The sequence below is a fragment of the Streptosporangium sp. NPDC006013 genome, assembly GCF_040614275.1.
Lineage (GTDB): Bacteria > Actinomycetota > Actinomycetes > Streptosporangiales > Streptosporangiaceae > Streptosporangium.
In genome coordinates, this window is record NZ_JBEXUE010000004.1 from 1 (window position 1) to 55432 (window position 55432).

Consider the following 55432-nt stretch of genomic DNA (forward strand, 5'->3'; position numbering starts at 1 on the left):
GCCCCGGCCCAGCCACCTGCCGAGGCGCTGGGCCGGGGCGCTGGGCCGGGGCCTCGATCAACCGGTGGGTCAGGTAGCAGAGCGGCAGCAGCGCGAACGCGCCGCCGCTGCCCGCGCCGGCCGGTGGGCTCACCACGCTGGGCAACGGACTTTGAGGTCCGCGGTCGGGGGTTCCCCTCAGGGGAGTTCCCGAGTTGTCAGCCGGTGAGGGCCTCGGCCGGCCGGGGGGCGGGGGTCCGCTTGGCGTGCTGGGAGGCGAGCTTCGTGGCGACCAGCAGCACGGCCAGTCCGGCGACGGTGAGGGCTGCGCCGGCCCAGATGGGAGCGGTGTATCCGAGGCCGGCGGTGATGGTCAGGCCACCGGCCCAGGCGCCGAGGGCGTTGCCGACGTTGAAGGCGGCGATGTTGGCTCCCGAGGCCAGAGTGGGCGCCCGATCGGCGTAGTGCATGATCCGCATCTGCAGTCCTGGCACGGCGGCGAACCCGAAGGCGCCCATCATGACCAGCGAAATCGTCGTCATCACCTGGCTGTGCGCGGTGAGGGCGAACACCCCCAGGACGGCGGTGAGCCCGACAAGGACGATGATCAGCGTCTTTGGCACAGACCTGTCGGCCGCCTTTCCGCCGACGAAGTTCCCGATGAACAGCCCGGCGCCGAAGAGGACGAGCAGCCACGGCACGGACGCGGAGGCGAACCCGCTGACCTGGGTCAGGGTGTAGGCGATGTAGGTGAAGGCGCCGAACATACCGCCGAAGCCAAGGACCGTGACGAACAGCGACAACCAGACCTGCGGGTGTGCGAAGGCGACCAGTTCGCCGCGCAGCCCGTTGTCCCGCGTCTCGGCGTCCGCCGCGCTGTGGCCGGAGACCAGGGTCGCCACACCGATCAGAGCGATGACCCCGATGACGGTGATGGCCCAGAACGTGGAGCGCCAGCCCAGTTGCTGGCCGAGCAGCGTGCCGAACGGCACGCCGAGGACGTTCGCGCTGGTGAGGCCGGCGAACATCATGGCGATCGCGCCGGCCCGCTTGGCCGGCGCCACCATGTCTGCGGCGACCACGGCCCCGATGCCGAAGAACGCGCCATGGCACAGCGCCGCGACGACACGTCCGAGCATCATCACCGAGTAGTTGGGCGCGATCGCGGACATCAGGTTGCCGATGATGAAGAGCACCATCAGCCCGAGCAGTACGTGCTTGCGGTTGAACCTCGTCGTGGCGGCCGTGAGGCCGATGGCGCCGACCGCGACGCTGAGCGCGTAGCCGGAGATGAGCCAGCCCGCAGCAGCCTCGGTGACGCCGAAATCCTGGGCGACCTCGGGCAGCAGGCCGGCGATGACGAACTCGGTGAGTCCGATGCCGAAACCCCCGATGGCGAGGGCGAGCAAGCCGATAGGCATGCTGATTCCTTCCAGGCTTCTCCTAGATAAGCCGCGTCTGCAACTAGCGGCGCGGGAAACAATATACTTGCATACGCCTTTAATCAACACGAGCTTGGTAAGCTGCGATCAGAAGCCGAATGGCCGTCCCAGGTGGAGGGCCCTGGCCCCTCAGGAGGATCGGTCATGGGAATCAGGGACGACGCGGTCGAGATCCGCGCACAGGGCTGGCGGACGCTGGCGGCGCTCCACGGCCTCATCGAGGCCACGCTGGAGCGGGAGCTTCAGGCCGACCACGACCTGTCGGTCGTCGAGTACACGGTGCTGGACGCGTTGTCGCGACAGGATGGCTGGCACATGCGCATGCAGCAGCTCGCCCGGGCGGCGGTCCTGTCCAGCAGCGCGACCACGCGGCTGGTGAACCGGCTCGAAGACCGCGGGCTGTTGACCCGAATCCTCTGCCAGGACGACCGTCGCGGCATTTACACCGAGCTCACCGGTCAGGGATGGGAGCTGCTGACCAGGGCGCGACCGGCACACGACGCGGCCCTCGCCAGAGCTCTGGCCGAGGCGGAGCAGACCCCGGAGCTCGCCCCCCTGGTGGACGTGCTGCACCGCCTGCCGGCCCACTCGAAGGCGGTGCTTTAGCGTCAAGAAATGGGTGAGCGTCGATAGCCCCTGATCACAAGCCATCAAGATTCTTATGTCGCGGAGTGGCTGCGCATGATCTGAATCTTCTCGCCACCTTCCTGGAGATCTGTCTCAACGGCTCACTGACGGCCACGGCTACCGAGCGTGGCCTGCCACAACCGACCATCACAGGCCGGCTGGCGCGGCTGGAGCAGCACGTCGGCGAACCGTTGTTCATCCGATGATCCGGCACGGCGCCCCTGAGGGCGTCGCCCAGGCGACCGGCTGATCCCACGTCGGCGGTCCCGCTCTCCCCTCGCCAGATCATTCGCGGCGTTGCCCACACCCGTCTGGCAGGGGAGTGAGTGAAGGCCGGCCCAGCCGCCTGCCGAGGCGCTGGGCCGGGGCCTCGATCAACCGGTGGGTCAGGTAGCAGAGCGGCAGCAGCGCGAGGAAGAAGAGCGGAAGGTTCGGGCTCACCCGCAGCAGGAGCGGGTGGAGCAGGTAGAGGGAGAAGCTGATCACCCCGAGGTGGGCGAGCCACCGGGGGAACGACCTGTGCCGCAGCACGAACGCGCCGCCGAAGAAGGCGGCGGCCAGCAAAAGCGCGGGTGCCCAACCGGGATCGTCCTTGGCGAGGGCCCCGCAGGCCAGGACCGTCAGCACGGCGGCGATGGCGGCGGGCCATCGGATCGTCCCCTGCTCGGCACGGTAGACGGCCGTACCGGCGAACATCATGGCCGGCACGATCAGGCCCTGCCAGGCACCGATCCTGCTGCCCAGGACCACCAGCGCCAGCCCGAGCAGGCCGCCCGTCACCGCCGCGGCCGTGCGCGCCCCGCCGCGCGCGGCCGCCGACACCACGATGACCACGACGACCGCGACGCCGAGGAGCGTGGCGACCAGGTCGGCGCGGCCACCGATGACCGGCCGGGGCAGCAGGAGTCCGAGAGGTACCGCCGACACCGCCAGGACGATCGCGACCGCCGCCGACCGGTGCGCCTGCCGCACGGTGAACAGCCCGACCGCCATCAGGTAGAACGCCATCTCGTAGGAGAGCGTCCACATCACGTCGATGACGGCGGGCACGCCGAGCAACTCCTGCAGCATCGTCAGGTTCCCCAGGGCGACGAGCGGCGCCGGGCGGGCGCTCACGCCCGGGTGGAGGGCGAACGCACCGGCGTAGGCGAGCAGGAGCGCCAGGCCGAGCGCGGCGAGCAACAGGGGCAGGAGGCGGAATGCCCGGCCGACCCAGAAGACCCGCGGGTCGCCGCGCCGCTCCAGGGAGGCGGGGATGATATAGCCGCTGACCAGGAAGAACACGAAGACGCCCCAGGTGCCGACGTCGATCCTGCGGTCCACCTCGGCCCAGAGGTCCGGGATGAAGGTCCACCCGGAGTGGTGCAGCGCGACGGCCAGCGCGGCGGGTCCCCGCAGGGCGTCCAGCCAGGCCAGCCGGGAGGGAGTCGGGGCCATTCGCCCGACTTTAGGCGATAGAAACTAGTTCTCGGGTGCCGCCCGGTCCGCGGTGTCAACAGCCCGGTGAACCGGCCCGCCTCTCCGTGGACGGGCGTCACTGCTTGTGGCGGTCCGGCGCGGGCACTCCCAGGAGCAGCTCGCGGACGGCGTTCCAGGTCCGGTGGAGAGCCGCCTCGACCTCGGGAGACCTGTCCCCGAGGATGCGGGCCCAGGCGCCCCGGTCCCCGGGCAGGACGCTGGCACCGGCCCGCAGCCCGGTGCCGGCGAGCACCGCGTGCATCGTGTCGGCCACGACCTGCGCGGGCTGCGCGGCGGTGACGACGTACAGGGAGGACAGCAGTCCGAATCCGGCCATCACCGCGGGTCCGGTCACCGGCCGTTCCCCCGGCACCAGGCGGAGCGGGTCGGCGAAGAGCAGCCGTGCCGAGGTGTCACGCACCTCGACGTCGCTGCAGTACACCGTGTACGCGTGCCGCTCCCCCCGCGCCAGCCTGCCGGCCATCAGCGTCTCGCCCAGCACCACCGTCGCGTCCGCCGCGACGGTGACACGGAGCCGCTGGTAGTACCGCGAGCCGGCGAACGGGATCGTGGTGTCCGGCAGGTACTCCAGGTAGCCGCCCGGCCCCGCGGTGAGGTTGACGAGCTGGGTGGCGTAGTCCTGTTCCATCCGGTAGATCCGGGTGGCGGCCTGGGTGGTCAGGTGGACGGACGAGCCCTCGCCGCAGGAGACGTCGACGCGGTAGCGGTCGCCCTGGAGAACGCCGCCGCCGGACGACATGAACATGAGGTACGGCATGTCCGGACGCTCGGGGTCGTAGTACAGCGGGCGGGCGATCTGCAGCGGCGTCTTCTGGTAGTGACCGGTCAGCTCGGTCCGCCCGCCGGCCCGCTCGAACGCCAGGTGCAGGATCCCGACCTTGCCGGGGCTGCCGACCGGCAGCATGTCCAGGTCGGCGGCATGGCGCGCCACCGAGCCCGGCAGCCACTCCGGCTGGTAGCGCTCCGGGACCAGATGGTCGATCACCGCCCCGGAGCGCACATCGCCTCCAGCCGCGCCTCGATGAAGTCGGCGACCTCGGTGACACCGGTGCCGGCCAGGCAGTCGGTCAGCACGACCGGCCCCGCCCCGCGCACCGTGTGCGCGTCCCGTTCCATCACCGACAGGTCGGTGCGCACGTACCGGGCGATGTCGATCTTGTTGATGACCAGCAGGTCGGAGTCCGTGGTGCCCGGGCCGCGCTTGCGTGGCATCTTGTCGCCCGCGGCGGTGTCCAGGACGAAGATGTAGACGTCGGCGAGCACCGGGCTGAAGGTGAGCGTCAGGTTGTCGCCGCCGCTCTCGAACAGCAGCATGTCGATGTCGGGGAACCGGTCGAGCAGCTCGGCCGCCGCCGCCAGGTTCATGCTCGGATCGTCACGGACCGCGGTGTGCGGGCAGGACCCCGTCTCGACCCCGACGATCCGCTCGGAGTCGAGCACCCCGGCCATCGTGCGGCGGACGTGTTCGGCGTCCTCATGTGTGTAGATGTCGTTGGTGATCACGCCGGGGCTGTGCCCCCTGGCGATCAGGATGGGGACCAGCATCTCGATCAGGGCCGTCTTGCCGGATCCGACGGGCCCCCCGATACCGACCTTGAACACCTTTCGCGGTTCCATCTCGTGCCCTTTCAGGTGATGAACAGACGGGCCGCCGCCCGCTCGTGCGCGGCCGAGACCGTGTCGGCGACGGGTACCGAGCCGTTCAGGTCCATGGGCTCCTCGGCGGCGAGCGCCGCCCGCGCGACCTGGGCGAGGTCCGGCCGGACCTCGCCCAGGATCCGCTGGGCCCGGCGGAAGTCGGTGCGGCCCAGCCGCACCGCCGCCGCCGTCCAGCCCGCGGCGAAGGCGTACAGGTCACCGGCCACCGCGTGCGCGACGGGCACGCCCATGCCCGCGTGGATCACGCCGACCACGACCGCGTGGTTGCCCGGCGTGGCCCTCTCCGCCACCAGGGCCGCCAGCCGGGCCGCCTCCGGCGAGGCGAACGCCCATACCGCCGTGTCGAGGACCTGCCGGCCGGTCCTGACCGAGGCGGAGCGCTGCTCGCGGTTGAGTTTGATCGCGTGCAGCCGCTGGTCGACCTCGACCAGCCGGTCCCAGTCGCCCGCTCCGGCGGCGCGGTGCGCCAGCACCAGGGCCGTCGCGTCCCCCGGCCCCACCGAGTTGTACAGCAGGTCGGTCAGCAGGCCACGCAGGTCCGCCGATCCGGTCGCCCCGAGCTGGACGTACCCCTCCAGCCCGTGCGAGAGCGTGTACAGCCCGCTCGGGAAGCCGGAGTCGGTGAGCTGCAACTGGGCGAGCAGCGGGCCCAGGTCGGTCAGGCTCATCAAATGAAGTAGAGCCGGTTCAGCGGCAGCTTGGCGGCCGGTTCGATGCTGACCGGCTTGCCGTTCACCGAGACCTTGTAGGTCTCCGGATCGACCATGATGTCGGCCAGCGTCGAGTTGCGCAGCATGTGGCGCTTGTCGACGGTCCGGCACTGGCGTACGCCCCGGACGGTCCGCTCCAGGCCGAGCTGCTCGGGCACGCCCGCGTCGATCCCGGCCTGCGACATGAAGGTGACGCAGGTCTCCTTCAGCGCGGTGCCGAAGGCTCCGTACATCGGCCGGTAGTAGACCGGTTGCGGCGTCGGCAGGGACGCGTTCGGGTCGCCCATCGGGGCCCAGCTGATCATGCCGCCCTTGACGACCAGGTAGGGCTTGGCCGCGAAGGAGTGCACCTGCCAGAGCACGATGTCGGCCAGCTTCCCGTCCTCCAGCGAGCCGATCGTGTCGGCCATCCCGCAGGTGCGGGCCGGGTTGATGGTCAGCTTGGCCAGGTAGCGCAGCACCCGGAAGTTGTCGTTGCGCGCGGAGTCCTCCGGCAGCGCCCCCCGCTTGTCCTTGCAGTGGTGGGCGATCTGGAAGGTGCGGGTGAAGGACTCGCCCACCCGGCCCATCGCCTGCGAGTCCGACCCGATCATGCTGATGATGCCCAGGTCGTGCAGGACGGTCTCGGCGGAGATGGTCTCGGCGCGCACCCGGCTCTCCGCGAACGCCACGTCCTCGGGGACGTCGTAGCTGAGGTGGTGGCAGACCATCGTCATGTCCAGCAACTCGTCCACCGAGTTGGCGGTGTAGGGCAGCGTGGGGTTCGTGGAGGCCGGCAGCACGTTGGGCTCCCCGGTCACCCGCAGGATGTCGGGGGCGTGCCCGCCACCCGCGCCCTCGGAGTGGTACGTGTGGATCGCGCGGCCGTTGATCGCGCTGATGGTGTCCTCGACGAACCCGGCCTCGTTCAGCGTGTCGGTGTGGATGGTTATCTGGATGTCGTACTCGTCGGCGACGGACAGCGAGCAGTCGATGACGGCGGGCGTGGTCCCCCAGTCCTCGTGCACCTTCAGCCCGCAGGCGCCCGCCCGGATCTGCTCCTCCAGGGAACCTGGCAGGCTGCTGTTCCCCTTTCCGTACACCCCGATGTTGATCGGAATGGCCTCGTACGCCTGCAGGATACGGGCGATGTTCCACGGCCCCGGGGTACAGGTGGTGCCACGGGTGCCGTCGGCGGGACCGGTTCCCCCGCCGACCAGGGTGGTGATCCCGTTGCTCAGCGCGTTCTGCGCCTGCTGCGGGGAGACGAAGTGGACGTGGGTGTCGATCGCGCCGGCGGTGGCGATGAGGTTCTCGCCGGAGATCACCTCGGTGCCCGCGCCGATGACCAGCCGCCGGTCGACCCCGTTCTGGGTGTGCGGGTTGCCCGCCTTGCCGATCCCGGCGATCCTGCCGTTCTTGATACCGATATCGCCCTTGACGATGCCCAGGATCGGGTCGATGATCACCGCGTTGGTGATCACCACGTCCAGGGCGGCCGTGGCGTTCCGCGAGGCGGGGTCGGCCGACATCCCGTCGCGGGCCGTCTTGCCACCCCCGTACTGCGCCTCGTCCCCGTAGTGCCCCTCGGTGTGGTCCTTCTCCACCTCGACGACGAGGTTGGTGTCCCCGAGGCGGATCCGGTCCCCCACCGTGGGGCCGTACATGGTCGCGTACTGCTTACGACTGATCGTGGTCATCGGGATTCAGCCCTTCTTCGCGGAGCCTGAGGAGCCGTTCTTCTTCGACGAAGCCGCCGCGGACCTGCCCGGCTCGTCGAGATAACCGCGTTCGCGCATTCTTTTCAGCGCCTTGCGATGCGCCTCGTGCGAGCGAACGCTTCCGTTGAGCAGTCCACCGAAGCCGACGATCCGCAGGCCCCCGCCGTACTCGACCAGCTTTACCTCCTTGGTGTCTCCGGGTTCGAACCGGACGGCGGTGCCGGCCGGAATGTCAAGGCGCTTGCCGAACGCCTTGTCGCGGTCGAACCTCAGCGCGCGGTTGGCCTCGAAGAAGTGGAAGTGCGAGCCCACCTGAACGGCCCGGTCACCGGTGTTGTGCACGGTCAGCTTCACCCTGGGCTGACCGGCGTTCAGCTCGATCTGTCCCTCGCCGTAGATGTAGACGTCGTCATCCGACATGGGATGTCGCCCCCCTCAGGTCCGCCACCGCCCGGAAGCCGTGGTGATGGTCGTCGTGGTCATCGTCGTGGTCGTGGCGATGTCCGGCCGCCGCGGACGACGGTCCGCCGAGCAGCAGGAGCGCGCGTTCCCCGGGCATCACTTCCCACCGACGGGATCGTGACAGGAGACCAGCTTGGTGCCGTCGTCGAAGACGGCCTCGACCTGCATCAGCTTCAGCATCCCGCGTACGCCCGGCAGCACGTCGTTGGGCCCGACCACCTGCTTGCCCAGCTCCATGCACTCGGCGACCGTCTTGCCGTCCCGTGCCGCCTCCACGATCGCCGAGCTGATCAGCGCCACCGTCTCGCCGTAGTTCAGCTTCAGCCCGCGCCTGCGGCGCTGCTCGGCCATCTGGGCGACGAGGAAAATGAGCAGCTTGTCCATCTCGCGTGGTGTGAGATTCATCGGGGTCCTTTCTCCGCACGGCTATCCGGCGCGCTGGATTTTCGTGAACATCGGGATGGCCGCCAGGAACACCCAGGTCACCAGGACGAACGGCCAGGTGAGGGTGTGGCCGCCGGTAACGGCGAACAGGTTGCCGATACCGGCGGTCAGCGCCGCCGCGGACACCACGCCGATCACCGCGTAGACCGCGCTCACCCGGTTCACCAGCATGAACGTGCCCCACAGCGCGAGCCCGGCCAGCACGGCGTTGTAGCCGTACAGGCCGGCCCCGAGATCGGCGGCCTGCGCGCCCAGCGCCCAGCCGGTGAGCAGGCCGACCAGGCTGGACAGGAGCGCCACCAACCCGGTCACCCAGCCGGCCACGAACAGCCCGATCAGGAAGATCAGGCCGACGTACCACTGGTTCTGGAAGAACACCTGGCCGATGCCGCTGAGCGTGCCCCGCCAGAAGTCGTGCCAGCTCATCGCGGTGCCCGGAGCGGTGGCCGACGGCGGGCCCGAGCGCGCGTGCTCCGCCCAGATCCGGCTGAAGGACGGCCCGCCGATCACCATCACGCTGGTGACCACGCAGAAGGGCGCGGTGAAGGTCGGCAGGTTGTACGGGGTGAGCAACACGTTCAGCGCCGAGGTGAGCACGCTCCCGGCGATCGCCCCGGCGACGACCAGGAGCACGGTCATCCACCGGGCTTCCAGGTAGAGCACCAGGCTGACACCGATCAGCGTGCCGCAGAACCCCTCCAGCCCCACCGAGACCCGGTCCCAGGTGACGCCGAACAGGTACGCGGTGGCCGTGGCGACGAGCGTGCCCAGCAGGCCGAAGACGCCGAACCGCCAGCCGCCGGCGAACAACGCGACGATGAAGATCAGGCCCGTCCAGTGGTTGGGCTGGAGATCGACCTGCGCGACCCCCCGGGGGATCGTCAACAGGTACTCCAGCGCGCGGCGCCCCCCGACAGGGTGCTCACCTCCGGGTGAGCCCGACGGCGGAAACGCCGATGTCATAAACGTCGCCCTTCCCGCCACTGACACGCGTCCTGCCCATGGACGGCCATCAAAGGTGAATCCACAATGTGGGCACACAGCACTACTTTCCATGTGCCGAACCGGCAAAAATCAACCAAGGCCAGCATTCGGTCAAATATCAAAGGTGCTGAGGTTAACTCCCGACTTAGACGCCAACCATGTGAGCTAGGGCATCTCTGCCGGCAGGCGTGAAAAGAGCCGAAGGAGCAAACAAGACGAAGGGGCCCATAATGTCAGTCGGAATGAGCAGCTGGATATCAAGCGGGCTGAATACCGGCGATTCGGCCTGGATGCTGACCAGCACCGCGATGGTGCTGCTGATGACTCCGGGGCTGGCCTTCTTTTATGGCGGCATGGTCCGTTCCAAGAATCTGCTGACAACGCTTTACATGAGTTTCATCTCGATCAGCCTGGTGACCATCATCTGGTTCGCCTACGGATACGGGCTGGCCTTCGGGAGGGACCTCGGTGGCGCCGGGCTCATCGGCTGGAGCGATTTCCGGTTCGCGAACATCACCCCCGAGACGCTGTACCAGCAGATCCCCGCGTACGTCTTCGCACTGTTCCAGCTGACCTTCGCCATCATCACGGTCGCGCTGATCAGCGGCTCGATCGCGGGACGGGCCCGGTTCGGCCCATGGATGCTCTTCGGCGTCCTGTGGATGACCCTGGTCTACGCGCCGGTCGCCCACTGGGTGTTCTCCAACACCGGCTGGCTCAAGCAATGGGGCGTGCTGGACTTCGCCGGCGGGCTGGTCGTCGAGCTGAACTCGGGCATCTCCGGGCTGGCACTCGCGCTGGTGCTCGGGCCGGGTGTCGCCTTCCGGCGCAAGGACGCCCCGCAGCCCGCCAACATCCCCCTGGTCCTGCTCGGCCTGGCCCTGCTCTGGTTCGGCTGGTTCGGTTTCAACGCGGGCTCCGCGCTGACCGACGGCCCACTGGCCGCCAGGGCGTTTCTCAGCACGATGATCGCGGGCTGCGCGGGGATGCTGACCTGGCGGCTGGTGGAGTGGATCCGCTTCCGGCACCTGACCAGGATGGGCTCGGCCAACGGCGTCCTGGCCGGGCTGGTGGCCATCACCCCGTCCTGCGCGTTCGTCAACGTCGAGGGCGCGCTCGTCGTCGGCATCGTCGCCGCCATCGTGTGTACGTACGCGGTCGAGATGAAGCTGGTCCTCGGCTACGACGACACGCTGGACGTGACCGGCTTCCACGGGGCCGGCGGCATCACCGGCATCCTGCTGCTCGGGTTCCTCGCCACCGGCGAGCTCGTCGGAACCCCCGGCCTCTTCTACGGCGGTTCGATCGCGCTGCTGGGCAAGCAGGTGGTCGGTGTCCTGGCCGTCGGCCTGTACAGCTTCATCGTCACGTTCATCATCGGGAAGGTGGTCGACAAGCTGTTCCGGATGCGAGCGACCGAGGAGGAGCAGCGCGCCGGCTCGGACGTGGGCTTTGCCGAGGGGTGAGCCCGGCGGCCACCATGACGAGTCGCCGCCATGACCCCGCACCGCCGATCGGACCACCCTGTTCACGTCAGCCGGCGCGTCAGGCCCCAGCTGCGCCACGGTGAGGGCGAAAGGCATCATCTGACCAGCCTGCAGGGGCTGGCCGCGTTGTCGCTCGACGCTCTCAGCTCGGTCGCCTACGGACCGGAGGCGATCGCGCTCATCCTGGTCGCCGCCGGTGGCGCCGCGATCGGTTACACGCTGCCGATCACCCTGGCCATCGTCGGGCTGCTCACGGTGCTGGTGATCTCCTACTGCCAGGTGATCGCCGCGTATCCGAACGGCGGCGGCTCCTACGCGGTGGCCAAGAACGATCTCGGCGAACGGGTGAGCCTGCTGGCCGCCGCGGCGCTCGTCGTCGACTACGTGCTCACCGTGGCGGTCAGCCTCGCGGCCGGTGCCGCCAGCCTCGCCTCGGCCTTCCCCGTCCTGGCCCCGCATCTCCTGGCGATCTGCCTGCTGGGACTGGCCCTGCTGACCGTGGTGAACCTGTACGGCATCGCCGACAGCGCGCGGGTGCTGATGCTGCCCACCGCGCTGTTCGTGGTGAGCATCCTCGGCGTCGTGGTGCTGGGGCTGGCCCGCTCCCATCCGGCGGCCATGGTGGGGACGCCCGTGCACGTCCCGGTGACCGACGCGCTGGGAGTGCTGCTGATCCTCAAGGCGTTCTCCTCCGGGTGCTCCGCGCTGACCGGCGTCGAGGCCATCGCCAACGGCGTGCCCATGTTCCGCGAGCCGCGGGTCGCGCGGGCACAACGGACCGAACTGCTGCTCGGCGCGCTGCTCGGGGTGATGCTGATCGGACTGGCGCTGCTCATCCACCGCGACCGGGTACAGCCCCGGCAGGACGTCACCATCCTCGCCCAGCTGACCGCCGGCGCCTACGGCACGAGCTGGGCGTACTACGCGACCAACCTCGTGGTCATGCTCGCCCTGGCACTGGCCGCCAACACCAGCTTCGGCGGCCTGCCGGTCCTGCTGAGCCTGCTGGCCCGCGACAACCGCCTGCCCCACCTGTTCGCGCTGCGCACCGAACGTCCCGTCCACAGGTACGGCGTCGTGGCCGTGGCGGTGGCGGCCGCCGTGATACTGATCGCGGTGGACGCGCGGACCCACAGGCTGATCCCGATGTTCGCCATCGGGGTGTTCATCGGCTTCACGATCAGCCAGGTCGGCCTGGTCAGGCACTGGACGACCCTGCGCCCGCCCCGCCGGCTCGGCAAGACGCTGCTCAACGGCACCGGTGCCCTGCTGACCGCCGTCGCCACCCTGGTGCTGCTCACCACCAAGTTCCTGGAGGGCGCCTGGGTGGTCGTCCTCGCCATCCCGCTGCTCATGCTGCTGTTCGCCCGCGTCGAGCGCTACTACACCGCGGTCGAAAAGCAGCTCGGGCTCGGGCGGACACCTCCCAGACCCACCCGGCCCGCGGCGGTCGCCGAGACCGGGAAAGTGATCATCATCCCGGTCTCGGACATCACCACCAAGACGGAACGGGCCGTCAGCGCGGGCCTGGCCCTCGGTGGCGAGGTGGTGGTCGTCGCGGTGCGTTTCACCGAGGAGGGGGTGGACGACCTGCGGACGCGGTGGAACCTGTGGGATCCGGGGGTCCGTCTTGAGATTCTCGGCAGCCCGCAGCACACCGTGGTCCGTCCCGTTCTCGACTACATCCGGCAGGTCGCCGACGGCGGAAAATGGGTCGCCGTGCTCATTCCCACCGTCGAACCGCGGCACTTCCGCCACCGGGCCCTGCACAACCAGCGTGACCTTTTCCTGATGGTCACGCTACGGGAGCACACGGATGTGCTCGTCTGCCTGCTGCCCTTCCGAGTCGGCATATAGACGACACCGGTGATTGAAGTGGCCTTTTATGCCATGCATTACCTATAGGCTGATTTGAGTATCACGCCATAAGCTGATTTAAGTGTCACACTCGGCAGTTGGGTCGCCCGAATTGACATGATATTTCCGGCGAAAATGCCGGTCCTCCAGAAGCAATACCTAATCCTCCGCAAGCCAGCCGACTTTCTGATGGTCGCTTTGCCCTAAGCAGGAATGGCCGGTGCGAGCATCGCCAGAGAGGCAGAACCGATCATGACATCTGGGGGAAAAATGCTTCGAAAACTAATCCTGGCGCTGGCCCTGGTCACGGCGACCGGATCACCAGCCGCCACGACCACGGCCTGGGCGGACGAGGCGTCCACCGCCCCAGCGGCGCAGGCGGCCGTCGCCGCGCCGGCCGCGCAGAAGGCGGGTAAATGTGATCCAGGATCGCCGTGCGCGGCGGTCAACTGCGGCCCCGGCCGCGTCTGCGTGCCCTCGCCCAAGCAGTGCTTCACCACACCGTGCCCGCAGTACGACTGCGTGCCCATAGGCAACACGATCGGCCAGCCGTCCTACCCGGGCTGGCACCCGCCGTACCCGGGCTGGCGGCCTCCGTACCCGGGCTGGCGCCCGCCCTACCCGGCCGGCTACCCGATCCCGCCGTACCCGGGCGGTCGCCCGCCGTACCCGCCGCACTGGCCTCCCTACCCTCCCCGCTGAGGGACGGCGGACCGCTTCCTAGGGGAGTACTCCCGTTGAAGGCTCCTCACCCTTGACCGTGGCGAACGTCGTGCGGGCCATGGACCGCGGCGGCTCATCCGCGCCATACGGAGTGGAGTCCGAATCACGGATACAAAGGCCCAGGTCATCGATTGACGGCCTGGGCCTTTGCTCTGTCAGATTCCAGGCCGTATATTCGCGATCTCCGGCGCGGAACGGAGAATCGGTATCCGCGTCGGCAGGACCCAGCCGGATCAGCGGCCCGACGACAGACGGGACATCGGATTGGCTCCTCTCGCGGTCGACGACGCCGGCAACGAGCTGACCGCCTTTCACCGCGGCGCCGAGGCCGTGCCTCCCGGCGACGCCCCGCTCCCTCTCGCCCTGGTCGCCCTGTGGTCTCGCGGCCGGTTGCTTCTGGTGTTCAACCGCTACCGCCAGAAGTGGGAACTACCGGGCGGAATGATCGATGCGGGAGAGACGCCACGCCAGGCCGCCGTACGTGAACTCCACGAGGAGACCGGCTTCCACATCACCCGGCTGACCTTCTCCGGGTACGCCGAGTACGTCCTCGGACCCGAACGACGCACCGAGTACGCGGCCCTCTACCAGGCCGACGAAGCCGCGCCGCACGGCGCGTTCACCCCCGACGACGAGATCGAGGACATCGTCTGGTGGCACGGGCAGGAACTCCCCGGCCGCGTGCAGCACCTCGACACCACGCTGGCGACACTTTCCCGGCTGTGAGCTTTCCGCAGGAGCGTCAGCGACGAGCCAGGCGGTCGAAAAAGGGCTCAGCCGACCCTGGCACTCTGGCCTCCGTCGACCGGGAGCAGGACGCCGGTGATGAAGCGGGCCTCCTCCGAAGCCAGGAAGAGGGCCGCGTTGGCGATGTCCCATGCCGTACCCATGCCGCCCTTGAGCGGGACCCGCTGGTGACGACGGGCCTCGTAGTCCTCCCTCTCCTCCTTGTCCATGCCGTACTCCGCCGCGCCCAGGTCGACGCCGATCGGGGTGTCGATGAGGCCCGGCATGATGGCGTTGACCCGGATTCCGTAGCGGGCGTTCTCCAGGGCCATCTGCTGGGTCGCGGCGTTCATGGCCGCCTTGGACATCTTGTAGGTGATGGGCGGATTGCCGGGAGAAGGGGTTCCGGCGATGGCCGCGATGGAGGAGATGTTGGTGATCACACCACGCTCGGCGGCCCGCATCACGGGGAGCACCGCCCGGGCCATCAGCAGAATGCTGCCAGAGTTGATCATCATGTTCCGTGCCCAGTCGTCGGGCTCGACGGAGGTGGGAGAGCCGTCGCCGATGGCCACGCCCACGTTGTGGTGCACCACGTCGAGGCGGCCGAAGCTCTCGACGCAGGTGGCGACCGCGGTCGACCAGTCGTCGGCCACCGACACGTCCCCCTGGACGGTGACCGCGGTTCCGCCCTGCTCCTCGACCAATCCCGCCGTGACCAGCATCGAGTCCAGGTCACGGTCGATGAGGACGAGTCTGGCGCCCTCCCGGGCGAAGATCAGTGCCGTCGCCCTGCCGTTCCCGATCATCTGGCCGGGAATCTGTCCGGCCCCGGTGATGATCGCGGCGTACCCCTCCAGCCGGCCGGTCACGAGGCACCCGCCAGGCCGAGGTCGATCTCGACGCCGAAGATGTTCGGCGCCATCGCCGTCATCGTGTAGAAGCCGACGGTCATCGGCACCCGGTCACCTCCCACGACAAACCGATCGCACCACTACCCTGAGTACGCAGAGCATAACAGAACGTACTCGCGACCGAGCGGTTGTCAGCCCTTCGATTGATCGTGGCGCTGATTCCCCCGAGCGTGTGCGGAGAACGACGAAGAGCATCCCCGGACACTGGACTCCAATTCGGAGATCCCGCGATCAAGTCGAGCACCGGTCGGCGATGACAGGCCTTGCGGCAGGGGCGACGACGCGTTGAAAGGTGTGCCCCGCCGGTCACATCTCACACGGTGATGACGACCTTGCCGCGCGCGTGCCCCTTCTCCAGATACCGGATGGCCTCGGGAACCTCGCCCAGCGGGTACGTCCTGTCGATGACCGGCGTGATCTTGCCCGCCTCGATCAGCTCCCTCAGCAGCCGAAGGTCCTCCGCACGCGGCATCGAGAAGAGCCCGCGCAGCCGCTGCCCCACGAACGGTGCGAGCATGAGCGCCCGGAGCTGGCGATCGTTGCCTCCGATCCACCGCCCTCCCCGCTCGCCTCCGACGATGACGAGGGTTCCCCGGGGAGTGAGGGCACGCCGGAGGTGCGACAGCGGGCGGTTCCCGGCGGCGTCGAGGATGAGGTCGTAGTGGCGCGCCCGGTCCGCGAAGTCCTCGCGGGTGTAGTCGATGACGTCGTCGGCGCCGATCGATCGGACCAGGTCCGCCTTGGTCGTGCCGCACACGCCGGTGACCTCCGCGCCGAACGCCTTGGCCAGCTGCACCGCGAACGTCCCCACGCCTCCCCCCGCACCGATGATCAGGACCTTCTGCCCCGGCTGCACCCTCCCCGCCTCGCGAAGACCCTTCAGGGCGGTGCAGGCCGAGACCGGAACGGCCGCCGCCTGCTCGAAGGTGAGGTTCGCCGGCTTCGGCGCGAAGCTGTCCTGCCGGGCGGAGGCGTACTCGGCGAAGGCTCCGTCGCAGGTGCCGAACACCTCGTCACCCGGTTTGAACCGGGTCACGTTCCCGCCGACCGCCTCGACGCGCCCCGCGACGTCCATCCCCCGGACCCGGACCTTGGGCCTGCGGAACCCGAAGCCCATGACGCGCGCCAGATACGGCAGACCCGTCATGAGATGCCAGACGCCCGGATCGACGGCGGCCGCGTGCACCCGTACGAGCAGGTCGTCGTCCCCCATCACCGGCCTGTCGATCTCCCTGAGTTCCAGGACCTCGGGGGAGCCGTACCTGTCCTGGACGATTGCCTTCACCGTGTCTCTCCTTCACTGTCCGCGTACTGGAAGACGTCGTCGAGCGAGACGTCGAACACCCGGGCGATCTGAAAGGCCATCTCCAGCGAGGGCGAGTAGCGGGCCTGCTCGATGGCGATGACGGTCTGGCGGGTCACGCCGATGCGGTCCGCCAGCTCCGCCTGCGTCATCTCTCCGTGCGCGAACCGGAGGGCGCGGATCGTGTTGGTGACCCTGGTCGGCTTCACCACGGCCAGAAGCCCCGGCGGTAGGCGAAGATCTTCGCGATGGATCCGACGACCGCGGACAGGACGAACATCAGATAGACGACGTTGGCGATCCAGAAGTGGTCCAGCTCGGCCAGCGACATGCCGAGCGCCGCCACCCCGCCGATGACGACGAACGACTGGCCGGTGTACTCGCCGAATCTGTAGATCTCCCGGTCACGCTGGTCCTTCTTGCCGGCGTCCTTGGGTGAGGCGATCGCGACCGCGATGCGCAGCACGATCGACACCACGATCGCGGCACCGATGCTCCACAGCATCGTCGACACGTACCGGACCTCGGTGAGCGGGACACCGTCCGCTCGCCCCAGAACGAGGACGAGGTAGGCCGCATACCCGCACACCGCGACCACGCCCATGATCCAGGCGCTCTTCTCTTCGGATGACATGCCTCGAATGTAAGGCAAAGCCAACATCATGTCTAGTTTTCTTAACATCGCTCCGCGGCGGCCACCCCGAGGACACGAACGCCGTGCCCTCGTCCGGGCGCAGCAGCCCGACGGCCATGGCCGGCGCGGTCGTCTTCCCCGCTCCGTTCGGGCCGACGCTCGACCGGAGGCGGCGAGAGATCAGCGGTTGCGACTCGCCAGGAAGCGGCGCCACTGCGGCGAGGTCCGGGCGAGCAGGCGCAGGGAGGCCGGGACCGTGGGCCGCGGGTCGTTACCGCCGAGATGGAGGGTGCTCAGCGCGGTGAGGTCCGGGAGCCATTCGGGGACCTCCGCCAGCCGGTTGCCGCACAGATCGAGCTCGGTCAGCGCGGTGAGGTTCCGCAGCGGCTCGGGAAGCTCGGTCAGCCGGTTGTCGTGCAGGTCGAGCTTGGTCAGGCCGGTGAGGTCGCCCAGCGACCCGGGGAGCTCGGCCAGTTCGTTGCCCCACAGGTAGAGCCAGGCGATGCCGGTGAGGTTACCGATCGACTTCGGCAGGCTCGTCAGCCGGTTGTCCCACAGGCAGATCCTGGTGAGCGCGGTGAGGTCGCCCAGCCACTCGGGAAGCTCGGTCAGCCGGTTGTCCTGCAGTTCGAGCCTGGTAAGCGCGGTGAGGGCGCGCATCGACTCCGGCAGGCCGGTCAGCCGGTTGGTCTGCAGCTCCAGCTCGGTGAGCGCGGTGAGGTTGCCGAGCCAGTCGGGAACCTCCTCCATGTGGTTGTAACCGAGGCGGAGCTCGGTGAGCGCGGTGAGATTGCCCAGTGACTCGGGAAGGCTGACAGGCGGCCGGCAGTGCGTCACGCCGAACGAGGTGAGCGCGGTGAGGTCGCCCACCCAGTCGGGAATGTCGAACGGCTCCCAGCCGCCGCTCAGGGAGAGCCTGGTGAGAGCGGTGAGCTTTCGCAAGGAGTCGGGAAGCCCGGTCAGCCGGAGGCCGAACAGGGAGAGGCCGGTGAGAGAGGTCAACTCGCCGAGCCACTCGGGAATCCGAGCCAGCTTGTTGTGGCCGAGGTCGAGTTCGGTGAGGGCGGTCAGGTTCACCAGCCGTTCGGGGAGCCCGACGAGTTTGTTGTAGGACAGGCGGAGCCGGGTGAGGCCGGTGAGGTCGCCCAGCCACTCGGGAAGCTCGGTCAGCTCGTTGAAGGTCAGGTCGAGTTCGCGCAGCTGCGTCAGGTCCCTCATCCGCTCGGGCAGCTCCGTCAGCTTCAGCCCGCTCAAGCTGAGCGTGGGCGCCCCTTCCCGCCCGCATCTGTTGATCCGGGTCAGGGCGGCCTTCGGACCGTTCTTGACCGCCATTGAGAGATCCCCTTCCCGAGGTGAACGAAATGATCGGGGTGACCTGGGCGGCTCACCGGCGAGAAGCCTAGGAACCGGCACTTGCGGATGGCTGGTGTCCGTCTTTCCGAGCCGCACCGAACCCTTCGTGCTCCGCGCGGACCAGGCTCGGGCCGCGCCCGACCGGCACATGCTTGAGGTCCCAGCACCGCGAAGCCCGCAAAAACCACAGTGCTGACCCCGGGGCCCAGGATCGGTCTCACCGTTAATGGCTGTACCGCCGCTACCTGACCTCGGTAGCATCCCGACCGGCGCTGACCCGGCGCTTCGCAACGTGAGGGAGCGAGAACGGTCATGGGCTTCGGTGAAATCCGCGAAGCGAGCTTCCAGTCGACGTCGACAGGCACCCGCGTCGACTACCGCGTTCTCACCCCGCCGTCCTGGCGAGACGCGGACGCGCTGCGCTTCATCGGCCGCGCGTTGAGCAATCCGCCGACGCATTGACCGAATGCCTTGGCCGGATTCACCGCTGGGTGCCGGTCGGCCGGCACCGTTCACCCAGCGAACGCTCGTGGTCAACACACTCGGATCAGCGGTCTGACGGACACCGCCACAAACGAGGCCGATGGCAGCGCGATCGCCTACGAGCACACCGGCAGCGGCCCGGCACTCATCCTCGTCGACGGCGCCATGTGCCACCGCGGCGCCTGACCGTGCGGTCCCTGGCCCAGGGCTCCCCGGCGGCGATCGGGAATCCGCGCTACAGCGGCACCGTCGATCCGGCCTACCCCTCGGCGACCGGCCGGTAGGTGCACACGTGCACGCCCTTGTCGCTGATGACCGTGGAGGCCAGTTCGAACGTGCGCGACGCACCGTCGTCGGGGAAGATCGTCTTTCCGCCACCGAGAAGCACCGGCGTGATCATGAGTCGGAGCTCGTCGACCAGGCCCTCGCTCAGCAGGGTGCGCGCGAGCGTGGGGCTCCCCATCACCACCAGATCGCCGCCGTCGCTCTCGTGCAGCTTCCTGATGTCGGCGACGGCCTCGTCGCCGGGGATACGGGTGGTGTTGTTCCAGGTCAGCTCGTCGTCGCCCAGCGTCTTGGACACGACGTACTTCGGAATGGAGTTCATCCGGTCGGCGAACGGGTCACCGGCCCGCTCGGGCCACGCCGCGGCCATCGTCTGCCAGGTGCGGCGCCCGAACAGCAGTGCCCCGGCCTTGGCCACCGCGTCGTCGAAGGCACCGCCCATCACTTCAGCATCGAAGAACGGGTGCGACCAGCCGCCGTGGGCGAAGCCACCGTCGGTGTCCTCGTTGGGTCCGCCCGGCGCCTGCACGACGCCGTCCAAGCTCATGAACTCAATGATCACGATGCGCATGGGACTGGCTCCTCTGGGGTTGCGTTGCCGGTTTCCGGCGCCGCTGATCTGGTCGCGGTGTGAGGGATGAAGGTGTTACCTGACGAGCTGACCGGGACCGGCCGGTCAGCCGAAGTGCTCGGCCATCCAGGTGTCCCACGCGGACTGCTCGTCACGGCCCGCGAAGTTCTGGTGACCGAGCACGAGGGCGTCGCCGCGGTCGGTACCGGAGTGGATGAACCGGTACAGGCCCTCGTCCGTCCGAACGCCCAGGTTGACGGGCAGGTTCGCGTAGTAGACGACCCCGGCGGAGCCGTCCGGGAGACGGACGTCGTCGCCCTCGGCGACGTCCTGCGTGACGCCCAGTTCCTGGGTGACGGTCTTCCAGACGGCGTCCGGGCCGCCCACTCCGGGCCGGAAGGCCGTGGTGACCGATGGGGTGCGGCCGATGAAGTGCGCGAGGTACTGCTTGAGGGTCTCCTGATAGATGGGCCAGCCGGCCTGCATCGCCTCGAACTCGGTCTCCCAGTCGTCGCCGAGCATGCCACTCTGCACGATCCGCAGCACGGTCGTGCCGCCGCCACGCCCCTCGATGAGGTATTCGAGCGCCATGAACTGACCATCGGGGGCCGGCGCGCCGCGGGTCGCCAGGCGGGTGCCCGGCTCGTAGGCGGTGATCGTGGCCTGCTCGGTGTGGCCCAGCATGGTCAGGTTCGCCGGGCCGCCCTCGGCGGTGCCCATCTCGGTGCGTCCCATGAACCAGGAGTCGACGCCCGGCCCGGTCGCGATCGCGTCCCAGACCTGCTCGGGCGTGGCGCTGAGCTCGATCTCCTGGCTCAGCTCGAACGGGTGCGTCATCGGGTTTCCTTCATGCTCGGGTGGACGGCGACGACGATCCGGTGGTCGCGGCCGTGCTCGGCGGACTGGTCGTGGTACTTGGACACCAGGGTCGTGACGGCCCCGGCAAGCTCCTGGGCGAACGCGGCCCGGTCGGCGGCCGAGGCGAAGCGCACCTCGGTGTCGATCGCGAAGGTCGCGACGCGTTTGCGCGCCTTGGCGGCGCTGGCGATGAGCGCCCCGACGTCGCGGACCAGCCGGGCCGCGACAGCCAGCAGCCAGCCGGCCGACAGCTGGTCGGGAGAGCGGGCCGGGTCGGGCTCGACGGACGCCAGCGCGGCCGGGGAGATCACGTAGGAGGCCGCCGTCGCGCGCATGATGCGCTCGTTGACGTTGCCCTTGCGCCGCTCCTCGATCATCTCGACGAGCCCGTGCGCCTCAAGCGTCTTGAGGTGGTAGTTGACCTTCTGCCGGGGCAGGCCGACCTTGGCGGCCAGCATGGTCGCGGAGGCGGGCTCACTCAGCTCGGCCAGCAGCCGGGCCCGGATGGGGTCCAGCGAGACCTCGGCGGCGGCCGGATCCTCGATCACGGCGATGTCCTGCATGACCACAGACTATGACCGACAAATTAACTTGTCAAGGAAGTCTTATTCATCGGCACATCGGCCTTGCCGGGCTCGGGTCCCGGCGAGCCCCCTACCGAGGTCAGGGCAGGACCGCACCGGGCTCTCTCCCGGAACCTGCCGGCTCCGTACGCGCCGGAGGTTGGATCGCACCTACGCGATCCCCGCCCGCGAGAAGCGACAGGCGGCCAAAAGTGCGTCGGTTCCGGTCCTGGTATTCGCCATGCCGATGTACGTGCCACGGTGAGCTTTCGGGGGCGAGATAGCCTGACGTGGTGGGCGTCACCTCTGGTAGCTACGCGTTGGGACCCGAGTCCGGCCGGCTCATCGTCAACACGACCCGTACCGGGCTGGGCGCGAAGGCCGGCCATGACCTCACCATCGAGGTCACCCGTTGGCACGGCGATGCCACGATCGACGTCGCCGATCCGGCCGGCTCCTCGGTGACCGTCGAAGTCGACGCAGGGTCGTTCGAGGTCCGGGAGGGAACCGGTGGCATCAAGCCGCTCACGGACTCCGATCGTCGGGAGATCAAGAAGAACCTTCAGGAGAAGGTCCTGCACGTTGAGCGTTACCCGGCGATCACGTTCCGATCGACACGGATCAGCGGAACAGCGGAGTCGTTTCGCGTCGAGGGCGATCTCACCATCGTCGGCGTCACCCAGCCCGTCACGCTCCAGGGCCTGCTGACCGAGGACCGCGTACACGGCTCGGCGACCATCGTGCAGACCCGGTGGGGCATCCGGCCCTATTCAGCGTTCTTCGGCACACTCAAACTCAGCGACGACGTCGAGGTACGGTTCGACGCCGGCCTCTCCCCGGGGCGGTGACTCCGAGCATGCGAGCCCGATGGCCTGATCTTCAGCCCTTGATCGAGATCGTCCACGGGTGCCGGTGAGGCCTCGCCCCCATCGCTTGGCTCCATCTCCTGAGGCCTCACACCGACGCCGACTTCCCGGGTTCGGGTCTGGGCGAGCCAGTGGGAATCGCTGCCGGTCTCGATACCGGGCCGGACGGTCAGGACGTGGCGCTCAAGGTGTGCGGAACCAGGAGACAGCGACAGCCGGGATCAAGATGCCGCGGTAGGTGACGGCGCACCTGTCTTACTTTATGGCGAGAAGATGAATGAAAGCTGAATTGTCAGCGCATCATGGATGCCTCACTTCGCCCTGTCGTCATATCTCACATAATTCAATATAGAACGCTGTTTTATCGCTATATGGGGCAAGCTTTCGAGGGATCACATGAAGCGTTGGATCGGCGTCGGGCTGGCGCTGCTCCTCGGCGCCGCCGTAGTGGCGGCGATCGTGGTGGGCAACCGTGGCGGCGGCACGGAGACGCGGGAGCTCACCCTGGTCCGCGGGGTGATCGGATCGGAGAAGAAACCGTTCTTCGACGATCGGCGGGTGCGGGCGGTCTTCGCCGAACACGGCCTCCGGGTGGAGGTCGACACCGCCGGATCACGCCAGATCGCCGCCTCGGTGGATCTCAAGAAGTACGATTTCGCGTTCCCGTCCAGCGCTCCGGCGGCCGAGAAGATCAAGCGTGACCGGGGCGCCACCCGCACGTTCGCGCCGTTCTCCTCCCCCATGGCGATCGCCACCTTCAAGCCGATCGCGGACGTGCTCGCCAAGGCGGGCGTCGTGCGGGACTCCGGCCTGGGCTACTGGGTGTTCGATATCAAGAAATATCTGGATCTGGTGGCCAAGGGCACCCGGTGGGACAGGCTGCCGGGCAACACCGCCTACCCGGCGCGCAAGCGCGTCCTGCTCACCACCACCGACATCCGCACCTCCAACTCCGCGGCGATGTACCTCTCGATCGCCGGCTACGTGGCCAACGGCGACGACGTGATCACCTCGAACGCGCAGGGCTCCAAGGTCGCCGGAGCCGTCGCCCCCCTCTTCCTCGACCAGGGATACTCCGAGACCTCCACCGAGGCTCCGTTCGAGGACTACCTGGCTCTGGGGATGGGGAAGACACCCATGGTCATGATCTACGAGGCGCAGTACGCCTCGCGCCTCTTCGCGGGGGACGGCTTGATCCGCCCCGACATGCGGCTGCTCTACCCCTCGCCCACGGTCCTCAGCAAGCACACGCTCGTACCGTTCGGCGCGCAGGGCACCGAGGTCGGCCGGCTCCTGCAGGAGGACCCGGAACTCGGGCACCTCGCGGCCCTGTACGGCTTCCGCACCGCCGGCGCCAAGGCGTTCGACGACCTGGTGGCGAAGGCAGCGGCTCCGCTGCCGGCCGACCTGATCGACGTGGTGGAGCCGCCCGACTACGAACGACTGGAGGGCATGATCACCGCGATCGACAGGCTCTACCGATCCGGCGTGGTTCCCTCCCCCACCCCCTGACCTCGCCTTCCCACCGTTTCCAGGAGAGACCACCGTGAGCGATCTCGTGCTCAGCCCGCCGGAACCCGTGGCCAAGGTGCCCGTGGAGAAGGCGGCCACCATGTTGCCGGTACCGGAGGAGCGAGGCGCCGAACTGGCGGAGAAGGCAGGCGGCTTCGCCGAGGAGCTGAGCGGCCTGGACCCGCGGTCGCCGGAGTTCACCCGCAAGGTGCACGACATCACCTCCATGGGTGACTCGGAGATCCGGGCCTCCTCCCAGGTGGCGAACCGCATGCTGAAGCGTCCGGTGGCCGCGCTGGCGTCCGCCAGGGGCGAGGGCAGGGACGCGCAGGCGGCGGTGGCCGGGCAGCTGACCGCGCTGCGCCGGACGATCGTCGACCTCGACCCCAAGCAGGCGTCCACCCCGGCCAAGAAGCTGCTGGGACTGATCCCGTTCGGCGATAAACTACGCGACTATTTCGCGAAATATCAGTCGGCGCAGCGGCACATCGACGACATCATCCGCGCCCTCAAATCCGGGCAGGACGAGCTGCGCAAGGACAACGCGGCCATCGAGGGCGAGAAGACCAACCTGTGGGAATCGATGAAGCGCCTGCAGGAGTACGCCCTGCTCGCCGCCGCCCTCGACTCCGCGGTGGAAGACAAGATCATGCATGTCGAGGCGGCCGACCCGGAGAAGGCCACCGCCCTCCGCTCGGACGCGTTGTTCGGCATCCGGCAGAAGCACCAGGACCTGCTGACCCAGCTCGCGGTGTCCGCCCAGGGTTACCTCGCGCTGGATCTGATCCGCAAGAACAACCTTGAACTGATCAAGGGCGTGGACCGGGCGACCACGACGACGATCGCGGCGCTGCGCACGGCCGTGACCGTGGCGCAGGCCCTCGCCAACCAGAAGCTCGTGCTCGACCAGATCACGGCGCTGAACACCACCACCTCCGACCTGATCGTGGCGACCAGCGAGATGCTGCGTACCCAGGCGGCCGACATCCAGACCCAGGCGGCGTCCACCACGGTCGACATGGACGCGCTACGCAAGGCGTTCGACAACATCTACACCACCATGGACATGATCGACACGTTCAAAGCCAAGGCCGTGGAGAACATGGCGATCACCGTGGACAGCCTGACCGTCGAACTCGACCACGCGCGCACCTACCTGGAACGCTCTCGGCACGGCGACGAACAGGCGCTCCCGCGATGAGAGCACGAACGGGTTCTCGCCCGATCAGGCGGGCGCTCGCCGCGCTGACCCTGCTGGTGGCCTCGGCCGCGTGCGGCGGGGCCGACACGCCGGCCACCCCCGTGGACGGTCCCGACGTGCTCCGCGTCCTCGCGGGAAGCGAGATCGGCGACCTGGAACCGCTGCTCAAGCGGGCCCGGGACGCGATCGGCGTGCGGGTCGCGCTGTCGTACGCCGGAACGCTCGACGGAGCCGACCAGGTGGCGAGCGGCGGCGCGGACGGGCAGTACGACGCGACGTGGTTCTCCTCCAACCGCTACCTGTCACTGATCGACGGGGCGACCGCGCGGCTCTCGACCCAGACCAAGGTCATGGTCTCGCCCGTACTGCTCGGGCTGAAGGCATCCAAGGCCCGCGAGCTCGGCTGGGACCGCAAACCCGTTACCTGGAACGACATCGCCTCAGCCGCGCGCGCCCGCGAGTTCACCTTCGGCATGACCAGCCCCGCGGCGTCCAACTCCGGGTTCTCCGCGCTGGTCGGTGTGACGGCGGCGCTCTCCGACGCCGGGGAGGCGCTGGACAAGGCCCAGATCGACGCGGCGACGCCCAGGCTGAAGGAGTTCTTCTCGGCGCAGACGCTCACCTCCGGCTCCTCCGGCTGGCTCGCGGACGCGTACGCCAGGCAGGGCGGGGTGGACGGGCTCGTCAACTACGAGTCCGTGCTGCTGGGCCTCAACGCCTCCGGCAGGCTCTCCGAGCCGCTCACGCTGATCTACCCGAGCGACGGGGTGGTGACGGCCGACTACCCGCTCACGCTGCTGAGCTCCACAACACCGGACAAGAAGGAGCTGTACGGGAAGCTCGCCGCCTGGCTGCGCACCCCGGAGATCCAGCGGGAGGTCATGACCACGACCCACCGCCGGCCGATCGTCCCCGAGGTCGGGCCGGACCGGCGTTTCGGGTCCGCGTCACTGGTGGAGCTGCCCTTCCCCAACCGGCGCGACGCGGCCGACGAGCTGATCGGCGTCTACCTCAACCAGGTGCGCAGGCCGTCGCGGACGCTGTTCGTGCTGGACACCTCCGGTTCGATGGAGGGCGAACGGATCGACGCGCTCAAGCAGGCGCTGACCGCCCTGTCCGGCGCCGACACCTCCGTCAGCGGATCGTTCTCGCGCTTCCGCGACCGCGAGACGGTCACGATGATCCCGTTCAACACGATCCCCGGCACTCCGCAGACCTTCACGCTGCCCGACCGGAACCCCGAACCGGTGCTCCAGCGGATCCGCTCGTACAGCGAGGCGCTGCGGGCGCACGACGGCACGGCGATCTTCGACAGTCTGCGGGCCGCCTACGAGGAGGCCGGGTCGTCGGCGTCGGAGGACTTCACCTCGATCGTGCTGATGACGGACGGCGACAACACCGACGGCAGCTCGTACCACGACTTCGCCGGCTACTACGCGTCACTGCCCGTGAAGTTCCCGACCTTCGTCGTGCTCTTCGGCGACAGCGACGTCAACGAGATGAAGCAGATCGCCCAGCTCACCGGTGGGGCGACCTTCGACGCCCGGAAGGGGTCGCTGGCCGCGGCTTTCAAGGAGATCCGTGGCTACCAGTAGTCCTGGCGGCCGTATCCTCGCCTACGCCGGGTCGACCAGAAACATCGCCGGATGCGCTCTGGCGTTCGTCGGGGTGGCCCTGGTCTTCCTCGACGTCGCCGGGACGTTCTGGCCCGTCGTGGTCGCCGGGTTGTACGGCGTCGGGGCGCTGCTGGCCCCGGCGGACCGGGTACGTCTCACGATCTCGCACGCGGAGGTGGAGTCCCGGCGGCTCCACGCCGACCTGGACACCCTGCTGGCCAAGATCGGCGGGAACCGGTTCCCCGACGACGTGGTGGCGAGAGTCGGCGTGCTCGCCGAGGTGGTGCGCGACATCCTCCGGCGGGCGGACGTGCTCACCTCCGCACCCGACCACCTGCACATCGTGTCGCAGACGATCAGGGACTACCTGCCGTCCAGCCTGGAGACGTACGCGAACCTGCCCCGCTCGTACGCGCTCACCCGGCGCGGCGAGCGGGAGCGCAGCGCCCACGAGGAGTTGCTCGCCCAGCTCGACCTGCTGGACACCCAGCTGCGCAAGGTGGCCGAGTCGGTCTACCGAGGCGACGAGCAGGCCCTGCGCGACCAGGGCAGGTTCCTCCAGGACCGGTTCGGCGGCTCCGGCCTGGACCTCTGACCGCCTGACGTCTCCGGCGACAGCTGCGGATCCAGCAGGTGCGGGCGTCGTACGAGGTCCGGTCAGGCCGGGCGCGGATATGTCGTGTCGATGAGGTCGCGCAGGAAGGCGTCGAGGTCGTCAAGCCCGTAGGCCTTGAGCACCTGCGGCGGCTGGGTGAGCAAGTAGGTCAGCGCGGTGCTGACGCACATGGTCACGATGGCGGCGCCGCGTGGGGTCGCCGCCAGCCCGGCGGCCTGCTGTACTCGCAGGTGCAGCGCGAGGTCCGCCTGGTTGAGCTCGGCGAGGGTGGCCTGCACCTGCGGCCTGCGCGCGGCCTCGGCGTGCAGTTCCAGGTAGGCCAGGACCCGTGACCGGTTGACGGTGACCGCACGGTCGAGCAGTTCGCGAAGCAGGCCGACCAGCTGCTCGCGCCCCTGGATGCCCGCCGTACCGGCCTGTTCCAGGTCTGCCCAGTAGCGCTGCACGCAGCGCTCGGCGGCAGCCTGCAGCAGGGCGTCACGGGTGGCGAAGTAGTTCTTGGCCGTGCCCTCGGGCAGGGTGGCCTCGTGATCCACCGCTCGATGGGTCAGGCCCCTGCCGCCTTCGCGGGCCAGTACCTCGATGGCCGCGTCTCGCAGCCGGTCGCGACGCTCGCGGTTCTGCACCATGCCGTTCATTATCCGGGCTTGCTCGAATCACCACACTAGTGGTACCACAGCTGTGGTGAAGCAAGCGGAGGGGAACAGGACATGAAAGCGACCGCCGTCATCGTCGGCGCCGGGATCGGCGGACTGGCGACCGCCATCGGGCTGCGCACGGCCGGATGGGAGGTGACCGTGCTCGAACGCTGGCCGCGAATCGTCTCGGCGGGCACCGCCCTGGGTATCCGCCCCGATGCCCAGGCCGCGCTCGACCGGCTCGGCCTGGGCGAGGAGCTGCGCCGCCGTACGGTGCCCTACCGCGACGCCCTCATCCGTACGCCACACGGACGTCGCCTGGCCGACCTGCCGCTGAGGCGCATCGAGCGCCGGGGCGGCTCACCGGTGCTGATGATCTCGCGGGTCTCACTGATGGAGATGCTGCTGCGGGCTGTGGGCGAGACGACGATCAGAACAGGAACACAGATCACCGATCCGGTGACGCTGCACGAGGAGCACGACCTGGTGGTCGGGGCCGACGGGCTGCGCAGCGCGGTGCGCGCCGCCTACTTCGACGCCGCCCCCCGGCCCCGCTACAGCGGGATCGTGGCCTGGCGCGGCGTGACCGGCTTCGAGCCGTCCGGCTTCGGGGAGACCTGGGGGCCGGGCCAGGTCTTCGGCATCACGCCCCAGGAGCCCGGCTCCACCAACTGGTACGCCGCGGTGGCCACGCCGCAAGGGCGAAGGGAGAGCCTCGACGAGTTGCGCGCCCGCTTCGCCGGCTGGCACGACCCGATCCCGCGCGTCCTCGCCGAGGCCGACGAGGAGACGGTACTGCGGCACGAGATCCATGATCTGTCCCCACGCCTGAGATCCTTCGTCACCGGTAACGTCGCCCTGGTCGGCGACGCCGCGCACGCGATGACCCCCTCCCTCGGCCAGGGCGCCTGCCAGGCCCTGCTGGACGCCGCCGCCCTCGCCGACCTGCCGGCCGCCCCAAGGACCCCGGCGGACGTGGCGATCGCGCTGCGCGCCTACGACGCCCGGCGTCGCCGGCCCGCCCAGCGCCTGGTGACCATGTCGCGTTGGATGACCCGCCTGGCCGGCACCGGCCGCCTGTCCGGCGCTCGCAACGCGCTGCTACAGGTTCTGCCCGGCTGAACGCGGACGTCGCCGCGGGGCTCGACCGCGAGCTGCCTCGCCCGGTGCCGGCCGACGAGCTCGCCGCGTGCCCGGTCGGTGATGTGTTCCGGCGCATGGGCGACAAGTGGAGCATGCTGCTGGTGGTCCTGCTCGGGAGGCGCCCGCACCGGTACAACGAGTTGCACCGTGCCATTGAAGGCATCAGCCAGCGCATGCTGACCCGCACGCTGCGCAGCCTGGAAACCGACGGGCTGGTGCGGCGCGAGGTGCACCCGACCGTGCCGCCCAGCGTCGAGTACAGCCTGACCCCACTGGGGCGCACCCTGCTCCAACCGCTGTCGGCACTGGCGGACTGGGCGGTGCTCCACGAGGCGGAGGTCAACGAGGTCCGATCCCGCCACCTCGGCACCTAGGACCTGCCCGAGCTCACGTTCGAGGTCAAACTCCTGAACGGCGGCACGACGCCCCGGGCCCCTCTCCAGGGCCCGGGGGGCGCTCTGACCGATCCGAACGAGACGGCCCAGGTCGCCCGGGAGCCCCGACGCGCGACGGCGTCGCGCGCCCGTCAGCTCCGCTTCGGAGGGCGCGTGTGCATGGGCGCCGCGATGCGGTTCCACAGGTTGATCTGCGCCACCTGGGCGACCAGGTACCCTGCCTCCTCCGGCTTGAACGCGGCGGCCACCGCCTCCCAGACCTCGTCCGACACGCCGTCGGGCCGCTCCGTGGCGACCTCGGCGTAGGCCAGCGCGGCCCGCTCGGCGTCGGTGTACAGCTCCGACTCCCGCCAGGCGGACAGCTGGTAGATCCGATCCTGCTTCTCACCGAGTCGCAGCGCCTCGTGGACGTGCATGTCGATGCAGAACAGGCAACCGTTGATCTGCGAACTACGGATCTTGACGAGCTCGCGGATCGCGGGATCCAACGGCCCCTTCGAGATCACCTGCTCAGCCTGGATAAACACCTTGTACATCTCGGGCGCCACCTCGGCGAGGTTCAAGCGTGACATCGTGTTCCCACCTTTCTCGGTCTCTCTCCCGGTTCTCACCAGGGAGACGAGATGGCACCCGCCGATGTGACGACCTTTGCCAGAAAAAATCAGCGCACCGGAGCGATGTGCAGAAGCTTGTCCGGATTGAGCACCCGCCGGATCTCCAGGATCCGGCCGTCGGCCGCGACGTCGAAGGTATCGACCAGGACGATCCGCTCGTCTCGGTACGCCACCAGCGCGAGCTCCCCACCCACCTCGCGGGGAACGAGCGGGAAGAGCCCCCACCGCCCGGCCACCCGGGACAGCACCATGGCGATCCGCTCACCGCCGGAAATGACCTTGCGCGCGGCGGAGACCTTGCCGCCGCCGTCGGTGACGTACACCGCGTCGGGATGCAGGAGCTCGACCAGGGCCTTCAGGTCGCTCGCCTCGTACGCGGCGCGGAACGCCGCGAGCACCCGCTCGCGCTCCGGGCGACTCGCGCGTGGCTGCTGCTTCGTCGCGGCCACCCGGCGCCGCGCCCGTGAGGCGAGTTGGCGGCCGGCCACGGGAGTGACGCCGAGCACCCGGGCGATGTGATCGAAGGGCACCTCGAAGACGTCGTGCAGCACGAACGCGACTCGCTCGGGCGGCGTGAGCCGATCCATCACGACGAGCATCGCCATGCTCACCGACTCGTCGACGAGCACCGGCTCGGCGGCGTCCGGACCGGTCAGCAACGGCTCGGGCAGCCACGGGCCGACGTACGTCTCACGCCGCACCCGTGCCGACCGGAGGATGTCGTAGGACCTGCGGGCGGCGACCGTCACCAGCCAGGCCCGCAGATCCTCGACCCCGGACAGGTCGGCACCGGCCGCGCGCAGCCAGACGTCCTGCGCCACGTCCTCGGCGTCGCCGGCACTACCGAGCAGTCGATAAGCCGCCCCGAACACCGCCGGCCGGTGCTCGGCCCACTCTTCCTCGGTCACACGCAGACGCTACAAGCAGCGCCGCCGACCTGCGTATCCGTTGCCCAGGCCCCGAGCCAGTCGCCCGGAGTGGTTCATCTGCGGCCTCGTCGGGTGAGCGCGTTGCCGGCCGCGCCTATCGCGAAGCCGAGGGCGATCATCAAGGCGTAGCTGTAGATCTCGTAGCCCTCGGGGGCGAGGAACCGGAGGAAGCCCATGAAATGGATCCAGCCGAACCACTCGTGCAGAAGGCCGCTCCCGCCGCCTGCGACGAGGATGAAGCAGAGCAGACCCGACAGGGTGGCCAAGGGGGACTTCGAGTTGGTGGAGGTCATGGCCCCACGGTAGGCAGGTGATGCCCGGCGCGGAATCGGGCTTAGGACGGTCGTGCGGTAACCAAAGTTGGCCGCCGACGGTCGAGGGGGTGTACTTAAGTATCCGGTCGCACGGATTCCTGCTCGCGGGTGAGGCCCGGCATAGATCGCGGGGCATCCGCCGTACCCACCGCCCCCGGGACTGGGCCGCCGGCCTGGGACGGTCGAGCGCGGGCAGGGTTGACCGGCCCGGCGATGAGGGGATGTGACCAGCTCATCGCGTGACTCGCTAGCCTAAGGCGCGATGAACCGTTTCACGACGTCGAGAGGTGAGTTCGAGCTCACCCGCTTCCCCGAGGATCCCCGCGACCCGTTTCGCGCCTGGGACGCCGCCGACGAATACCTGCTGCGGCACCTCGACGGCGAACAGGCGGACCTGTCGGGCACCGTGGTCGTGCTGGGCGACCGGTGGGGCGCCCTGGTCACCGCGCTCGCCGATCACCATCCCGTGCAGATCACCGACTCCTTCCTCGGCAGGCAGGCGACCCTGGCGAACCTGGAACGCAACAAGGTCACCGGGAACGTCGCCGGGAACACGGTAGGGCTCCGCACGACCAGGGACGCGCCTCCGGACCGGATCGACGTGCTGCTCATCCGAGTGCCCAAGAGCCTCGCGCTTCTTGAGGACCAGCTGCACCGCCTCGCACCGCACCTACACTCCGGCATGGTGGTCGTCGGCGCCGGGATGGTCACCGAGATCCACACCTCGACGCTGCACCTGTTCGAACGGATCCTCGGGCCGACCAGGACGTCGCTGGCGGCGAAGAAGGCACGGCTCATCTTCTGCGCACCGGACCCCGGGCTTCCCCGGAGCGACAACCCGTGGCCGCGAAGCTACCCGCTGCCCGCCGGTGTCGGAGCCGTCTCGGGTCTGACCGTCACCAACCACGCGGGCATCTTCTGCGCCGACCGCCTGGACGTCGGTACCCGCTTCTTCCTGAAGAATCTGCCGCAGCGCCGTGGGCGCGAACATGTCGTGGACCTGGGCTGCGGCAACGGGGTGGTCGGGCTCGCCGCCGCACTGGGCAACAGCGAAGCCCAGGTGACGTTCATCGACGAGTCCTACCAGGCGCTGGCCTCGGCGGAGGCCACCTTCCGGGCGAACATGGCGGCGGGCACCACCGCGGAGTTCCTGGCGGCCGACGGCCTGTCAGGCGTACCCGCCGGGACGGTGGACCTGGTGCTGAACAACCCGCCGTTCCACACGCACCGCGCGACGACCGACGCGACGGCCTGGCGCATGTTCAACGGCTCCCGCGCCGCGCTGCGCCGCGGCGGCGAGCTGTGGGTGGTCGGCAACCGGCACCTCGGCTACCACGCGAAGCTCCGCCGGCTCTTCGGCAACTGCGAGGTCGCCGCGAGCGACCCCAGGTTCGTCGTGCTGCGAGCCGTCAAGCGCTGACCGCGCACCCCCTGTCCCAGGGGAATCGAGTGCGCCGTCAAGGCCGCGCAGGAACGGTTGAAAAGGATCGCGTTTCACAAGAAGCGAAGGCCGTGTCTGTCCGCCCAGGCCGATATGGCCTCGGCGATCAACACGGGCTGGTCCTCCGGCGTGTGATGCCCGGCGACGGCCTCGGAGTGTTCGATCTCCAGGCCGGCGATGTTCGCCGCGCACCACGCGACGATGCCCTCGTGCATCATCGCCCCCGGCCCAGGCGCGAACGTGAGCAGTAGCTTGGGCACGTCCGCGCCGGCCTTCAGCCACCGGTCGTACGCCTCGATCCTGGCCACGACGTCAGCGGGCTCACCGCCCAGCGGCATCGAGCGCGGCCACTGCAGGAGCGGCAGCCTGCTCTCCCGGGTCGGATACGGCTTGCGGTAGACGTCGAGGTCGCCCTGGGTGAGCGCCGTGGCGACGGTGCCGGGCAGGGCTTGCTCGATGAAGGCGTTGTCGTCGAGGATCATTGTTTCGCCGATGCCGGCTGTCTTGATCGCCTGGAACAGCCGCCGGCCGCCTTCGGGGAACTCCTCCCAGGCCATCGGCTTGACGATGGTCTCGGTGAACGCGATGCCGCGTACCCGGTGCGGGTGACGCGCGGCCCAGTCGAAGGCCAGGGCGCCACCCCAGTCATGCCCGACCAGTACCACGTCCTGAAGGTCGAGCGCGTCGAACCAGGCGTCCAGGTAGCGGGCATGGTCGGCGAAGGTGTAGTCGATATCGGGTTTGCCCGACTCGCCCATACCGATGAGGTCGGGGGCCAGCAGCCGCCCGGATCCTACGGCCGGCATGACGTCCCGCCACAGGTACGACGAGGTCGGGTTGCCGTGCAGGAAGACGACCGGCACCCCGGTGCCGGACTCCCGGTAGTACATGGTCGAGCCGAGGATGTGCTGAACAGGCATGATCCAGTCCTTTATCCGAGGTTGAGCCGGGTGATGCGATCGACCGCGATCTCGATGACCACGCGGCCTGGCGGAGCGGGCGGCGGCGCTCCATAGCGCGCGGTGTAACGGCGTGCGCCTTCGGCCACCCGCCCGGGTGCGTCGTGCGCGGTGGCGAGTCCTTCGAGCGTCACCCACCGGAATCCCACCGCCTGGCAGAGCGCCGCGCGCCCGCCCGGCCCGGCGATGAGGTTCCTGGCCTTGCGAGTGGTGCCGACGGTCAGGACACGGGCCAGCCTCGCCTGACCGTCCCAGGTGAAGCGCACCGCGACCACATGCGGCGAGCCGTCGGGACGCGAGGTGGTCAGGGTGGCCACGTGCGGCTCAGCGAGGAAATCCTCGACCGACATGCTCACCGGAAGGCTGCGGCGCTGCGCTCGGCCCAGGCGGCGAAGGTGCCCGGCGCCCGGCCCAGGACACGTTCGACGTCGGGGCTCACCCGCTGCTCGCCCTCGGTCGGTTCGCCCAGGATGGCCAGAGTGCCCTCGACCACGGGCAGCGGCATGAACCGCGCCATCAGCTTGTGGGCCTCCTCACGGGTCTGTTCGGTGAAGTGGACCGGTTCGCCCAGTGCGGCCGCGATCGCCGCCGCCCGCTCGCGCGGGGTGGTCGGTGCGGGACCGGTCAGGGTGTAGACGGTGCCCAGGTGCGCGTCCTGGCCCAGGACGGCGGCGGCGACCGCCGCCACATCGTCGGGATCGATGAAGGGCAGGCCGACATCACCGAACGGCGCTGCGACCTCCCGCCGGGTGCGGATCGACTCGGCCCAGGCGAAGGCGTTGGTGGCCATCCCGCCCGACCGCAGGATCGTCCAGCCGAGCCCGGACTCCCGCACGGCCGCCTCGAACAGGCCTGGGTGCCGGTACGCCTCCGGGCGGGTCCCCGCGCCCTGCGAGGACAGCAGCACCACCTTGCGGATCCCCGCGGTCTTCGCCACTTCCAGGATGCCGTGCGGGTTCTCGCCCGCCACCAGCAGGAACAGCGCCTCCGCCCCGTCGAACGCGACCCGCAGACCGGCCGGCTCGGCCAGGTCGGCGGCCACCGCCCGCACCCCCGGCGGTACGTCGGCGCCGGTGATGTGCCGGGCTACGGCCGTCACCGGCACCTGAGCCTCGGTGAGCATCCGCACCAGCGCCCGCCCGACGTTCCCGGTCGCACCCGTTACCACGATCATGTCGATCTCCCTGGCTCAGAAGTCAGTTAGTTGGCTGACTAACTTTGTCGAGTGAGACGTTAGCACAGCCCGGCCATCGGCTGTCTATAGTTAGTCGGGTGACTAACTCAATGAATTCTCAGCACCCCCGGACGAAGGCCGCCGGTAAGCGGCAGCGGCTGATGGCGGCCACCGCCCGGGTGCTGCACGAGCAGGGCGTGGAACGCACGACCATCGCCGACATCGCCCGCGCCGCCGATGTCCCGGCGGGCAACGTGTACTACTACTTCAAGACCAAGGACGAGCTGGTCGAGGCCGCCCTCTCCGAGCACGCCAGGCATCTGGAGACCCTCACCGGCCGGCTGGACCAGCTCCCCGACCCGCGCGAACGCCTCAAGGGCCTCGTGGAGGCATGGGTCGGTCAGCGCGACACCGCGGCCCGCTACGGCTGCCCCACCGGCACCCTTGCCGTCGAACTCGACAAGCGAACCGAGAGTGGCCTCGACGTCGCGGCGGGCCATGTCATCCGCCGGCTGCTGGACTGGGTGGAACAGCAGTACCGCCAGCTGGGCGTGGCCGATCCCGAGGGCCTCGCGCTGACGCTCGTCGGTGCCTACCAGGGCATGTCCCTGCTCTCCAATGCTCTGCGCGACCCGGAGATCATGACCCGAGAGGGAGCCCGCCTCGTTCGCGAGCTCGACAGCCTGGCGTGACGCACGCCGCCCCAAGGCCGAACTCCACGTCAGTGTCCGCTGGTGTAGCGGCCGGCGAGCTCGGCGCCGATCCGGGCCAGCTCGGCCTGGACGGAGTGCGGTTCGACCACCTCGATCATCGCGCCCCAGCCGGCCAGGTTCCGGGCGATGTCCAGCGGGGTCGGCGCGGCGAGGCGGACCCGGACACGCCCCTGATCGAGTTCGGCGTCGATGTGGCAGTGCCGGCCGAAGTGCGTTCGCAGCACCGGCACGAACCTGGCCTCGATGAGCACGGTCGCCCAGGTGCGTGACCGCCGCCGTTCCACCTCGCCGACGACCTGTTGCCACGCGGTGGCGAGCGTGAAGTCGTCCGGGCGCTCGGCGGGCTGGTCGGTCGGCTCGGCCTCGACGATCCGGTCGACGCGGAAGGTCCGCCGTCCTCGTTCGGTCCCGGCGAGCAGGTACCAGATGTCGTCCTTGTCGACCAGGCCCCACGGGTCGACCAGCCGTTCGGTCCGCTCCCGGGCGCTGTTGGTGTAGGTCAGACGGACTTTTCGCCTGCGGATCACGGCGGTCTGCAGCAGGTCGACCAGCTCGGGCCGGTGGCGATCACGCTCACCCCACCGGGTAGGGTCGATCATCGTGGCGCCGGCGGCGGCCTCGGCGTCGGCCCGGAAGGTCTGCGGCAGCGCCCGCACGAGTTTGCGCAGCGCCGCCTTGGCCTCACCCGAGACGGCCGCGGCCGGGCCGACGAGCAGGAACAGTGCCTGCGCCTCGGTTGCCGACAGGCCGCTGAGATCGGTGCGGGCGCCACCGACAAGCGACCAGCCGCCACCGCGTCCTGGCTGCGGGTACACCGGGATGCCGGCCGCGGACAGCGCCTCCAGATCGCGGCGAGCGGTGGCGACGGACACCTCCAGCTCGTCGGCCAGCTCGGCGGCGGTCACCCGGCCACGGGCCTGCATGAGCAGGAGGCTGGCGACGAGACGATCAGCACGCATGCCCCCAGTTTCTCCAACAAAGTGCTCAATTGGTGAGCACTTTGAGGTGGAACATGGTGACTGTCACCGATCGAAAGAGGGAACCGCCGATGTTGCGAGGACTGGCCACCGTCAGCTTCTGGGCCGACGACCTGGAGGCGGCCAAGAAGTGGTACGTCGACCTGCTGGACGTCGAGCCGTACTTCGAGCGCCCGGGCAACGGGCAGCCTGCCGCCTACTACGAGTTCAGGATCGGCGACTACCAGGCCGAACTCGGCCTCATCGACCGGCGTTACGCCCCGCCGGGCGCGCCCGCCGCCCCAGGAGGCGCGATCGTCCACTGGCACGTCGACGACGTGCGGGCCACCCTGGACCGGCTGCTGTCCCTGGGGGCCACGCCGCACACACCACTCACCGAGTACGGCCCCGGTTTCGTCACCGCGTCCGTGGTCGACCCGTTCGGCAACGTGCTGGGCATCATGTACAACCGGCACTACCTGGAGGTCCTGGGCCGATGATGCACTTCGCGGACGCCGGCCGGTGGGAGTCGTGGCTGGCCGAGCATCACGGGTCCGAGGGCGGTGTCTGGCTGAAGATCGCCAAGAAGGGATCGACCGAAGCGTTGATCACGATCGAGCAGGCGCTGGAGGTCGCGCTGTGCTACGGCTGGATCGACAGCCACCGCAGGTCCTATGACGAGCACTGCTTCCTGCAGCGGTACTCGCGCCGCCGCAAAGGCAGCCCCTGGTCACGAGTGAACGTCGAGCACGTGGAGGCGTTGGCCGCCGCCGGGCGGATGCGGCCGCCCGGCCTGGCGGAGGTCGCCGCCGCCCAGGCGGACGGCCGGTGGGCGGCGGCCTACACCGCCCAGCGCAACGCCACCGTCCCACCCGACCTGGCCGAGGCACTGGCGGCCAACCCGCGGGCCGCCGCACGCTTCGAGGCACTCGACAAAACCGGCCGCTACCTGATGATCCTGCCGCTGCTGAAGACCAGAACCCCGGCCGGACGCGCGGCCCGCCTGCGAAAGGCGATCTCCAGCCTGCTGGAGTGAACCGTCATCCGTTCCGACCTCTAAAGACCCATCAGGCCCCATGCCGAACTTCTCCCCGGCAACCTGGAACAACTTCCTGACGAGCATCCGCAACGGAGAGATCTGACCCGACGCCGGGTGCCGCACGGCCGGAACCGGCTGCATGGTCGTCCGGTCGCGCGGCAACACGAACCCTCGCCTGATCGCGAGCCATGGAGCTACGCAAGACGGCCTAACTCCTGGAGTGCGGCAGCCATATCGGCAAGGTGTCCAACAGGACATCCCACCCTGTCCCCAGCACCCACCACGCACCTACGGCGAGTGCGGCGCTCAGCAGGAGCACCATCACGACCAGCTTCACCAAAGCGCGCCCGGGGGACCGGGTGGGGGGTTGGACGCCAATGGTCACAGACGGCCTTGGCCCGAAGGAGCCGGGGTGTTGGGCTCGCCTGCGAGGTGGCCGGGAGGGTCGGGTTCCTCCCCCAGCCACCACAGGGCTGACTCCTGCGGCCGGCGATCATCCTGGGGTTCACGCCCTCGCCGGAGGTCCGAAAGACGGCGAAGCACAGGATAAAGACCACCCATGATTACCGTGGCGGTCACGACAACGAGCAAGCCGACGAGGAGCACCAGGCCGACGAGTATGAGCACTGCGTACACGAATTCGTAGGCGAACCAGAAGAGCACCTCTCCATAGGTGAAGTCGAGGGAAAGCTCGTCCGCTCCATCAGGAAGCAAAGCCGCTCCTCATCATGCGCGCCGCAGGTGCACGGTGAGGGTATATCGACTATGGGGGGAAAATCTTCCGTGTGCGGTAACGCGGCCCCGGTACGGCGAGCGTGCCGACCATAGCCGCCGTTCGGAACCGGTGCGTCCGGGCGGCGAGCTGTCGGGTGGAGGGCGGAAGTCCCCCGTCAGGGGCGCGGAGGGAGGGGAAAGCGGAGGGCCGCGGCTGTGACGTGGTCTTTCAGTTGGGTGTCGACGGCGACGTGTTCGACGGAGCCGCCTTCGTTGATGACCGTTTCGGTCAGCTCGTCGAGGACGTCGGGGACCTGACGCGTGGCGCCGCCGCAGAGCGGACAGGTCTGGCCGGAGCGGGCCAGCCAGCCGGATTCGTCGCAGAGCACGCCGGGGACCTCGGCACCGTCCTGAATGAGCAGGGTGTCGATCGCGGCGATGGTGCCGCCCCACAGGCATTCGTCGATCCCTAGCGTGGCGTTGCCACCGACGGCGGCCTTCTCGAAGACCTCCTCAACCAGGCGGCGTTCCTCCTCACGTTCGTAGTCGGCGACGAGACGCTCGGCGCTCTCGCGGATGTCCTCGGACGTCGCCACCTTGCCCATGTCGACGTTGAAGACGCCCCCGACCTTCGAGCGCAACTGGTGCGGCAGGAAGTCCAGGAAGACGGCGACCTCATTGCGCTGGCCGCCGATGATCAGCAGGTCGTAGTTCTCGGTGCGGAAGAGCCTGTCGAGCAGGCTCACGGTCTGGCGATAGTGGCGTTTGGCGAGGTCATCGGCCTTGTTGCGGACCGTGTACTCGGCGAGACCGGCCCAGCCGGCGTAGTCGGGCTTGCGGAGGACGCTCCCTCGCACCTCGCCGATCTCGCGCATCTCCTTCTGGTACAGCTCCCATGCGCGGGCCGCCCCCTTGTCGACGACCAGGACGCAGCAGCGGTGATACTCATCGAGCACCGCGAGCATGGGACGGACGTACGGAGTCTGGTCCACCACGACCTGGTCGCGCACCTTGCGCGGGAGCGACACGACCTCGAACAGGTCACCCTCGCTGCACGCGAACACCGCGACGGCACCGACCGTGCCCCGCCCGAGCTCCGGTATGCCCTCGATGCGTTTGATGTCCTGCCGCAACGAGAGCCGTGCCCGCCGGTCGAGCGACGGGTCCTCGGTGAGCGGGCGGATCTGGGTGATGAGGCTGTTCACCCGGGTACGGACGGCCTCGAACTCGTCAAAGCCCACAGCGACGTACATGGAGAGAACCGGCAGGCCGCCGCTATCGAAGCGGATGAGGCGGTCGACAGTGCCCTTGGTGATCATGCGATGTCCTCGTCATGGCGGTCGGATGCTTGAGCTTCGGGGAGTGGTCGTGGATGGCCGCCGCGGATCAGGTCGGTCTCCGCCGGGTGCGGGCCATGCCGTACGTCCGCGAGGGGGTGACATGCCGCGCTCGACGGCCTCGGCGAGGTCAGGCGCGGCGCTGCGGTCAAGCCGCCATCGGCACATGCGGCGGGCGCGGGCGCGTGAAACTCCGCCGCCCGCCGCCCCGTACCGGCCAGGCCGACACTTATCGTCATGGAAGTCAATCTAGGATCCGCTAAGTAACGCGAAAGGCGAAGCCGGACAACGTGCCCGACAAGATGTCAGCGCAGCTCAGTACGTGTGGCGGCCTCGGTCTCCAGCGGCGAGGCGCCCGCCCGGCTCACCGCCGCGCCGGATCGCGCGACATCCGGATCAGCACCGCGAGACCCGCCACGAGCAGCAGCGGCACCGACGCCGGCACGTCGGCCGCCGCGTCGTCCAGCACGAACACCACGGCCGGCGTGACCAGAGCGGCGACCACTCGCAACGACCAGACCGCGCCCTTCCAGGTGAGCGGTTCGTCACGGGGCCAGGCCAGGAGCGCACCCAGCAGCGGCTGCCACCGGATCACCTTGCCGCTCAGCCGCGCCGGCAGGGCCGCCTGAACCAGGCGGATCATGGAAGCTGCCCGATGCCGGTGAGCACCACGCAGAGCACCGCGACCGCCCCGGCCCCCAGCCAGAGCCCGCGCCGCGAGGTGTCCCTGAGCATCGCCAGCGCCCCCGCCCCGAGGGCGAGCGACAGCAGGTAGAGAGCGTGCGGACCGGTGTGCCCAGGGAGGAACCCCGCCGGGGCGAGGTACGGTGCGGGCCCCCAGATCGTGAAGTCCAGGTAGAAGCCGAGCATGTACTGGCCCCCGTGATCAACCATGATCTTGTTGAAGGCCGTCAGCGCCAGCATGACGAGCACCGACGCCCCCGGCCACGGCAGCCACCGGGCGACGGCCACCCCGAGCAGGCAGGCCCCCAGCACGTTCAGCGGCCCGGTGCCCAGCTCCGCCGGGGACGGGAAACGCTCCAGTTCGTTGCCGGTGACCACGTAGAGCCCGGCGAGCAGGGCCTGCGCCGTACAGGTCAGTGCGAGCGGGCCGAGAGCGGCGAGACAGAGCGCGGTGGTGCGCCGCTCTCGGTCGCAGGGGACGACCGACAACGTCTCCTCGGCCCGCCGCGCGGCGCCGGCGACCAGATTCGCGGCGAAGAAGACCGGAACCCCCCAGAAGATGGTCATCTCCGAGGTCAGCGCGGCGAACGCGGGTCGCGGCCCCGCCCAGCCGTCCTGGCCGACCCGCAGTGTCCACAGCGCCAGGCCCAGCAGGGTGAGCGGATGCCGCAGGAGCCGCCAGGCCTCGTTCAGGGCGAGCGACGGCACGACCCGCGGTCCGGAACCGGACACGTCCAGCACCTCGGCGGTCACACCGTCACCTCCGTCGCGGCGTCTCCGAGCGGCAGCGGGTAACCATTCGAACTCTCGTGGTCGCTCATCTGACGACCTCTCATTGATTTCACACCTGTCTGTCGCGCCTCAGTGCCCGGATGGTTCGCGACAGCCGGGCCACCGCCATGTCCACGATCGGCCAAGCAGCCAAAACGGGCCGGCGGAGGGTCATGAACGATCCAGGTCAGGTATCCACACACGCGGTTCTTCACAGAATTCTGTTTCCATACCACGGCGGCGCTCGTCAGACAGGCATCTACCCGCCGGCTCTCGGCCAGAATATTTCTAGCCCCATTTGTATAGCATTCTTTAACGGCGCGGCTTCGGCCGGTGAACGTGCCCACACCGGCCCTCCATGGTGCGGACGATCTCATGTACGGCATTAGCGGCGGGCGGGCCACCACGGACGCCATCCCGGGTGCCGAGCTCTTGATCATCGACGGAATGGGCCACGATCTGCCCCGGGCGCCGTGGCCCGAGATCACCTCGCGGATCGCCGATCTCGTCCGGCGCGTGGAGACGGTCACGGTCAGCGTCTCCACTGCTTCGTAGCAGCCGGTCTCACGGAGATCACCAGAATTCACGACCGGGAGCCACAACTAATTCGCGGTCAGCGGCGGCTCGCGCTTCTCAGAAACGACAGGGATCGCTAGGCTTATATTTCGTTGCACGAAACATGTCAGGCCCAATAACGATCACCTGGCATGTTCTCCGTACCGACGAATGATCAGGTTGCCGATGGCCATTGGCGAGCCGGTTCCTCCCTCCATTGACGCACGTGAAGCGCAGGGCGTGCAAATAGGCGACGGCGGCGTTCAGGTCAATGTCTTCGCACCGCGTCCGGAAATCCTCCGGCCGTGGATGTCGCCGACGCCGACCGGCCCCGTCGTCGCGCGGCCTGACCTCTATGACGCCCTGTTCGACGGCGTGACCAGGGACGACGCGGGACCGACGACACTGACCACCGCGATCGAGGGTGCGGGCGGGTTCGGCAAGACCACGCTGGCCGTGTTGCTCTGCCACGACCCCCGAGTGGCCGAGCATTTCACCGGGGGACTGCTCTGGGTCACGGTGGGCGAGCGCAGCCACGGCGCGCGGCTGGCAGAGTTGATCAGTGGGTTGTGCGAGGTGCTGTCGGGAGACGTCGTCAAGACCACCGACCCCCAGGCAGCGGGCGGCCGGCTCGGCGAGCTCCTGGATGCCCGCGGCCCGATCCTCCTCGTGGTCGACGACGTGTGGCGGCCCGAACAGCTCGCGCCGTTGATGATCGGCGGCCGGTCCTGCCGACGTCTGATCACCACCCGCAACGCGCGCGTCGCACCCCGGAGAGGAGTTTCGGTCCTCGTGGACGAGATGACGACCGAACAGGCGATCGCCACGCTGACCGACGGGGTGGGCGAGGTGCCCCGAGACCTGCTCGCCCGGCTCGTCGCCGCGACCGGCCGCTGGCCGCTGCTGCTGAGCCTCGTGAACGCCGCCCTTACCGACCAGATCGCCGCAGGGGCGGGCGTACCGCAGGCAGTGCGGTGGGTGCTGAGACGGCTGGAGACCGGCGGTCCCGCCGCTTTCGATACGGACCTGGGCGACGAGGACGGCCGAAGTCACGCGGTCAAGGCGACGATGGACGCCAGCCTTGCCCTGCTCGCGCCACACGAGCGGGAACGCTACCTCGATCTGGCGGTCGTTCCCGAGGACACTCACCTCCCGGCCGAGCTCCTGTCCCGCCTGTGGCGTACCTCCGGCGACCTGGCGGCATCCGAGGCCGAGAAGCTCCGCGCGAGGCTCGTCCGGCTACGACTCGTCCTGCCGGGCTGGGAAGGCGACACTCCCGCGGTACGGCTGCACGACATCCTGGGCTCCTACCTCCGGCACCGGCTGACGGACGAGGAACTCGCCTTCCGCCACGAGTTGACGGTTCAGGCGGCCGCCGGGCTGCTGCCGACGCCGGAACCCGAGTCGCCCTGGTGGTCGCTGCCCTCTGACGCCCTGTACCTCTGGCATCATCTGCCCCACCATCTGGCGTGCTCCGGACGGAGCGAGGAGCACGAAGCCCTGGTGTGCGATCTCCGGTGGGTAGCGGCGAAGATCGCGAACCTCGGGTCATCGGTGCCTGTCGAGATCGATCTGGCCGAGGTGCCCACCGGTACAGCCCAGTCCCTCCGGCGCGCGCTCGGCTCCATGACCGAACTGCTCACGCCCGGTGACCCGCCGACGGCCCTGGACGCCACGCTCTACTGCTATCTCAGCGGTGTTCCGGCGCTGGAGCCTGTGGTGGCCGCCTACCGCCACCACCTTTCCTCTCCTCAACTGGTGCCCGCCTGGCCGCTACCGGATCAACCGGGCCTGGTGATCCTCCGCACGCTCACCGGTCACGGAAACGGGGTGAGCCACTGCGCGTTCTCACCGGACGGCGCGCTCGTCGCGACCGCGAGCCACGACCGGACGGCCCGCGTGTGGGACACGACGACAGGCAGAACTGTCAAGATCCTGAGCGGGCACGCGGGGGCGGTGTCGGCGTGTGCCTTCTCACCGGACGGCACGCTCTTGGCGACCGCAGGTCATGATCTGACGGCGCGTGTGTGGGACGTCGCCACGGGCAAGGAGAGGGAAGTGCTCACCGGCCACTCCGAGCCGGTCACATCCTGCGCGTTCTCACCGGACGGCACCCTCCTCGCCACCACAAGCCACGACAACACGATCCGCCTGTGGGACCTGATGACAACCAGGCGGGTCAGAGTCCTGACCGGCCATACGGCCCCGGTGCTGACCTGCGCCTTCTCACCGGACGGCACCCTACTCGCGACCGCAGGTCATGATCTGACGGCGCGCGTGTGGGACGTCGCCACAGGCGAGGAGCAGGAGGCACTCACCGGCCACTCCGAATCGGTCACATCCTGCGCGTTCTCACCGGACGGCACCCTCCTCGCCACCACAAGCCACGACAACACGATCCGCCTGTGGGACCTGATGACAACCAGGCGGGTCAGAGTCCTGACCGGCCATACGGCCCCGGTGCTGACCTGCGCCTTCTCACCGGACGGCACCCTACTCGCGACCGCAGGTCATGATCTGACGGCGCGCGTGTGGGACGTCGCCACAGGCGAGGAGCAGGAGGCACTCACCGGCCACTCCGAATCGGTCACATCCTGCGCGTTCTCACCGGACGGCACCCTCCTCGCCACCACAAGCCACGACTGGAAGCTCCAGTTCTGGCAGACCGGGGCCGGCTCCGAGCGGTCGGAGCACTCGCTGAGATGGCAGTACACCTGCGCGTTCTCTCCGGACGGCACGGTCGTCGCCACTGCGGGACACGACCGGACCGTACGGGTCTGGGACGTCCTCACCGGTGACCTACGGCAGACGTTCGAGGGCCACACCGACACCGTCAGCGGGTGCGCGTTCTCTCCGGACGGCATGCTCCTCGCCACCGCGAGCCACGACCACACGATCCGCCTCTGGGACACCTTCACCGGCACGACCCGCACTGTCCTGACCGGGCACACCGAGGCGGTCGCCGACTGCGACTTCTCGCCCGACGGCACGCTCCTCGCCTCGGCCTCCCACGACGACACGGTCCGGCTCTGGGACATGGCCACGGGACGACCACTGCGAACCCTCACCGGTCATACCGGGGCGGTCTCCACCTGTGCCTTCTCACCCGACGGCACGCTCCTCGCCACCGCGAGCCACGACCACACGATCCGCCTCTGGGACACCTCCACCGGCACGACCCGCACTGTCCTGACCGGGCACACCAACCTGGTCAGCGCCTGTGCCTTCTCGCCCGACGGCACGCTCCTCGCCACGGCCGGCCACGACCGGACCAGCAAGGTCTGGGACGTCGCCTCCGGCCGGTTGCGCCAGACCCTGGCACGGCATACCAGCGGTGTCACGGACTGCGCCTTCTCACCCGACGGCACCCTCGTCACCACCGACATCGGCGAGCGCCGGCTCCGGATGTGGCATCCGGGCAGCGACAGACCTTGGTGCGGGCTGCGCGTCGTCACCCCGCTGCTGCACCTCGCCTGGCACCCCGACCAACCGCTTCTGTGCGCCGTGGGCGAGACCGGCGTCTACCTGTTCCGCTATCTGCCCCACGGCGTCAGGGACGCCACGACCTGACGGAGAGGTCATGTTCGAGTCCGGCCCGCATGTGAGCTGTTACCGAGCCTTCTCCCCCGTCGACGGCTCTTTCGTGGGTGTCCGCTGCGTCAAGTTCGCCAACCTGGTCCACTGCCCCGAACTGGAAGGCGTCGCTTTCGTCTGGTACGCGGAGGGAGTCGAGCCGGCGGGCCCCTACCGGCATTTCGGCGAGGCGTTTCTCACCGCACCCGACGGCGGCACCCTGATCGCGCACGCGGCGGGCCTCGTCGGCAACAGTGAACGGGACGAACCGTTCCTGCGGCTGCGGTTCGACGTCCCGTCTCCCCCTTCCGAAGTGCCGAGGCGGCTGTTCGTCACCGGCGACCGGCAGGAGGAGTGGAAACTGGTGCCTGACGGCGTCGTCCACGACTACCGGCCGCTGCCTCGGCACGTCGAGCGGACCGGCCCCCATCTGAACGAGTTCACGGTGCGCAAGCGTGACGGGACACCGGGGTTCGGCGTGCGAAGCATGCTGAGCAGCGGCAGTTGGCTGGGAGCGGGCCGCTGGCTCGACCTGACCTATCTGCATCTCGGAACCTACATCGGCGCGCGGACCGGGCCGGTACGGTTCAGCGCTTCGGACATCGCCGCCGGAAACCGGTTCTGCGGTCTCGTCCCCTGGGGTGAGATCACGATACGGAAGGACGCGGAGGAGGCGTCCGTACGCCAGGTAACCGGGGCCTGGTCCGAGACGTGGCAGCTACGGCACGCCGCGATCGGATGGCGTCCGGACCCTCGGATAGCGGGATTCGCCATGCCCCGCTGACCACGGCCGTCGCCGCCGCCCCGAGAAGCGCGGTACCGGTGACGTCGAGCAGGTAGGCGGAGAGCCATACGTGCTTGGCGATCTCGTAGTACCCGTCGCCGACCACCGCGAGCGCGGCGACCCCCACGGCGCCGACCGCGCCGACTCCGGCGACGCGGATCAGCACATGGACGGGGTCGCCCCGTGACCGTCCCAGGAGTGACGCCGATCCGATGGCGATCCCCAGCGCGGCGAGCAGTGACGGGTACCACGGGGCAGGCATGCCGTCCAGCCAGGCACGCAGAGTGTCGCCGTCATGGCCCATCGATCCGGTGGGGGTGACCTTCTTGGGGACGTCCGCACCGGCGGGGAGCGGGTCGTCACGCAGGTAGTCGATCTCCCGGCCCTGGGTGGCCTGCATGGCGACGCCGACCGCGCGGGCCAGCGCCGCCGGGTGCCGGGCGAGGTACCGATAGGCGGCGTTACGAGCGCGACCAGGGTCATCGCCGATGAGAGCCTGCCAGCCGGGGATGGCATCGGGGTCAACGGGAACGCCCTCCTCGTCGGAACTGCCGTGACCGGAGTATGCGACGGCCTCCGGCGGCAGACCCAGGGCGACGACCGCGCCAGGACCGAGTTCGGGGAACAGCATCGTGAATATCAGGTTGTGCGCGTTGACCCCGTGGTACACCCGGGACTGCCAGCGCTGCGCTTTCACGACCGGCCCGACGGCGGCCCCCAGGATCACCGCGGCGACGGCGGGACCGGTGATCCGCCCGCTTGCCGCGCATACCGCCGCGGCGAGCGGCAGCAGCGGCCCGTAAGAGTTCTTGGTGGTGGCGGCCAGTAATCCGCCTCCGCCCGTCAGAGCCAGCCCCAGCACACGCTCGACGCGCTGAGCGGGCCGGCTGACGGCCAGGATCGCAGTCCCGGAAAGCAGGCCGGCGACGGCCAGCAGCCCGGCCGGCTCGGAGTAGGTGGAGACGAAGAACCGCGCGAAGTCGCGGTCTGCCAGTGGTGCCAGTATCGGGAGCAGGATCAGGGGCCGGGCTACTCCGTCAGCGGACAGGGCCCAGGCTGCCACCCCGGTCACCGCACCGGTGAGCAGGGCGTAGGTCCATCCGAGCCGGGTCAGCGACCAGCGTTCCGAGCGGCCAAGCGCGGCGACTTTTAGGACCTGCAGCGCCGCCGACGGAATGGGGTCGGGACCGGGGGCACCACGGGTGAAATGGACGACGACCCCGTTCTTCCAGTCGGAGCGCTGGTCGGCCGTGTCGGGAATGAGCCCCGCACCGCGGTAAAGCCTGATCCCGTCGGTGTTGTCGCCCGCGCCGACCGGCCGGCCGGAGAGAATTCCTGTGACGCGGAGGATCACGCACACGCACCCCCCTGCGGCCGCCACCGAGACGGCGGCACGTACGACCCCCCGAATGTGCATGTCTCAGAGGGAGGGCGGGGCCGCGTTGAAGACGTTGCTCTGTGTGCTGTGGTCACCGATCTGCACGCCCTGGGCGCCCCGGGCGTCTACCTGGTATTTGCCCGCCGAGGTGCCTTCCGCGTCCAGCATCTCCATCAGCAGCTGTGCCGCCCGCACCAGGTCAGCGTCGCCACCGGCCGCTACCCGCTCCAGTTCCGCCGTCAACGCCGGCCGCCAGGCCTCCGGATTGTCCTGGAGCCTCTCCAGGGCCGTCTCACCCGCCGGCTGACCGTTGAAGCGACGCAGCACCAGTGCCTTCAGGCCCGCGTACGCGTCGGTCACCATGCTCGTCATCGTGCCTTGAGCACCTGCCACCGCACCCGCCGTCAGCGCCGCCACGATAAGCGATACAGGATCCACGGCCTCAGCGTCTCAGCCCGCGTCTGCCCCCGCAAGAGCGTTCGCCACCTGTCCCCCTTGAGCTTCCGGTGACAGAGGAGGTGCGCTCCAGACCGGTCCCCGATCGGGAAGGCTCGCAACGGAGCCAAGCCTGTCGGAGGCGTCGCCGCGGCAGGGGCGAGAATCACACGGAACATGCAGGTCGGCGCCTCGACCACGCCAGGAGCATCGGCAGGCCGGTGCTCACCGGGCTGCGGTCGCCTGCTGAGACCCGCCCGGAGACCGGCCTCGATGCGAGGCACCAGATGACTCACACCGGGGACGGCCCCTGATCGATGCGGAGCTGAAGCGCGCGTGGCCCGCGGACCTGGCCGGTGGACCAGGTCACGGTCGCCGGGTCGTGGAGGCTGAAGTTCGGGATCCGCTCAAGCCAGACCTCCAGGGCGACCCGCAGTTCCATCCGCGCGAGGTGCGAGCCCACGCAGCGGTGGATACCGAGGCCGAACGCGGCGTGCCGGTTGACCTCGCGATCGATGACGACCTCGCCCGCCCGCTCGAACTGCGCCGGGTCCCGGTTGGCCGCCGGGAACGACAGCAGGATCCAGTCGTCCGCCTTCATGTCGACGCCGTGCCAGTGCGTGTCCTCCTTGACCAGCCGGGCCATCGTGACCGGCGCGTAGACCCGGAGGAACTCCTCCATCGCGGTCGGCAGCAGCGCGGGCTCGTCGACCAGGCGCTCACGGTCGGCCGGGGTCTTCGCGAGATGCCACAGCGACGCGCCGATCGCGCTCCAGGTCGTGTCGATGCCCGCGATGAGCAGCAGGGCCATCGTGCCGGCCACGTGCGACGGGTCGAGTTTGCGGCCGTACAGCTCGGCGTTGACGAGGTAGGTCGTCAGGTCGTCACGCGGGTCGTCGACGTGGTCGCGGACCTGCGCGAGCAGGTAGTCGAACAGACTCCCCATCCGCGCCATGCGCTCCTCTGGCGGCAAGTTGACGCCTTCGAGCGTGTTCTCCACGAATTCGCGGAACCGCGGCCCGTCCTCGGGTGGAAAGCCGAGCATGTCGGCGATGACCCGCATCGGGATGTACTGGGCGTAGTCACGGGCGGCGTCGACGGTGGGCTGCCCCTCGAACGCGTCGATGAGCGAGTGGCACAGCGCTCTCGTCGCCTGCTCCCGCTTGGCGACCGCGCTCTTGGTGAACGCCGGGAGCAGCAGTCTGCGCGCGTCGTGGTGGAACGGCGGATCGGAGGAGATCGGCGGCGTGCCACCCACCGGCGCCACCTCCCGAGGCGGCCGGAAGTTGCTCATGATGATCGACCGTGAGGAGAAGTGCTCGGTGTCGTAGGCGATCTCGGCGACGTCCTCGTAGCGGGTGGGCAGCCAGCCGCCGCCGAACCGGTCGGTGTGCGCGATCGGACAGCGCTGCCGCAGGTCGTCCTGGATGGGGTACGGGTCGGCGGCCCACTCGGGCTCCAGGTGGGAGAAGTCGGTCGCCCAATCCGAGACCGGACCGGTGATGATCTCGTTGCGGGTGCCGAGGGGCAGGTCTGCCCGCGATTCCCGGAAGTCTCGGGTGAAGCGGTCGTCTCCGGTCATGTCACGCCTCCTGCACGATGTCGATCGCTCGTTCGGGGCAGTTGGACACGGCCAGGTGGGCCACATGCTCATCTCTCGGCGGCACGACGCCGTCCGCGATGACCTGCCCGTAGCCCTCCTCGTCCTCGGTGAACAGGGTGGGGGCGAGGTCGTAGCAGCGGCCATGTCCCTGGCATTTTTCAGAATTCATCTGGACTATCACTACGGTGCTCCGCTCTGTGCGGGGGTGTCGTCAGCAGGGGCGAGGCCTGCCACGACTCGGGCGAGCAGCGTGCTCCACTCCGCGTCGTCGACCCCGTGCAGACCGGGTGGGACGAGCGCGCTGCCCATCGCGAGCAGCAGGCAGAAGTGGGCAAGCGCGTTCGGCGACAGCGTGGGGTCGAGCTCGCCGTCGTTCTGGGCGACGCGCACCAGCCCGGCGAGCCAGTCGGAACGTTCACCGACGTAGTCACGCATCGGCCGGGCGACGTCCTCGTCACGACGGGCGGCGACCAGCGCCTCGACGATGAGGGCGCCGCGGACGTCGCGCCGGCGGGGCAGCCAGCGGCCGATGACGAGCAGCAGATCCGTGATCGACCGGTCGGGGTCGGCGGCGAACAGGCCGGCGAGCAACTGTGGCCCGTGCGCGCGCAGCGCGGTCACGAGCAGCTCGGCCTTCGAGCCGAAGTGCGCGTACAGCGCGCCGTTGCTCACTCCTGCGGCCGCAGCGATGTCGGCCACCCGCGTGCCGTCGTACCCACGCTTGGCGAAGACCTCCGCCGCCGCGTTCAGCAACCGCTCCCGTGTCTCGGCGGCGGTGACACCCGCGATGCGCCCCATACAGGAAGTAAAAGAGCATTCATTTAATTCGTCAAGAGCCTTGTTCCACAGCCCCAGCGGATGTCTGGGGCCCTTGCAGATGTCAGTACGGCACGCGAATTGTCAGTGGACTTGGCAGTGGGCCATCGGGGATGGCAGTAGACGCGTGTACGACAGGAGGTTCAGCCCGTGGCATCTGGCCGTATCCCTCGGCGTTTGACGTTGGTGGTTGAGCCACAGCCGGGTGAGTCGTTCGCCTCTTGGGTTGATCGGATGGCGGTGCGGAACGGATGCCCGCCGTGGACGCTCGTTGAGTCTTTGGGGCTGGACGTGCGTGCGAAGGCTGGCGATGTCCGCTCGCTGGCGTACGGCGTCGTCGCGAATCCAGAGACGTACGAGGCGATCAAGTCCGCCACGGGAGTGGATGCCAAGATCGTCCGGGGAATGCACCTGGAAGTGTTCGACGGCTCCGCCGTGAACTTGGCGGGCGTCCGTGTGGGGGACAAGGAGTCGGTCCGCCGGGCGGAGCTGCGTGAAGGGGCTCGATTCTTCGACAGCCGGGCGTGCGCGCAATGTCTGGCGGCCCGCTTGCATGCACCCGAAACCCTCGACGACTTAGACCTACCCAAGGCCGCACTGCTCCTGGCCGGTGAGGGGCAACGCCCTTGGCAGCGTTCGACCGGCACTTGAAAGGCGACCCGGCCTGGCCCGCCGAATGTCCCCCGGCGTGACGGTTGAGACGCCCACAGAACAGGGATATAGGGCTTCGATGATGACTGCATCGCATGAGCCCCCGAAGTTCTGTTGGCCGCGGCTACAGGTTGGTGACCATGTGGCCCTCGTCTCTCCGGCCAGCTTCCCCGACGCCACCGCGATCGAGGACCTCACCCAGCTTCTGAGTAGCTGGGGGTTGAGGGTCAAGATTGGAAAACACGTCCTGGACCAGCGGGGCTACATGGCCGGACGCGACGCGGACCGACTTACCGACCTCAACGCCGCCTTCGCCGACCCTGAGATCCGAGCGGTCATCACCACTCGAGGCGGGGCGGGGGCCTACCGCATCCTCGATGGGCTTGACTTCGATGCCATCCGCGCAGACCCGAAACCGCTGGTGGGATTCAGCGACATCACCTACCTGCACTTGGCCATCTGGCGTCAGTGCCGAGTCCCTGGCATCCACGGCTGCCTAGTCGGCCCCAACGCGAGCGCAACCGTCCGCCATCTGCTGACGAGCACCGAACCCTCAACGCATCATCGCAATCCTCAGTTGCTTTCGGTCGCCGCCGAGGTGCCAGGTCACACCCGCGGCTACCTGTTGGGCGGATGGTTGACCGCGTCGGCCGGCATGGTCGGCGCCGGACTGCCCGACCTCACTGGGGCGATCCTGCTGATCGAAGCCGAACGGACGATCGGGCTCGGACAGATCGACCGGCAGCTCACCCAGCTGATCCGCTCCCGCGCCCTCGACGGCTTCCGCGGAATCGCCCTGGGACGGTTCCCCGGTTTCGAGGACTACACCGATCGCGGCTGGAACCTCATCGACGTTCTTCGCGACCGGCTCACCCCACTCGGCGTCCCCATACTCGGCGGCCTTGAAATTGGGCATGGCCCAGATCCCCACGCCGTTCCCCTCGGCACGATGGCCGAACTCAACACCGACAGCGGCACCCTTATGCTTCGCCCGCCAGCACAGTGACGCGAAACCCGTTCGTCGAGAGTGAGGCCAGTAGTAGTCGGATCCGAACGTGGTTCAGCCCCTACTGTCACGTTGAATGTCGTTCGGCCCAACTGATTAGATGCTGATCTAAATGACGGTGCCCAGGTCAGCGACGGGCCTTGCTGCCATCTCTGATGGCTCCAAACAGCGGATGTCTGGACTCAGCGAACCTGACAGTTTGGCGTCGAACCTATCGGTAAGTTTCTGATCATGTCCGATGCCGACTTCACCCCCCTTCGCGTCACCTACCGAACGCACGGGCTTGACACCTCCCGCCGCATCCGCACATGGGCGAAGGCGAAGGGTTACTCCGTCAGCGAGCGTGGCCGGGTCGCTCCGGAAATCATCGATGCCTTCTTCGCCGCCCATCCCGAGGTCTACGAACAGGCGAACAAGTTCGAGATGGTCCACGCCACCGCAAGGACCCCCGGCGCCTCCCCGGAGGATTACGAATGGCAGGAGGAGGGCAGCCCACTCGGGGACATCTACACGATCGCTTTCGTTCGTGGGCTCGACGAGCACGAGGTGCTGCGCGGGCTCGGCGCCACGGACGAGGATATCCGGTTGATCGGAGATGGGGACTACTCCCAGCCGGGAGGACCTGAGGTCATCACCGTGAGGCGAATCGGGGACTGGACTGTCGCGATCGAGGACTGTGGCTGGCGCGGCGCGCAACGGGAGGCTTTGGGCGCCTTGTCGCGCAACGGCGGAGAGGCTGTGGCGGTGCAGCGGCATGACCACGCCCAGCACCACGTCACCTATGCCGTCGACGGCCGGCTCATCACCGACATCAACCCGGCGTTTCCCATTGACAGGCAGGGCGCGGATCCCGACCGGCTCAATCGTCACCTCCGTGAGCTGGGCATCGATCCGGCCGCCGGCGACCACATCGACAACCCCATCCCGGCGGCCCTGGCACTCGCCAGCCGAATCACCGGCGTCATGATCAGCCCACAACACCTCCGCCGCCCCATTCTCGGCGCCGCCATACCCGGTGCCTATTTCTGACCCACCCCAGCGTCGGAACGGGCCAGAAGCGGTGGTGATGCAGCGATGCCCCCACCTCGCCACAGAGACCCTCCGCACCCTGCTGCGCAGCGCCTTCCACGGCTACATCACCCTGGAGGCCAACGGCGGATTCCGCCACTCTCGCGACGTGCAGAAGTCCTGGGAGCGGGCCCTTGACGGCCTCCACCTCCTGCTGGAGAACTGGCCTGCTCACGCGGCGGAGGAAGAAAGAACATGACGAGCCGCCACGGGCCTCCTTCGTCGGCCTACGGCATCGAGTTGGCGGACGCCCTGGACGGCATTGCTCGGGAACGCTGACCGGCAGCCGTCCCGATCGCCTGGTGAAAGCCTCGTCGCCTTCCGCCGCGGGCCACTGCGCGGCGGTGCCGAGTCGCCGTTCAAGGATGCAGGCCGCGAGGCGGCCCGCGGCGTTGATACACGGCGGATACATGGCCGAGCACCCGCGGATACCCGGTCGATACAGAGTGGACGGAAAAGGGCTCCAAAGTGGCCACGGCGTCGTGAAGGACGGCGTGATCCCACCGAGAAGGAGTCCTTGATGCGTGTGTTGATGTGCGGTCTGCTCGGTCTAACGGTGTTGACCGGCTGCGGGGGAGCCTCAACCCCCGCGGCAGACAGCGGCGGTGCCACGATGGACAAGGTCCGCGAGCGGGAGACTGTCATCGCCACCTGCATGAAGCAGAAGGGTTTCTCCTACACCCCCTCGGTCAGCCGGCCCAAGCAGCCCGATGCGAACCCCGCTGACTACGCGGCGATGAAGGCGGCCCGCAGCAAGGACGGCTTCGGCGTCTTCTCCGCCGTCGTCTATCCGAAGCCGCCGGAAACGCAGGCGCCGGACCCCAACAGGGCGACGATCGACGGCCTCTCCGGCGCCAAGCGGGACGCCTACCTCAAGACCATGAACGAGTGCCGGGTCAACGCCCTCCAGCAGGTGGACGGCCTGAAAGTCACCTCGGTCGCCGACTATCAGGACCAGATGAGCACGGAGATCGAGAACATCGACAAGGTTCTCGACGGCGACCCCAAGCTCCTGGAGCTCGCCGCGCCGTTCGCCGAGTGCCTGAAGTCCAAAGGCGAGCGGGTGACCTCCGCGAAGCCGCTTGCGCTGAGTGTTCGCGGCTGGGAGGTGTGGAGCGAGCAGGCCGACCAGCTCGGCAAGGCGGGCAAGGTCACGGCGGAGGCGGCCAGGCCGTATCTCGCCAAGGAGATCAAGTCGGCGCTGGTCGACCTGGAGTGCGGCAAGGACTTCTACGCCGCCTTCGTCCCCCTGCAAAAGCAGCTCACCAACGAGGCCAGGGCGAAGTACGGGTTCCAAGAGCGGTGATGCGTACCCCTCGTGGCAAGCTGCTGCTCGTGCTGGCCGTGGTCCTGGTGGTCGCGGGGACCGGCTGGGGAGTGGGCACTCTGCTGCGTTCCCCGGCCGACGAGGCGGCGGCACGCAAGCCGCCCAAACCGTCGCTGGTCACCGCCGCGGTCGAGCGGCGCAAGCTGGTCGCCACCGTAGTGGTCAGCGGCGCGCTGGAGTACGGCTCGCCGTATCCGGTGTCGCTGGCCGGAGTGGTGGGCGGCAGCGAAACCGCTCAGCGCGCTACCCGCGCTCCCCGGCGGGGCACCCTCGTGGAGGGCGCGGTGCTGATGGAGGTGAACGGGCGCCCGGTGTTCGTCTTCTCCGGCACGGTGCCGATGCACCGCAGCATCGTCTCCGGCGCCAAGGGGGCCGATGTCAAGCAGTTGCAGAAGGCGCTGCGCAGGCTCGGCTACCGCGCGCCCGCGACCGGCGTGTTCGACCAGGCGACCATCACCGCGGTGTCGCGCTTCTACGCCAAGCGGGGCTATGAGGCGCAGCAACCCACCTTGGAACTGCGGCAGAGGCGCGACGACCTGCACCGGGCCGTACGGGCCGCGCGGGAAGTGTTCGCGACCGAGCGTAAGGCCCTTGACCAGGGCAAGGATGTGCTCCCGCTGAAAGTCAGGCTCGCCAACGCCCGGCAGGATCTGCAGGAGGCCGAACAGGCGCTGAGGAGCGCGTGGGCACAGGAGCACACCACCGAGGACGAGGCCAAGGTCGAGGCCGCCGAGAGCGCCGTACGGGCGGCCGGGGAGAAGCTGCTGGCGGCCCAGCAGGAGCTCGCCCAGGCCACCGCGACGCCCACCCCCGCGCCCAGCCTCAGCTCCAGCCCCACCGCAGGCCCCACCGCAGGCCCCACTGCCGATGCCACGGCCGGGCCGCCTGCCGACACCCGCCTGCTCGAACTCCGGGTCGCCAACGCCAGAGCGGATCTGGCCGCCGCCAGGTCGGCGCTGGAGCGCGTACTGGAGGAGGCCGGGAGCGCGCGGGCCAAGCGGCTGACCGAGCTGACGAAGAACGTCCGGGTAGCGCGCGAGGCCGTCGTCACCGCCGAGCAGGTGCTCAGGCAGGCCAGGCAGCTCTCGCCCGCCAAGCTGAAGGTGGCCAACGCCCAGCGTGACCTGGCCGCGGCACGAGCGCTGCTGGCCGAGTTCTCCCGGACCTACGGCACCACCGTCCCGCCGGGAGAGGTCGTCTTCCTGCCCAAGCTGCCCGCCCGCCTGCACAAGTCGACCGTCAAGGCGGGCGAGCTGGTGGACAAGTCGATCGCCACGGTGACCAGCTCCACCTTCGTGGTCTCAGGCTCGGTGGACGTGGCTGAGGCCGAGCGGCTGAAGACAGGTCTGAACGCGAGCATC

The 55432-nt window shown here is 68.9% G+C and carries 59 protein-coding genes and 2 pseudogenes (1 of these 61 cut by a window edge); 26 read left to right on the forward strand and 35 right to left on the reverse strand.

What is annotated here, in order from left to right; translation table 11 throughout:
• Positions 1-197: 197 nt before the first annotated feature.
• On the reverse strand, positions 198-1400 hold the full coding sequence (locus tag ABZ260_RS01130) for an MFS transporter (protein ID WP_355611201.1): 1203 nt from the start codon (positions 1398-1400) through the stop codon (positions 198-200).
• A 165-nt stretch (positions 1401-1565) separates the two neighbouring features.
• Here ABZ260_RS01130 and ABZ260_RS01135 point away from each other — a divergent pair, with 165 nt between their 5' ends.
• Both ABZ260_RS01135 and ABZ260_RS01140 read left to right on the forward strand, forming a co-directional pair.
• Positions 1566-2027 (forward strand): MarR family transcriptional regulator, encoded by a 462-nt coding sequence (locus ABZ260_RS01135; RefSeq protein ID WP_355611204.1) that lies wholly within the window; start codon positions 1566-1568, stop codon positions 2025-2027.
• A 65-nt stretch (positions 2028-2092) separates the two neighbouring features.
• Entirely contained in the window at positions 2093-2254 is a 162-nt protein-coding gene (locus tag ABZ260_RS01140) for a LysR family transcriptional regulator (RefSeq protein ID WP_355611207.1), read from the forward strand.
• 79 nt (positions 2255-2333) lie between these two features.
• Here the strand turns inward: ABZ260_RS01140 and ABZ260_RS01145 are convergent, their stop codons facing one another.
• The 8 genes and pseudogenes from ABZ260_RS01145 to ABZ260_RS01180 form a co-directional block, all read right to left on the reverse strand.
• On the reverse strand, positions 2334-3485 hold the full coding sequence (locus tag ABZ260_RS01145) for an acyltransferase family protein (protein WP_355611209.1): 1152 nt from the start codon (positions 3483-3485) through the stop codon (positions 2334-2336).
• 97 nt (positions 3486-3582) lie between these two features.
• Positions 3583-4527, reverse strand: a complete 945-nt coding sequence (locus ABZ260_RS01150) for an urease accessory protein UreD (RefSeq protein WP_355611212.1) — start codon at positions 4525-4527, stop codon at positions 3583-3585.
• On the reverse strand, positions 4509-5144 hold the full coding sequence (gene ureG, locus ABZ260_RS01155) for an urease accessory protein UreG (RefSeq protein WP_350923189.1): 636 nt from the start codon (positions 5142-5144) through the stop codon (positions 4509-4511). The genes ABZ260_RS01150 and ureG overlap by 19 nt, the downstream gene beginning before the upstream one ends.
• 11 nt (positions 5145-5155) lie before the next feature.
• A complete protein-coding gene (locus ABZ260_RS01160) occupies positions 5156-5854 on the reverse strand; it encodes an urease accessory UreF family protein (protein ID WP_355611216.1) in 699 nt (232 codons plus the stop codon).
• Positions 5854-7575 carry an urease subunit alpha gene (gene ureC / locus ABZ260_RS01165; protein WP_355611219.1) on the reverse strand — a complete coding sequence of 574 codons (1722 nt, stop codon included), beginning with the start codon at positions 7573-7575 and terminating at the stop codon, positions 5854-5856. Before ureC ends, ABZ260_RS01160 begins: the two co-directional genes overlap by 1 nt.
• Positions 7576-7710: 135 nt before the next feature.
• Positions 7711-8016 (reverse strand): annotated as a pseudogene (locus ABZ260_RS01170) (urease subunit beta); the annotation flags it as partial.
• A 138-nt stretch (positions 8017-8154) separates the two neighbouring features.
• Positions 8155-8463 carry an urease subunit gamma gene (locus ABZ260_RS01175; RefSeq protein ID WP_355548019.1) on the reverse strand — a complete coding sequence of 103 codons (309 nt, stop codon included), beginning with the start codon at positions 8461-8463 and terminating at the stop codon, positions 8155-8157.
• Positions 8464-8484: 21 nt separating this feature from the next.
• Entirely contained in the window at positions 8485-9387 is a 903-nt protein-coding gene (locus ABZ260_RS01180; protein ID WP_355611222.1) for an urea transporter, read from the reverse strand.
• Between the two features lie 389 nt (positions 9388-9776).
• Between ABZ260_RS01180 and ABZ260_RS01185 the strand changes: the two genes are divergently transcribed.
• From ABZ260_RS01185 to ABZ260_RS01200, 4 genes are all read left to right on the forward strand, one after another.
• Positions 9777-10952, forward strand: coding sequence for an ammonium transporter (locus tag ABZ260_RS01185; protein WP_355611225.1), 1176 nt, complete (start codon positions 9777-9779; stop codon positions 10950-10952).
• A 30-nt stretch (positions 10953-10982) separates the two neighbouring features.
• On the forward strand, positions 10983-12830 hold the full coding sequence (locus tag ABZ260_RS01190; RefSeq protein ID WP_355611228.1) for an APC family permease: 1848 nt from the start codon (positions 10983-10985) through the stop codon (positions 12828-12830).
• A 270-nt stretch (positions 12831-13100) separates the two neighbouring features.
• A complete protein-coding gene (locus ABZ260_RS01195; RefSeq protein WP_355611231.1) occupies positions 13101-13532 on the forward strand; it encodes a hypothetical protein in 432 nt (143 codons plus the stop codon).
• Between the two features lie 285 nt (positions 13533-13817).
• Positions 13818-14279 carry an NUDIX hydrolase gene (locus tag ABZ260_RS01200; protein WP_355611234.1) on the forward strand — a complete coding sequence of 154 codons (462 nt, stop codon included), beginning with the start codon at positions 13818-13820 and terminating at the stop codon, positions 14277-14279.
• A 47-nt stretch (positions 14280-14326) separates the two neighbouring features.
• On the opposite strand, the gene ABZ260_RS01205 is transcribed toward ABZ260_RS01200, so the two are convergent.
• The 6 genes and pseudogenes from ABZ260_RS01205 to ABZ260_RS01230 form a co-directional block, all read right to left on the reverse strand.
• On the reverse strand, positions 14327-15151 hold the full coding sequence (locus ABZ260_RS01205) for an SDR family oxidoreductase (protein ID WP_355611237.1): 825 nt from the start codon (positions 15149-15151) through the stop codon (positions 14327-14329).
• Between the two features lie 355 nt (positions 15152-15506).
• The gene (locus tag ABZ260_RS01210; RefSeq protein WP_355611240.1) at positions 15507-16478 is read right to left on the reverse strand and encodes an NAD(P)-dependent alcohol dehydrogenase; all 972 of its coding nucleotides are present in this window, start codon (positions 16476-16478) and stop codon (positions 15507-15509) included.
• Complete coding sequence (locus tag ABZ260_RS01215; RefSeq protein ID WP_355611243.1) at positions 16475-16708, reverse strand: helix-turn-helix transcriptional regulator; 234 nt, start codon at positions 16706-16708, stop codon at positions 16475-16477. Before ABZ260_RS01215 ends, ABZ260_RS01210 begins: the two co-directional genes overlap by 4 nt.
• Positions 16702-17094 carry a hypothetical protein gene (locus ABZ260_RS01220; RefSeq protein ID WP_355611398.1) on the reverse strand — a complete coding sequence of 131 codons (393 nt, stop codon included), beginning with the start codon at positions 17092-17094 and terminating at the stop codon, positions 16702-16704. Before ABZ260_RS01220 ends, ABZ260_RS01215 begins: the two co-directional genes overlap by 7 nt.
• Positions 16976-17287: pseudogene (locus ABZ260_RS01225) on the reverse strand (hypothetical protein); the annotation flags it as partial. The gene ABZ260_RS01220 and the pseudogene ABZ260_RS01225, both read right to left, overlap by 119 nt.
• 23 nt (positions 17288-17310) lie before the next feature.
• On the reverse strand, positions 17311-18462 hold the full coding sequence (locus ABZ260_RS01230) for a leucine-rich repeat domain-containing protein (RefSeq protein ID WP_355611246.1): 1152 nt from the start codon (positions 18460-18462) through the stop codon (positions 17311-17313).
• 333 nt (positions 18463-18795) lie between these two features.
• Here ABZ260_RS01230 and ABZ260_RS01235 point away from each other — a divergent pair, with 333 nt between their 5' ends.
• Positions 18796-18945 (forward strand): hypothetical protein, encoded by a 150-nt coding sequence (locus tag ABZ260_RS01235; protein ID WP_355611249.1) that lies wholly within the window; start codon positions 18796-18798, stop codon positions 18943-18945.
• A 280-nt stretch (positions 18946-19225) separates the two neighbouring features.
• Here the strand turns inward: ABZ260_RS01235 and ABZ260_RS01240 are convergent, their stop codons facing one another.
• The 3 genes from ABZ260_RS01240 to ABZ260_RS01250 all read right to left on the reverse strand — a co-directional run bounded on the left by ABZ260_RS01240 (position 19226) and on the right by ABZ260_RS01250 (position 21243).
• Positions 19226-19822, reverse strand: a complete 597-nt coding sequence (locus tag ABZ260_RS01240; protein ID WP_355611252.1) for a dihydrofolate reductase family protein — start codon at positions 19820-19822, stop codon at positions 19226-19228.
• Between the two features lie 105 nt (positions 19823-19927).
• Positions 19928-20659 carry an SRPBCC domain-containing protein gene (locus ABZ260_RS01245; protein WP_355611255.1) on the reverse strand — a complete coding sequence of 244 codons (732 nt, stop codon included), beginning with the start codon at positions 20657-20659 and terminating at the stop codon, positions 19928-19930.
• Positions 20656-21243, reverse strand: coding sequence for a helix-turn-helix domain-containing protein (locus tag ABZ260_RS01250; RefSeq protein WP_355611258.1), 588 nt, complete (start codon positions 21241-21243; stop codon positions 20656-20658). Before ABZ260_RS01250 ends, ABZ260_RS01245 begins: the two co-directional genes overlap by 4 nt.
• 293 nt (positions 21244-21536) lie before the next feature.
• Between ABZ260_RS01250 and ABZ260_RS01255 the strand changes: the two genes are divergently transcribed.
• The 5 genes from ABZ260_RS01255 (at position 21537) to ABZ260_RS01275 (ending at position 27033) form a co-directional block, all read left to right on the forward strand.
• Positions 21537-22091 (forward strand): YceI family protein, encoded by a 555-nt coding sequence (locus tag ABZ260_RS01255; protein WP_355611261.1) that lies wholly within the window; start codon positions 21537-21539, stop codon positions 22089-22091.
• 414 nt (positions 22092-22505) lie between these two features.
• Positions 22506-23621, forward strand: coding sequence for a hypothetical protein (locus ABZ260_RS01260; RefSeq protein ID WP_355611264.1), 1116 nt, complete (start codon positions 22506-22508; stop codon positions 23619-23621).
• Between the two features lie 34 nt (positions 23622-23655).
• Positions 23656-24822, forward strand: coding sequence for a toxic anion resistance protein (locus ABZ260_RS01265; protein WP_350923240.1), 1167 nt, complete (start codon positions 23656-23658; stop codon positions 24820-24822).
• Positions 24819-26417, forward strand: coding sequence for a VWA domain-containing protein (locus tag ABZ260_RS01270; RefSeq protein ID WP_355611267.1), 1599 nt, complete (start codon positions 24819-24821; stop codon positions 26415-26417). Before ABZ260_RS01265 ends, ABZ260_RS01270 begins: the two co-directional genes overlap by 4 nt.
• Complete coding sequence (locus ABZ260_RS01275) at positions 26404-27033, forward strand: hypothetical protein (protein WP_355611270.1); 630 nt, start codon at positions 26404-26406, stop codon at positions 27031-27033. Before ABZ260_RS01270 ends, ABZ260_RS01275 begins: the two co-directional genes overlap by 14 nt.
• Positions 27034-27095: 62 nt before the next feature.
• Here ABZ260_RS01275 and ABZ260_RS01280 read toward each other — a convergent pair whose 3' ends face one another.
• On the reverse strand, positions 27096-27683 hold the full coding sequence (locus tag ABZ260_RS01280) for a TetR/AcrR family transcriptional regulator (RefSeq protein WP_350958613.1): 588 nt from the start codon (positions 27681-27683) through the stop codon (positions 27096-27098).
• 81 nt (positions 27684-27764) lie between these two features.
• Between ABZ260_RS01280 and ABZ260_RS01285 the strand changes: the two genes are divergently transcribed.
• Both ABZ260_RS01285 and ABZ260_RS01290 read left to right on the forward strand, forming a co-directional pair.
• Positions 27765-28814: an FAD-dependent monooxygenase gene (locus ABZ260_RS01285; protein WP_355611274.1), complete on the forward strand. Its 1050-nt coding sequence runs from the start codon at positions 27765-27767 to the stop codon at positions 28812-28814.
• Positions 28815-28858: 44 nt separating this feature from the next.
• Positions 28859-29209, forward strand: a complete 351-nt coding sequence (locus tag ABZ260_RS01290; RefSeq protein ID WP_355611277.1) for a helix-turn-helix domain-containing protein — start codon at positions 28859-28861, stop codon at positions 29207-29209.
• A 152-nt stretch (positions 29210-29361) separates the two neighbouring features.
• Here ABZ260_RS01290 and ABZ260_RS01295 read toward each other — a convergent pair whose 3' ends face one another.
• The 3 genes from ABZ260_RS01295 to ABZ260_RS01305 all read right to left on the reverse strand — a co-directional run bounded on the left by ABZ260_RS01295 (position 29362) and on the right by ABZ260_RS01305 (position 31066).
• A complete protein-coding gene (locus ABZ260_RS01295; RefSeq protein WP_355611280.1) occupies positions 29362-29802 on the reverse strand; it encodes a carboxymuconolactone decarboxylase family protein in 441 nt (146 codons plus the stop codon).
• Positions 29803-29891: 89 nt separating this feature from the next.
• Positions 29892-30752, reverse strand: coding sequence for an RNA polymerase sigma factor SigJ (sigJ, locus tag ABZ260_RS01300; protein ID WP_355611283.1), 861 nt, complete (start codon positions 30750-30752; stop codon positions 29892-29894).
• A 74-nt stretch (positions 30753-30826) separates the two neighbouring features.
• A complete protein-coding gene (locus tag ABZ260_RS01305; protein ID WP_355611286.1) occupies positions 30827-31066 on the reverse strand; it encodes a hypothetical protein in 240 nt (79 codons plus the stop codon).
• A gap of 283 nt (positions 31067-31349) precedes the next feature.
• Between ABZ260_RS01305 and ABZ260_RS01310 the strand changes: the two genes are divergently transcribed.
• Complete coding sequence (locus ABZ260_RS01310) at positions 31350-32507, forward strand: methyltransferase (RefSeq protein ID WP_355611289.1); 1158 nt, start codon at positions 31350-31352, stop codon at positions 32505-32507.
• A gap of 74 nt (positions 32508-32581) precedes the next feature.
• On the opposite strand, the gene ABZ260_RS01315 is transcribed toward ABZ260_RS01310, so the two are convergent.
• Genes ABZ260_RS01315 through ABZ260_RS01325 form a run of 3 tightly spaced genes read right to left on the reverse strand, consistent with a single transcriptional unit; the run spans position 32582 to position 34661 of the window.
• Complete coding sequence (locus ABZ260_RS01315; RefSeq protein WP_355611292.1) at positions 32582-33448, reverse strand: haloalkane dehalogenase; 867 nt, start codon at positions 33446-33448, stop codon at positions 32582-32584.
• Between the two features lie 11 nt (positions 33449-33459).
• On the reverse strand, positions 33460-33837 hold the full coding sequence (locus tag ABZ260_RS01320) for a pyridoxamine 5'-phosphate oxidase family protein (protein ID WP_355611295.1): 378 nt from the start codon (positions 33835-33837) through the stop codon (positions 33460-33462).
• 2 nt (positions 33838-33839) lie between these two features.
• On the reverse strand, positions 33840-34661 hold the full coding sequence (locus ABZ260_RS01325) for an NAD(P)H-binding protein (protein ID WP_355611298.1): 822 nt from the start codon (positions 34659-34661) through the stop codon (positions 33840-33842).
• A 110-nt stretch (positions 34662-34771) separates the two neighbouring features.
• Here ABZ260_RS01325 and ABZ260_RS01330 point away from each other — a divergent pair, with 110 nt between their 5' ends.
• Positions 34772-35353: a TetR/AcrR family transcriptional regulator gene (locus ABZ260_RS01330; RefSeq protein ID WP_355611301.1), complete on the forward strand. Its 582-nt coding sequence runs from the start codon at positions 34772-34774 to the stop codon at positions 35351-35353.
• Between the two features lie 29 nt (positions 35354-35382).
• Here ABZ260_RS01330 and ABZ260_RS01335 read toward each other — a convergent pair whose 3' ends face one another.
• A complete protein-coding gene (locus ABZ260_RS01335) occupies positions 35383-36333 on the reverse strand; it encodes a YafY family protein (protein WP_355611304.1) in 951 nt (316 codons plus the stop codon).
• An 89-nt stretch (positions 36334-36422) separates the two neighbouring features.
• Between ABZ260_RS01335 and ABZ260_RS01340 the strand changes: the two genes are divergently transcribed.
• Positions 36423-36830: a VOC family protein gene (locus ABZ260_RS01340; protein ID WP_355611307.1), complete on the forward strand. Its 408-nt coding sequence runs from the start codon at positions 36423-36425 to the stop codon at positions 36828-36830.
• Positions 36827-37366, forward strand: coding sequence for a YdeI/OmpD-associated family protein (locus ABZ260_RS01345; protein ID WP_355611310.1), 540 nt, complete (start codon positions 36827-36829; stop codon positions 37364-37366). The genes ABZ260_RS01340 and ABZ260_RS01345 overlap by 4 nt, the downstream gene beginning before the upstream one ends.
• Before the next feature lie 384 nt (positions 37367-37750).
• Here the strand turns inward: ABZ260_RS01345 and ABZ260_RS01350 are convergent, their stop codons facing one another.
• The 4 genes from ABZ260_RS01350 to ABZ260_RS01365 all read right to left on the reverse strand — a co-directional run bounded on the left by ABZ260_RS01350 (position 37751) and on the right by ABZ260_RS01365 (position 40857).
• Positions 37751-38083, reverse strand: a complete 333-nt coding sequence (locus ABZ260_RS01350) for a hypothetical protein (RefSeq protein WP_355611313.1) — start codon at positions 38081-38083, stop codon at positions 37751-37753.
• A 176-nt stretch (positions 38084-38259) separates the two neighbouring features.
• Positions 38260-39402 carry a hypothetical protein gene (locus tag ABZ260_RS01355; protein WP_355611316.1) on the reverse strand — a complete coding sequence of 381 codons (1143 nt, stop codon included), beginning with the start codon at positions 39400-39402 and terminating at the stop codon, positions 38260-38262.
• Positions 39403-39784: 382 nt separating this feature from the next.
• Positions 39785-40063, reverse strand: coding sequence for a hypothetical protein (locus ABZ260_RS01360; protein ID WP_355611319.1), 279 nt, complete (start codon positions 40061-40063; stop codon positions 39785-39787).
• Positions 40060-40857, reverse strand: coding sequence for a hypothetical protein (locus ABZ260_RS01365; RefSeq protein WP_355611322.1), 798 nt, complete (start codon positions 40855-40857; stop codon positions 40060-40062). The genes ABZ260_RS01360 and ABZ260_RS01365 overlap by 4 nt, the downstream gene beginning before the upstream one ends.
• 393 nt (positions 40858-41250) lie before the next feature.
• Here ABZ260_RS01365 and ABZ260_RS01370 point away from each other — a divergent pair, with 393 nt between their 5' ends.
• A complete protein-coding gene (locus ABZ260_RS01370; RefSeq protein ID WP_355611325.1) occupies positions 41251-41430 on the forward strand; it encodes a hypothetical protein in 180 nt (59 codons plus the stop codon).
• Positions 41431-41739: 309 nt separating this feature from the next.
• Complete coding sequence (locus tag ABZ260_RS01375; RefSeq protein ID WP_355611328.1) at positions 41740-45000, forward strand: NB-ARC domain-containing protein; 3261 nt, start codon at positions 41740-41742, stop codon at positions 44998-45000.
• 650 nt (positions 45001-45650) lie between these two features.
• On the opposite strand, the gene ABZ260_RS01380 is transcribed toward ABZ260_RS01375, so the two are convergent.
• The 5 genes from ABZ260_RS01380 to ABZ260_RS01400 all read right to left on the reverse strand — a co-directional run bounded on the left by ABZ260_RS01380 (position 45651) and on the right by ABZ260_RS01400 (position 50001).
• On the reverse strand, positions 45651-47204 hold the full coding sequence (locus ABZ260_RS01380) for a hypothetical protein (protein ID WP_355611331.1): 1554 nt from the start codon (positions 47202-47204) through the stop codon (positions 45651-45653).
• Positions 47205-47207: 3 nt separating this feature from the next.
• A complete protein-coding gene (locus tag ABZ260_RS01385; protein ID WP_355611334.1) occupies positions 47208-47537 on the reverse strand; it encodes a hypothetical protein in 330 nt (109 codons plus the stop codon).
• Between the two features lie 355 nt (positions 47538-47892).
• Positions 47893-49182 carry a cytochrome P450 gene (locus ABZ260_RS01390; protein WP_355611337.1) on the reverse strand — a complete coding sequence of 430 codons (1290 nt, stop codon included), beginning with the start codon at positions 49180-49182 and terminating at the stop codon, positions 47893-47895.
• Between the two features lies 1 nt (position 49183).
• Complete coding sequence (locus ABZ260_RS01395; RefSeq protein ID WP_355611340.1) at positions 49184-49372, reverse strand: ferredoxin; 189 nt, start codon at positions 49370-49372, stop codon at positions 49184-49186.
• Between the two features lie 11 nt (positions 49373-49383).
• A complete protein-coding gene (locus ABZ260_RS01400; RefSeq protein WP_355611343.1) occupies positions 49384-50001 on the reverse strand; it encodes a TetR/AcrR family transcriptional regulator in 618 nt (205 codons plus the stop codon).
• Between the two features lie 204 nt (positions 50002-50205).
• Between ABZ260_RS01400 and ABZ260_RS01405 the strand changes: the two genes are divergently transcribed.
• The 6 genes from ABZ260_RS01405 to ABZ260_RS01430 form a co-directional block, all read left to right on the forward strand.
• Complete coding sequence (locus tag ABZ260_RS01405; RefSeq protein ID WP_355611401.1) at positions 50206-50670, forward strand: TniQ family protein; 465 nt, start codon at positions 50206-50208, stop codon at positions 50668-50670.
• A gap of 142 nt (positions 50671-50812) precedes the next feature.
• The gene (locus tag ABZ260_RS01410) at positions 50813-51676 is read left to right on the forward strand and encodes an LD-carboxypeptidase (protein ID WP_355611346.1); all 864 of its coding nucleotides are present in this window, start codon (positions 50813-50815) and stop codon (positions 51674-51676) included.
• A 231-nt stretch (positions 51677-51907) separates the two neighbouring features.
• Positions 51908-52705: a histone-like nucleoid-structuring protein Lsr2 gene (locus ABZ260_RS01415; RefSeq protein WP_355611349.1), complete on the forward strand. Its 798-nt coding sequence runs from the start codon at positions 51908-51910 to the stop codon at positions 52703-52705.
• Positions 52706-52742: 37 nt separating this feature from the next.
• Positions 52743-52943, forward strand: coding sequence for a TetR-like C-terminal domain-containing protein (locus tag ABZ260_RS01420; RefSeq protein WP_355611352.1), 201 nt, complete (start codon positions 52743-52745; stop codon positions 52941-52943).
• A gap of 321 nt (positions 52944-53264) precedes the next feature.
• Entirely contained in the window at positions 53265-54050 is a 786-nt protein-coding gene (locus ABZ260_RS01425) for a hypothetical protein (protein WP_355611354.1), read from the forward strand.
• Positions 54050-55432 carry the 5' portion of a peptidoglycan-binding protein gene (locus ABZ260_RS01430; protein ID WP_355611357.1) on the forward strand. It continues 351 nt past the right edge of the window, so the window shows 1383 of its 1734 coding nt (coding positions 1-1383); it begins with the start codon at positions 54050-54052; its stop codon lies beyond the right edge, outside the window. The genes ABZ260_RS01425 and ABZ260_RS01430 overlap by 1 nt, the downstream gene beginning before the upstream one ends.

Coding starts and splice junctions, on each gene's coding strand:
- ABZ260_RS01385 (WP_355611334.1), bottom strand. CDS start 47,537: ATGACGAGCATGGTGACCGACGCGTACGCGGGCCTGAAGGCACTGGTG.
- ABZ260_RS01185 (WP_355611225.1), top strand. CDS start 9,777: ATGCTGACCAGCACCGCGATGGTGCTGCTGATGACTCCGGGGCTGGCC.
- ABZ260_RS01135 (WP_355611204.1), top strand. CDS start 1,566: ATGGGAATCAGGGACGACGCGGTCGAGATCCGCGCACAGGGCTGGCGG.
- ABZ260_RS01145 (WP_355611209.1), bottom strand. CDS start 3,485: ATGGCCCCGACTCCCTCCCGGCTGGCCTGGCTGGACGCCCTGCGGGGA.
- ABZ260_RS01425 (WP_355611354.1), top strand. CDS start 53,265: ATGCGTGTGTTGATGTGCGGTCTGCTCGGTCTAACGGTGTTGACCGGC.
- ABZ260_RS01260 (WP_355611264.1), top strand. CDS start 22,506: ATGAAGCGTTGGATCGGCGTCGGGCTGGCGCTGCTCCTCGGCGCCGCC.
- ABZ260_RS01390 (WP_355611337.1), bottom strand. CDS start 49,182: ATGACCGGAGACGACCGCTTCACCCGAGACTTCCGGGAATCGCGGGCA.
- ABZ260_RS01235 (WP_355611249.1), top strand. CDS start 18,796: ATGGGCTTCGGTGAAATCCGCGAAGCGAGCTTCCAGTCGACGTCGACA.
- ABZ260_RS01270 (WP_355611267.1), top strand. CDS start 24,819: ATGAGAGCACGAACGGGTTCTCGCCCGATCAGGCGGGCGCTCGCCGCG.
- ABZ260_RS01355 (WP_355611316.1), bottom strand. CDS start 39,402: ATGATCACCAAGGGCACTGTCGACCGCCTCATCCGCTTCGATAGCGGC.
- ABZ260_RS01280 (WP_350958613.1), bottom strand. CDS start 27,683: ATGGTGCAGAACCGCGAGCGTCGCGACCGGCTGCGAGACGCGGCCATC.
- ABZ260_RS01400 (WP_355611343.1), bottom strand. CDS start 50,001: ATGGGGCGCATCGCGGGTGTCACCGCCGCCGAGACACGGGAGCGGTTG.
- ureC (WP_355611219.1), bottom strand. CDS start 7,575: ATGACCACGATCAGTCGTAAGCAGTACGCGACCATGTACGGCCCCACG.
- ABZ260_RS01250 (WP_355611258.1), bottom strand. CDS start 21,243: ATGCAGGACATCGCCGTGATCGAGGATCCGGCCGCCGCCGAGGTCTCG.
- ABZ260_RS01395 (WP_355611340.1), bottom strand. CDS start 49,372: ATGAATTCTGAAAAATGCCAGGGACATGGCCGCTGCTACGACCTCGCC.
- ABZ260_RS01325 (WP_355611298.1), bottom strand. CDS start 34,661: ATGATCGTGGTAACGGGTGCGACCGGGAACGTCGGGCGGGCGCTGGTG.
- ABZ260_RS01305 (WP_355611286.1), bottom strand. CDS start 31,066: ATGACCTCCACCAACTCGAAGTCCCCCTTGGCCACCCTGTCGGGTCTG.
- ABZ260_RS01345 (WP_355611310.1), top strand. CDS start 36,827: ATGATGCACTTCGCGGACGCCGGCCGGTGGGAGTCGTGGCTGGCCGAG.
- ABZ260_RS01190 (WP_355611228.1), top strand. CDS start 10,983: ATGACCCCGCACCGCCGATCGGACCACCCTGTTCACGTCAGCCGGCGC.
- ABZ260_RS01195 (WP_355611231.1), top strand. CDS start 13,101: ATGCTTCGAAAACTAATCCTGGCGCTGGCCCTGGTCACGGCGACCGGA.
- ABZ260_RS01130 (WP_355611201.1), bottom strand. CDS start 1,400: ATGCCTATCGGCTTGCTCGCCCTCGCCATCGGGGGTTTCGGCATCGGA.
- ABZ260_RS01340 (WP_355611307.1), top strand. CDS start 36,423: ATGTTGCGAGGACTGGCCACCGTCAGCTTCTGGGCCGACGACCTGGAG.
- ABZ260_RS01160 (WP_355611216.1), bottom strand. CDS start 5,854: ATGAGCCTGACCGACCTGGGCCCGCTGCTCGCCCAGTTGCAGCTCACC.
- ureG (WP_350923189.1), bottom strand. CDS start 5,144: ATGGAACCGCGAAAGGTGTTCAAGGTCGGTATCGGGGGGCCCGTCGGA.
- ABZ260_RS01420 (WP_355611352.1), top strand. CDS start 52,743: ATGCAGCGATGCCCCCACCTCGCCACAGAGACCCTCCGCACCCTGCTG.
- ABZ260_RS01240 (WP_355611252.1), bottom strand. CDS start 19,822: ATGCGCATCGTGATCATTGAGTTCATGAGCTTGGACGGCGTCGTGCAG.
- ABZ260_RS01310 (WP_355611289.1), top strand. CDS start 31,350: ATGAACCGTTTCACGACGTCGAGAGGTGAGTTCGAGCTCACCCGCTTC.
- ABZ260_RS01370 (WP_355611325.1), top strand. CDS start 41,251: ATGTACGGCATTAGCGGCGGGCGGGCCACCACGGACGCCATCCCGGGT.
- ABZ260_RS01335 (WP_355611304.1), bottom strand. CDS start 36,333: ATGCGTGCTGATCGTCTCGTCGCCAGCCTCCTGCTCATGCAGGCCCGT.
- ABZ260_RS01230 (WP_355611246.1), bottom strand. CDS start 18,462: ATGGCGGTCAAGAACGGTCCGAAGGCCGCCCTGACCCGGATCAACAGA.
- ABZ260_RS01360 (WP_355611319.1), bottom strand. CDS start 40,063: ATGATCCGCCTGGTTCAGGCGGCCCTGCCGGCGCGGCTGAGCGGCAAG.
- ABZ260_RS01315 (WP_355611292.1), bottom strand. CDS start 33,448: ATGCCTGTTCAGCACATCCTCGGCTCGACCATGTACTACCGGGAGTCC.
- ABZ260_RS01295 (WP_355611280.1), bottom strand. CDS start 29,802: ATGTCACGCTTGAACCTCGCCGAGGTGGCGCCCGAGATGTACAAGGTG.
- ABZ260_RS01415 (WP_355611349.1), top strand. CDS start 51,908: ATGTCCGATGCCGACTTCACCCCCCTTCGCGTCACCTACCGAACGCAC.
- ABZ260_RS01330 (WP_355611301.1), top strand. CDS start 34,772: ATGAATTCTCAGCACCCCCGGACGAAGGCCGCCGGTAAGCGGCAGCGG.
- ABZ260_RS01380 (WP_355611331.1), bottom strand. CDS start 47,204: ATGCACATTCGGGGGGTCGTACGTGCCGCCGTCTCGGTGGCGGCCGCA.
- ABZ260_RS01375 (WP_355611328.1), top strand. CDS start 41,740: ATGTCGCCGACGCCGACCGGCCCCGTCGTCGCGCGGCCTGACCTCTAT.
- ABZ260_RS01320 (WP_355611295.1), bottom strand. CDS start 33,837: ATGTCGGTCGAGGATTTCCTCGCTGAGCCGCACGTGGCCACCCTGACC.
- ABZ260_RS01245 (WP_355611255.1), bottom strand. CDS start 20,659: ATGACGCACCCGTTCGAGCTGAGCCAGGAGATCGAGCTCAGCGCCACG.
- ABZ260_RS01175 (WP_355548019.1), bottom strand. CDS start 8,463: ATGAATCTCACACCACGCGAGATGGACAAGCTGCTCATTTTCCTCGTC.
- ABZ260_RS01285 (WP_355611274.1), top strand. CDS start 27,765: ATGAAAGCGACCGCCGTCATCGTCGGCGCCGGGATCGGCGGACTGGCG.